The organism is Haliea sp. (genome assembly GCF_040222615.1).
Taxonomy (GTDB): Bacteria; Pseudomonadota; Gammaproteobacteria; order Pseudomonadales; family Halieaceae; genus Haliea.
In genome coordinates this window covers 1-55,326 of record NZ_JAVKCQ010000011.1, presented here as the reverse complement: position 1 = coordinate 55,326, position 55,326 = coordinate 1, and the positions used below count along the sequence as shown (strand labels likewise).

At 65.0% G+C, this 55,326-nt stretch carries 53 protein-coding genes; 23 read left to right on the top strand and 30 right to left on the bottom strand.

The features are described 5' to 3' along the window. Positions 1 to 487, bottom strand: a 487-nt coding sequence (locus tag RJQ10_RS00775) for a TIGR00153 family protein (RefSeq protein ID WP_350142628.1), incomplete at its 3' end; no start/stop codon positions are given. 142 nt (positions 488 to 629) lie between these two features. On the opposite strand from RJQ10_RS00775, the gene tfpB reads away from it, so the two are divergent. The 5 genes from tfpB to RJQ10_RS00750 are packed head-to-tail and all read left to right on the top strand — an operon-like array spanning position 630 to position 8,410. Beyond that, positions 630 to 2,408, top strand: coding sequence for a type IV pilus assembly ATPase TfpB (gene tfpB, locus RJQ10_RS00770; RefSeq protein ID WP_350142626.1), 1,779 nt, complete (start codon positions 630 to 632; stop codon positions 2,406 to 2,408). Between the two features lie 26 nt (positions 2,409 to 2,434). After that, the gene (glnE, locus tag RJQ10_RS00765; protein ID WP_350142624.1) at positions 2,435 to 5,329 is read left to right on the top strand and encodes a bifunctional [glutamate--ammonia ligase]-adenylyl-L-tyrosine phosphorylase/[glutamate--ammonia-ligase] adenylyltransferase; all 2,895 of its coding nucleotides are present in this window, start codon (positions 2,435 to 2,437) and stop codon (positions 5,327 to 5,329) included. Between the two features lie 2 nt (positions 5,330 to 5,331). Then, positions 5,332 to 6,270, top strand: a complete 939-nt coding sequence (locus tag RJQ10_RS00760) for a branched-chain amino acid transaminase (RefSeq protein WP_350142623.1) — start codon at positions 5,332 to 5,334, stop codon at positions 6,268 to 6,270. After that, positions 6,263 to 7,123, top strand: coding sequence for an alpha/beta hydrolase (locus tag RJQ10_RS00755; RefSeq protein WP_350142621.1), 861 nt, complete (start codon positions 6,263 to 6,265; stop codon positions 7,121 to 7,123). The genes RJQ10_RS00760 and RJQ10_RS00755 overlap by 8 nt, the downstream gene beginning before the upstream one ends. Positions 7,124 to 7,174: 51 nt before the next feature. Beyond that, positions 7,175 to 8,410, top strand: coding sequence for a hypothetical protein (locus RJQ10_RS00750; protein WP_350142619.1), 1,236 nt, complete (start codon positions 7,175 to 7,177; stop codon positions 8,408 to 8,410). 44 nt (positions 8,411 to 8,454) lie between these two features. On the opposite strand, the gene RJQ10_RS00745 is transcribed toward RJQ10_RS00750, so the two are convergent. Continuing rightward, on the bottom strand, positions 8,455 to 9,099 hold the full coding sequence (locus RJQ10_RS00745) for a midcut-by-XrtH protein (protein ID WP_350142617.1): 645 nt from the start codon (positions 9,097 to 9,099) through the stop codon (positions 8,455 to 8,457). Positions 9,100 to 9,298: 199 nt separating this feature from the next. Here RJQ10_RS00745 and rfbD point away from each other — a divergent pair, with 199 nt between their 5' ends. Then, positions 9,299 to 10,180, top strand: a complete 882-nt coding sequence (gene rfbD / locus RJQ10_RS00740; RefSeq protein ID WP_350142615.1) for a dTDP-4-dehydrorhamnose reductase — start codon at positions 9,299 to 9,301, stop codon at positions 10,178 to 10,180. After that, on the top strand, positions 10,173 to 11,240 hold the full coding sequence (rfbB, locus tag RJQ10_RS00735; RefSeq protein ID WP_350142613.1) for a dTDP-glucose 4,6-dehydratase: 1,068 nt from the start codon (positions 10,173 to 10,175) through the stop codon (positions 11,238 to 11,240). Before rfbD ends, rfbB begins: the two co-directional genes overlap by 8 nt. 18 nt (positions 11,241 to 11,258) lie before the next feature. Here the strand turns inward: rfbB and RJQ10_RS00730 are convergent, their stop codons facing one another. From RJQ10_RS00730 to rfbA, 3 genes are read right to left on the bottom strand one after another with little or no spacing between them, the layout of a single operon-like run. Further along, entirely contained in the window at positions 11,259 to 12,035 is a 777-nt protein-coding gene (locus RJQ10_RS00730; protein ID WP_350142611.1) for an SDR family NAD(P)-dependent oxidoreductase, read from the bottom strand. Between the two features lie 45 nt (positions 12,036 to 12,080). Next, a complete protein-coding gene (gene rfbC, locus RJQ10_RS00725; protein ID WP_350142609.1) occupies positions 12,081 to 12,629 on the bottom strand; it encodes a dTDP-4-dehydrorhamnose 3,5-epimerase in 549 nt (182 codons plus the stop codon). Then, the gene (gene rfbA / locus RJQ10_RS00720; protein ID WP_350142607.1) at positions 12,619 to 13,524 is read right to left on the bottom strand and encodes a glucose-1-phosphate thymidylyltransferase RfbA; all 906 of its coding nucleotides are present in this window, start codon (positions 13,522 to 13,524) and stop codon (positions 12,619 to 12,621) included. The genes rfbC and rfbA overlap by 11 nt, the downstream gene beginning before the upstream one ends. 231 nt (positions 13,525 to 13,755) lie before the next feature. Between rfbA and RJQ10_RS00715 the strand changes: the two genes are divergently transcribed. Genes RJQ10_RS00715 through RJQ10_RS00705 form a run of 3 tightly spaced genes read left to right on the top strand, consistent with a single transcriptional unit; the run spans position 13,756 to position 16,830 of the window. Beyond that, positions 13,756 to 15,051 (top strand): glycosyltransferase family 4 protein, encoded by a 1,296-nt coding sequence (locus tag RJQ10_RS00715; protein ID WP_350142605.1) that lies wholly within the window; start codon positions 13,756 to 13,758, stop codon positions 15,049 to 15,051. Beyond that, the gene (locus tag RJQ10_RS00710; protein ID WP_350142603.1) at positions 15,038 to 15,754 is read left to right on the top strand and encodes a class I SAM-dependent methyltransferase; all 717 of its coding nucleotides are present in this window, start codon (positions 15,038 to 15,040) and stop codon (positions 15,752 to 15,754) included. The genes RJQ10_RS00715 and RJQ10_RS00710 overlap by 14 nt, the downstream gene beginning before the upstream one ends. Beyond that, on the top strand, positions 15,751 to 16,830 hold the full coding sequence (locus tag RJQ10_RS00705) for a prenyltransferase/squalene oxidase repeat-containing protein (RefSeq protein ID WP_350142601.1): 1,080 nt from the start codon (positions 15,751 to 15,753) through the stop codon (positions 16,828 to 16,830). The genes RJQ10_RS00710 and RJQ10_RS00705 overlap by 4 nt, the downstream gene beginning before the upstream one ends. Before the next feature lie 6 nt (positions 16,831 to 16,836). On the opposite strand, the gene RJQ10_RS00700 is transcribed toward RJQ10_RS00705, so the two are convergent. Then, positions 16,837 to 17,454: a class I SAM-dependent methyltransferase gene (locus RJQ10_RS00700; protein ID WP_350142599.1), complete on the bottom strand. Its 618-nt coding sequence runs from the start codon at positions 17,452 to 17,454 to the stop codon at positions 16,837 to 16,839. 40 nt (positions 17,455 to 17,494) lie between these two features. Further along, entirely contained in the window at positions 17,495 to 18,916 is a 1,422-nt protein-coding gene (locus RJQ10_RS00695) for a TolC family outer membrane protein (RefSeq protein ID WP_350142597.1), read from the bottom strand. 205 nt (positions 18,917 to 19,121) lie between these two features. On the opposite strand from RJQ10_RS00695, the gene RJQ10_RS00690 reads away from it, so the two are divergent. The 5 genes from RJQ10_RS00690 (at position 19,122) to RJQ10_RS00670 (ending at position 23,652) form a co-directional block, all read left to right on the top strand. After that, the gene (locus RJQ10_RS00690) at positions 19,122 to 19,580 is read left to right on the top strand and encodes a DUF1249 domain-containing protein (RefSeq protein ID WP_350142595.1); all 459 of its coding nucleotides are present in this window, start codon (positions 19,122 to 19,124) and stop codon (positions 19,578 to 19,580) included. A gap of 11 nt (positions 19,581 to 19,591) precedes the next feature. Next, positions 19,592 to 20,437, top strand: coding sequence for a 3',5'-cyclic-AMP phosphodiesterase (cpdA, locus tag RJQ10_RS00685; protein WP_350142593.1), 846 nt, complete (start codon positions 19,592 to 19,594; stop codon positions 20,435 to 20,437). A gap of 90 nt (positions 20,438 to 20,527) precedes the next feature. Continuing rightward, positions 20,528 to 22,420: a DNA topoisomerase IV subunit B gene (gene parE / locus RJQ10_RS00680; protein WP_350142591.1), complete on the top strand. Its 1,893-nt coding sequence runs from the start codon at positions 20,528 to 20,530 to the stop codon at positions 22,418 to 22,420. A gap of 19 nt (positions 22,421 to 22,439) precedes the next feature. After that, positions 22,440 to 23,105 carry a hypothetical protein gene (locus RJQ10_RS00675; protein ID WP_350142589.1) on the top strand — a complete coding sequence of 222 codons (666 nt, stop codon included), beginning with the start codon at positions 22,440 to 22,442 and terminating at the stop codon, positions 23,103 to 23,105. 37 nt (positions 23,106 to 23,142) lie between these two features. Beyond that, positions 23,143 to 23,652 carry a P-loop NTPase family protein gene (locus RJQ10_RS00670; protein ID WP_350142587.1) on the top strand — a complete coding sequence of 170 codons (510 nt, stop codon included), beginning with the start codon at positions 23,143 to 23,145 and terminating at the stop codon, positions 23,650 to 23,652. A gap of 22 nt (positions 23,653 to 23,674) precedes the next feature. Here RJQ10_RS00670 and RJQ10_RS00665 read toward each other — a convergent pair whose 3' ends face one another. Beyond that, positions 23,675 to 24,430: an RES family NAD+ phosphorylase gene (locus RJQ10_RS00665; RefSeq protein ID WP_350142585.1), complete on the bottom strand. Its 756-nt coding sequence runs from the start codon at positions 24,428 to 24,430 to the stop codon at positions 23,675 to 23,677. Then, complete coding sequence (locus tag RJQ10_RS00660; RefSeq protein ID WP_350142583.1) at positions 24,427 to 24,798, bottom strand: antitoxin Xre-like helix-turn-helix domain-containing protein; 372 nt, start codon at positions 24,796 to 24,798, stop codon at positions 24,427 to 24,429. The genes RJQ10_RS00665 and RJQ10_RS00660 overlap by 4 nt, the downstream gene beginning before the upstream one ends. 221 nt (positions 24,799 to 25,019) lie before the next feature. On the opposite strand from RJQ10_RS00660, the gene gnd reads away from it, so the two are divergent. Together gnd and RJQ10_RS00650 are read left to right on the top strand one after the other, a co-directional pair. Next, positions 25,020 to 26,486: a decarboxylating NADP(+)-dependent phosphogluconate dehydrogenase gene (gene gnd / locus RJQ10_RS00655; protein WP_350142581.1), complete on the top strand. Its 1,467-nt coding sequence runs from the start codon at positions 25,020 to 25,022 to the stop codon at positions 26,484 to 26,486. Between the two features lie 74 nt (positions 26,487 to 26,560). Next, positions 26,561 to 27,157: a YceI family protein gene (locus RJQ10_RS00650; protein ID WP_350142579.1), complete on the top strand. Its 597-nt coding sequence runs from the start codon at positions 26,561 to 26,563 to the stop codon at positions 27,155 to 27,157. Positions 27,158 to 27,166: 9 nt separating this feature from the next. Here RJQ10_RS00650 and RJQ10_RS00645 read toward each other — a convergent pair whose 3' ends face one another. Genes RJQ10_RS00645 through RJQ10_RS00635 form a run of 3 tightly spaced genes read right to left on the bottom strand, consistent with a single transcriptional unit; the run spans position 27,167 to position 31,096 of the window. After that, entirely contained in the window at positions 27,167 to 29,398 is a 2,232-nt protein-coding gene (locus RJQ10_RS00645; RefSeq protein ID WP_350142577.1) for a tetratricopeptide repeat protein, read from the bottom strand. Between the two features lie 33 nt (positions 29,399 to 29,431). Then, positions 29,432 to 30,568, bottom strand: coding sequence for an MJ1255/VC2487 family glycosyltransferase (locus RJQ10_RS00640; protein ID WP_350142575.1), 1,137 nt, complete (start codon positions 30,566 to 30,568; stop codon positions 29,432 to 29,434). Continuing rightward, entirely contained in the window at positions 30,569 to 31,096 is a 528-nt protein-coding gene (locus RJQ10_RS00635; RefSeq protein ID WP_350142573.1) for a phosphatase PAP2 family protein, read from the bottom strand. A 175-nt stretch (positions 31,097 to 31,271) separates the two neighbouring features. Between RJQ10_RS00635 and RJQ10_RS00630 the strand changes: the two genes are divergently transcribed. Then, the gene (locus RJQ10_RS00630; protein WP_350142571.1) at positions 31,272 to 31,973 is read left to right on the top strand and encodes a glutamine amidotransferase-related protein; all 702 of its coding nucleotides are present in this window, start codon (positions 31,272 to 31,274) and stop codon (positions 31,971 to 31,973) included. A 20-nt stretch (positions 31,974 to 31,993) separates the two neighbouring features. Here RJQ10_RS00630 and RJQ10_RS00625 read toward each other — a convergent pair whose 3' ends face one another. Continuing rightward, a complete protein-coding gene (locus RJQ10_RS00625) occupies positions 31,994 to 32,434 on the bottom strand; it encodes a VOC family protein (protein WP_350142569.1) in 441 nt (146 codons plus the stop codon). Positions 32,435 to 32,532: 98 nt separating this feature from the next. Beyond that, the gene (locus RJQ10_RS00620) at positions 32,533 to 34,023 is read right to left on the bottom strand and encodes an FAD-dependent oxidoreductase (protein ID WP_350142567.1); all 1,491 of its coding nucleotides are present in this window, start codon (positions 34,021 to 34,023) and stop codon (positions 32,533 to 32,535) included. 234 nt (positions 34,024 to 34,257) lie between these two features. Between RJQ10_RS00620 and rdgC the strand changes: the two genes are divergently transcribed. From rdgC to selD, 3 genes are read left to right on the top strand one after another with little or no spacing between them, the layout of a single operon-like run. After that, complete coding sequence (rdgC, locus tag RJQ10_RS00615; RefSeq protein ID WP_350142565.1) at positions 34,258 to 35,163, top strand: recombination-associated protein RdgC; 906 nt, start codon at positions 34,258 to 34,260, stop codon at positions 35,161 to 35,163. Between the two features lie 12 nt (positions 35,164 to 35,175). Then, positions 35,176 to 36,279 carry a tRNA 2-selenouridine(34) synthase MnmH gene (gene mnmH / locus RJQ10_RS00610; protein WP_350142563.1) on the top strand — a complete coding sequence of 368 codons (1,104 nt, stop codon included), beginning with the start codon at positions 35,176 to 35,178 and terminating at the stop codon, positions 36,277 to 36,279. Continuing rightward, entirely contained in the window at positions 36,273 to 38,465 is a 2,193-nt protein-coding gene (gene selD, locus RJQ10_RS00605; protein ID WP_350142562.1) for a selenide, water dikinase SelD, read from the top strand. The genes mnmH and selD overlap by 7 nt, the downstream gene beginning before the upstream one ends. Here the strand turns inward: selD and RJQ10_RS00600 are convergent, their stop codons facing one another. The 8 genes from RJQ10_RS00600 to RJQ10_RS00565 form a co-directional block, all read right to left on the bottom strand. Next, a complete protein-coding gene (locus RJQ10_RS00600; RefSeq protein ID WP_350142561.1) occupies positions 38,466 to 40,175 on the bottom strand; it encodes a potassium channel family protein in 1,710 nt (569 codons plus the stop codon). 7 nt (positions 40,176 to 40,182) lie between these two features. Beyond that, positions 40,183 to 40,569: a DUF6394 family protein gene (locus RJQ10_RS00595; protein ID WP_350142560.1), complete on the bottom strand. Its 387-nt coding sequence runs from the start codon at positions 40,567 to 40,569 to the stop codon at positions 40,183 to 40,185. An 86-nt stretch (positions 40,570 to 40,655) separates the two neighbouring features. After that, positions 40,656 to 41,462, bottom strand: coding sequence for a LytR/AlgR family response regulator transcription factor (locus RJQ10_RS00590; protein WP_350142558.1), 807 nt, complete (start codon positions 41,460 to 41,462; stop codon positions 40,656 to 40,658). Beyond that, positions 41,459 to 42,547 carry a sensor histidine kinase gene (locus tag RJQ10_RS00585; protein WP_350142556.1) on the bottom strand — a complete coding sequence of 363 codons (1,089 nt, stop codon included), beginning with the start codon at positions 42,545 to 42,547 and terminating at the stop codon, positions 41,459 to 41,461. The genes RJQ10_RS00590 and RJQ10_RS00585 overlap by 4 nt, the downstream gene beginning before the upstream one ends. 84 nt (positions 42,548 to 42,631) lie before the next feature. Then, positions 42,632 to 43,120 carry a GNAT family N-acetyltransferase gene (locus tag RJQ10_RS00580; RefSeq protein ID WP_350142554.1) on the bottom strand — a complete coding sequence of 163 codons (489 nt, stop codon included), beginning with the start codon at positions 43,118 to 43,120 and terminating at the stop codon, positions 42,632 to 42,634. 6 nt (positions 43,121 to 43,126) lie between these two features. Then, on the bottom strand, positions 43,127 to 43,549 hold the full coding sequence (locus RJQ10_RS00575) for an ion channel (RefSeq protein ID WP_350142552.1): 423 nt from the start codon (positions 43,547 to 43,549) through the stop codon (positions 43,127 to 43,129). Positions 43,550 to 43,611: 62 nt separating this feature from the next. After that, positions 43,612 to 44,706, bottom strand: coding sequence for a 3-ketosteroid-9-alpha-monooxygenase, oxygenase component (locus RJQ10_RS00570; RefSeq protein WP_350142550.1), 1,095 nt, complete (start codon positions 44,704 to 44,706; stop codon positions 43,612 to 43,614). Between the two features lie 12 nt (positions 44,707 to 44,718). Continuing rightward, on the bottom strand, positions 44,719 to 45,906 hold the full coding sequence (locus tag RJQ10_RS00565) for an acyl-CoA dehydrogenase family protein (protein WP_350142548.1): 1,188 nt from the start codon (positions 45,904 to 45,906) through the stop codon (positions 44,719 to 44,721). Between the two features lie 321 nt (positions 45,907 to 46,227). Between RJQ10_RS00565 and RJQ10_RS00560 the strand changes: the two genes are divergently transcribed. Then, positions 46,228 to 46,611 (top strand): hypothetical protein, encoded by a 384-nt coding sequence (locus tag RJQ10_RS00560; RefSeq protein ID WP_350142546.1) that lies wholly within the window; start codon positions 46,228 to 46,230, stop codon positions 46,609 to 46,611. Between the two features lie 67 nt (positions 46,612 to 46,678). Next, entirely contained in the window at positions 46,679 to 47,197 is a 519-nt protein-coding gene (locus RJQ10_RS00555; RefSeq protein ID WP_350142544.1) for a DUF4124 domain-containing protein, read from the top strand. Between the two features lie 21 nt (positions 47,198 to 47,218). Here the strand turns inward: RJQ10_RS00555 and RJQ10_RS00550 are convergent, their stop codons facing one another. The 8 genes from RJQ10_RS00550 to RJQ10_RS00515 form a co-directional block, all read right to left on the bottom strand. Continuing rightward, entirely contained in the window at positions 47,219 to 47,977 is a 759-nt protein-coding gene (locus RJQ10_RS00550; protein ID WP_350142542.1) for a hypothetical protein, read from the bottom strand. A 13-nt stretch (positions 47,978 to 47,990) separates the two neighbouring features. Continuing rightward, positions 47,991 to 49,796, bottom strand: a complete 1,806-nt coding sequence (gene ftsH, locus RJQ10_RS00545) for an ATP-dependent zinc metalloprotease FtsH (protein WP_350142540.1) — start codon at positions 49,794 to 49,796, stop codon at positions 47,991 to 47,993. Continuing rightward, on the bottom strand, positions 49,793 to 51,262 hold the full coding sequence (locus tag RJQ10_RS00540; RefSeq protein WP_350142538.1) for an esterase/lipase family protein: 1,470 nt from the start codon (positions 51,260 to 51,262) through the stop codon (positions 49,793 to 49,795). The genes ftsH and RJQ10_RS00540 overlap by 4 nt, the downstream gene beginning before the upstream one ends. Then, a complete protein-coding gene (locus RJQ10_RS00535; protein ID WP_350142536.1) occupies positions 51,259 to 52,530 on the bottom strand; it encodes a DUF2254 domain-containing protein in 1,272 nt (423 codons plus the stop codon). Before RJQ10_RS00535 ends, RJQ10_RS00540 begins: the two co-directional genes overlap by 4 nt. A gap of 63 nt (positions 52,531 to 52,593) precedes the next feature. Next, positions 52,594 to 53,199 carry a DUF2238 domain-containing protein gene (locus RJQ10_RS00530; protein ID WP_350142534.1) on the bottom strand — a complete coding sequence of 202 codons (606 nt, stop codon included), beginning with the start codon at positions 53,197 to 53,199 and terminating at the stop codon, positions 52,594 to 52,596. Positions 53,200 to 53,261: 62 nt separating this feature from the next. Continuing rightward, a complete protein-coding gene (locus tag RJQ10_RS00525) occupies positions 53,262 to 53,951 on the bottom strand; it encodes an SOS response-associated peptidase (protein WP_350142532.1) in 690 nt (229 codons plus the stop codon). Positions 53,952 to 54,046: 95 nt separating this feature from the next. Continuing rightward, complete coding sequence (locus RJQ10_RS00520; protein ID WP_350142530.1) at positions 54,047 to 54,838, bottom strand: bestrophin-like domain; 792 nt, start codon at positions 54,836 to 54,838, stop codon at positions 54,047 to 54,049. 118 nt (positions 54,839 to 54,956) lie between these two features. Continuing rightward, on the bottom strand, positions 54,957 to 55,326 hold a 370-nt coding region (locus tag RJQ10_RS00515), incomplete at its 5' end, for an NAD(P)-dependent oxidoreductase (protein WP_350142528.1).

Here is a 55,326-nt window from a genome sequence, read left to right as displayed (position 1 = left end):
TCAGGCCCTCGACATGGACCACTTCGCGCCCACTGAATCCCACCTCCAGCAGCTCGTCCAGCTCGCGAATCGCTACCAGGGCCTGCTCACAGGTGGCGGTGCAGGCGCGGACGAACTCGAACAGGTGCTTTTCCAGCTTGCCGGGGAACTGCATCTCGCGCCCCAGCATCAGGCCGGCGACATCCTTGGCGGTATTGGCGACATGGTCCTGGATGGTGACCAGCTCGAGCAGGTCTGTGCGCGGGACGGGCAGGAACAGACTGTTGGGCAGGTGGCGGCGGACGGAGCGCTTGAGCTTGTCCGCTTCCTGCTCGGCGTCACTGATACGCTTGAAGATCTCCTTGGCCTGGTCCCAGTCTTCGCTCTGGCAGGCCTCGACAAAAGCCGGCAGCAGCTGCGCGGCGTCATTCGCGACCTGCATGTGTTCCTGGATGGGTCTGATCGGCGACCTGCCGAACAGGCTGCTTAGTGGATTCGAGCTGGGCATGGTGGCCTCCCCTGGATGCAGGCGCGAAGTATAGGGGAGGGGTGGGCGTCTGTCACACTGGGCCGGAGGCGCCCTCGCCCGGGCCCGCGGCTGTGATAGCATGGGCCAACAGCCGCAGATGGACCCCGCGAGGCCCCAATTCATGAACGCGAAATTCGGCCCGGAGTATGCCGAACGGCCCCTTGACCTGTATACCCTGGTAGTCGAGCTGCATGCGTCCGGTCATCTTGCCGAAGCTGATCGCGAGCGGCTGGCTGGAGTCAGTATTGGCAGCGTCCATCCGCTGGTGTTCCTGGCGGAACAGAAAATTCCCGATACCTCCCGCACCGGCAAGGTTCTGGACATGGATTTCCTGCTCCACTGGCTGGGGGAGCGCAGCGGCCAGGCAGTGCACGAAATCGATCCGCTGAAGATCAAGGTGGGTGCGATTGCCGAGGTCATGTCGCGCGCCTTTGCCCAGCGCCACCGCATTCTGGCGGTGGACGTCACCGAGGAAGAGGTGGTGATCGCCAGCGCGGAGCCCTGGATTCGCGGCTGGGAGCGCAATCTGGAGCACGTGCTGCGCAAGCGTATCCGGCGCGTGTTGGCCGACCCGCGGGACATTATTCGCCATACCGCTGAGTTTTACAGCATGGCGCGCTCGGTGCGCGGCGCTCGCAGTAGTAGCGCGGCGCCGGGAGCGGCACCCGGTGTCGCCAACCTGGAGCAGATGCTGGAACTGGGCTCGACGAAGGAGCCCGACGCCAATGACCAGCATATCGTCAATATTGTCGACTGGCTGCTGCAGTACGCCTTTGAGCAGCGCGCTTCGGACATTCACATCGAACCCCGGCGCGACCAGGGCCACGTGCGGTTTCGCATAGACGGTGTTCTGCACAGTGTCTATGAGTTGCCGCAGCAGGTCTGCGCTGCGGTCACCAGCCGGATCAAGATATTGGGGCGCATGGACGTGGCGGAAAAGCGCCGGCCCCAGGACGGGCGCCTGAAGACCCGCTCCCCCGCTGGCGGCGAAGTCGAGCTGCGCCTTTCCACCCTGCCGACCGCGTTCGGGGAAAAGCTGGTGATGCGGATCTTCGATCCGGATTTGCTGCAGAAGAGTTTTGCCGAGCTGGGGCTGGAGGATGAGGATTTGCGGCGCTGGCAGGCAATGACCGCCTCCGGCAACGGCATCGTGCTGGTCACTGGCCCCACGGGTTCCGGCAAGACCACCACCCTCTATTCCACTCTGCGTCGGTTGGCGACGCCGGAAGTCAATGTCTGCACCATTGAGGATCCGATTGAAATGGTGGAGGACAGCTTCAACCAGATGCAGGTCAATCACGGTATCAAGCTGGATTTCTCCTCCGGCGTGCGCGCCCTGATGCGGCAGGATCCCGACATCATCATGGTCGGCGAAATCCGCGATCTGGAGACCGCACACATGGCGGTACAGGCGGCCCTGACCGGTCACCTGGTACTGTCCACGCTGCACACCAATGACTCCCCGGGCTCGGTCGCCCGCCTGCTGGAGCTGGGCATGCCCGCCTACCTGATCAAGGCTACGCTGCGGGGGATCATGTCCCAGCGGCTGGTGCGCATTCTCTGCAGCGCCTGCAAGGTGTCCGCGCCCACGGATCTCGATGCCTGGGAGCAGCTGGTGCACCCGTTCAAGTTGCCGGCACCCGGGCAGACCGCTCGTCCGGTGGGATGCAAGGCCTGTCGGGAGACCGGTTACATGGGTCGCCAGGGTATCTATGAACTGCTGGTCAACAGCCCCGCCGTCGCGACCTGTATCACCCCGCAGATGGAGTCGCGCGAGGTCCGCAGTGTCGCCATGGACGAGGGTATGCGCACCCTGCGCCTGGCCGGCGCCGCCCGGGTTGCCGCAGGACAGACCACCATTGAAGAGGTCATGCGGGTGGCGCCCATGTTCGACGCCTGATGACCACAGCCGGGACAGCTGCCACCATGATTGACAGCGCTGGTTTGCCCGCCGAACTGGCCGCCGCCGCTGGCACCGCGTGGCAGCATATTCTCGACCACCAGGACGCGGCGGCCGTCTCAGGCCTGACGGCGGCCCTGGCCGCGCACCCGGAGATCGCGCCCGCGCTGGCCCGGGTGCTGGCCTGCAGCCCCTTCGCGGCGGGCCTGGTCCGGCGCCAGCCGCGGCTGCTGTCCGCCCTGCTGGAGGAGGGGCTGTTGCAACGCAGCCTGCATCCCGGTGAGTTGCAGGCAGAACTGGGACAGCGGCTGGCGGAGCCGGGGGCAGAGCTCAATCCGGTGCTGCGCCGTTTTCGGACGCGGCACATGCTGCGCATCGTCTGGCGCGATTTCTGTCGCGAGTCTGACACCCTGGAGACCGTGCGCGACACCTCGGCCCTGGCGGAGGCCTGCATCGTCCTGGCCCAGGCGCAACTGCAGCAGCAGCTACAGGCCCGCTTCGGTGTGCCCCGCGGCCGGCACAGCGGGGAAGCCCAGCAGCTGATTGTCATCGCCATGGGCAAGCTGGGGGCCGGGGAGCTGAATGTCTCCTCCGATATAGACCTCATTTTCGCCTATCCGGAGTCCGGAGAGACCGACGGCGAGCGCCGCAGCATCAGCAATTCGGAGTTTTTCACCAAGCTGGGACAGGGCCTGATCAGCGCCCTGGACCAGGTTACCGTGGACGGCTTTGTGTTCCGGGTCGATATGCGCCTGCGTCCCTACGGTGAGAGCGGTTCGCTGGCGCTCAATTTCGCCGCCCTGGAGGAGTACTACCAGGATCAGGGCCGGGACTGGGAGCGTTACGCCTTGATCAAGGCCAGGCCCGTGAGCGGGGACCCTGCCCGCGGCGCCGAGCTGACGGCCATGCTGCGCCCCTTCGTGTTCCGGCGCTATGTCGACTTCGGCGTCATCGAGAGCCTGCGCAGCATGAAGCAGATGATCAACAGCGAAGTGCGGCGCCGCGGCCTGCAGGAAGACGTCAAGCTGGGCCACGGCGGCATCCGCGAGGTGGAGTTCATTGCCCAGTGCTTCCAGCTGATCCGCGGCGGGCGCGATCTGGGCCTGCAGCAGCGCGAGTTGCTGCAGGTGCTCGAAGAGTGCGTTGCCCTCCGCTGCCTGCCGGCAGCCACAGTTGCCGAGTTGCGCGCTGCCTACCTGTTCCTGCGCGACAGCGAACACGGGATCCAGGGCTATCAGGACCAGCAGACCCAGGCATTGCCGGCGGATGCGCTGGCGCGGCTGGCGCTGGCGACGGTGATGGGGTTTGCGGACTGGGACGGTTATCTGGCGGCACTGGCCGGGCACCGCGAGCGGGTTGCGGCACATTTCCGCGACCTCATTGCGGCACCGGAGGACGAGCAGGAGGACGCTGCAGAGGAGCTGCCACCCTGGGGTGAGGATCTGGATGAGGATACTCTCGCGAGTCTCGGGTATCGCGAGGCCGCCTCCAGCCTGGAGCAGCTGCAGGCGCTGCAGCAGAGCACCCGGGTGAGCACCCTGCAGGCGGAGGGCCAGGATCGGCTGCAGCAGTTCATGCCGCGCCTGTTGCTGGCCTGCGCCGAAGCGGACAACCCGGACCGGGCCCTGTTGCGCACCCTGCCCTTTGTTACCGCGGTGCTGCGCCGCAGCGCCTATCTGGCGCTGTTACTGGAGAATCCGCCGGCGCTGGCGGAGCTGGTGCTGCTGTGCAACGCCAGCCCCTGGATCGCGGAGCAGCTGGAGCGCCATCCGGTGCTGCTGGACGAGCTGCTGGACCGCGGCAGCCTTTACAACGCGCCGGACAAGGCGCTGCTGGGTACCGGACTGCGTCAGCAGGTGGCCCGTCTGCAGCCCGGTGATCTGGAAGCGCAGATGGATGCCCTGCGTTATTTCAAGGCGTCCCATGTGCTGCGGGTCGCCGCCAGCGAGCTGGTCGGGCGCCTGCCGCTGATGCGGGTCAGCGACAACCTCACCTGGATAGCCGAGGTGATCCTGGAGCAGGTCCTGGCTGTGGCCTGGAGCGATCTCACCGCCCGCTTCGGCCAGCCGCAGCGCGATTCCGAGGGCTATGGCTTCGCCATATTCGGTTACGGCAAGCTGGGTGGGATAGAGCTCAGCTACAGCTCCGACCTGGACCTCGTATTCATCTACGACGCGGACGTGCAGGGCGTCACCGATGGCGAGCGCAGTATCGACAACGTCAAGTTCTATACCCGCCTGGGCCAGCGCATCATTCATATTCTGGAAACCCGCATGGCCATGGGCCAGCTGTACGAGGTCGATATGCGGCTGCGGCCCTCCGGCGCATCAGGCCTGCTGGCCAGCAGCCTGAAGGGTTTCCGCAGCTACCAGGAGGAAACCGCCTGGACCTGGGAGCACCAGGCCCTGGTGCGGGCGCGGCTGGTGGCCGGCGACCCGGCAGTCGGCGCCGGCTTCGATGCCGTGCGCCGGGATATTCTCGGCCGGACCCGGGACGAAGCCGCCCTGAGTGCGGAAGTGGTCGCCATGCGCGAGCGCATGCGCAAGGAACTGCTGCCAGCGCGGCCGCCCGAGGGCCATGATTTTGATCTCAAACAGAGCGCCGGTGGTATCGTTGATATTGAATTTATGGTGCAATATGCGGTTCTGGCGTGGTCTCATCGCGTGCCCGAGTTGGCGCGCTGGTCGGACAACATTCGCATTCTGGAAACCCTGTCCGGGTCTGGCCTGCTCACGCAGAGCGAGAGCAAGGCACTGATCGAGGCCTATCTGGCTTTCCGGTCGGTCGCTCATCAACTCGCGCTGCAGCAGCTCCCCGGCCGGGTCGCCGGGGATGACTATGGCGAACAGCGGGCCAGTGTGAAAACCGTGTGGCAGCGCCTCTTCGGGACACAGGACGAATCAACAGGACAGCGGGACTGAACATGAGTGCAACACCGAATTTTGCAGACCGGGACGGGGTTATCTGGCTGGACGGCGAGCTGGTGCCCTGGCGCGAAGCCAAGGTCCATGTCCTCACCCACACCCTGCACTACAGCATGGGCGTATTCGAGGGCGTACGGGCCTACCGGACTCCCGATCACGGCACCTGCGTGTTTCGGCTCAAGGAGCACACGGACCGGCTGTTCCGCTCGGCGCATATCCTGCGTATGGAAATGCCCTTCGACAAGGATACCCTGAACGAGGCCCAGCGGACTGTGGTGCGGGAGAACGGTCTCAGCGAGGCCTATCTGCGGCCCATGTGCTTTCTGGGTTCAGAGGGGATGGGCCTGCGCGCTGACGGCCTGAAGACCCACGTCATGGTAGCGGCCTGGGAATGGCCCTCCTACATGGACCCGGAAGCGCGCGACCGCGGTATCAAGGTGCGTACCTCGTCCTACACCCGCCACCACGTCAATATCACCATGTGCAAGGCCAAGGCCAACGGCAACTACATCAACTCCATGCTGGCCCTGCGCGAGGCGCTGGACAGCGGCGCGGAAGAAGCGCTGATGCTGGACAACGAGGGCTATGTGGCCGAGGGCAGCGGCGAGAACGTATTCGTGGTGCGCGACGGCCAGGTGTATACCCCGGACCTGACTTCCTGTCTGGACGGTATTACCCGCAACACGATCTTTGCCCTGGCGGCGGAGCTGGGTTACGAGATCCGCGAGAAGCGCATTACCCGCGACGAGGTGTACATCGCCGATGAAGCCTTCTTCACCGGTACCGCCGCCGAAGTGGTACCCATCCGGGAGCTGGACGGTCGCCGGATCGGCACTGGTTCCCGCGGCCCGCTGACGGAAAAGCTGCAGACCATGTACTTCGACTCGGTGCGCGGTAATCGGCCCCAGCACCCGGAGTGGTTGACTCCCGTTGCCTGAGTCCGGGGCCGCGGCCGGTGCCATGGGGGTAGCCGTGGCGCAGGAAGCACAGTTGCCGGGAGGCGTGTTTTATCGCCACTGGCCCCCTGCCGCGGAAGCTCGCGGGGTTATCCTGCTGGCCCACGGGCTCGGCGAGCACGGCGGGCGCTATCAGGCCTTTGCCAACGTCGTTTGCGCCCGGGGCTATGCGGTGGTGGCGCCCGATCACATCGGGCATGGCCAGTCCCCCGGGCACCGCGCGCACATTGGTACGTTCAGCGAGTATCTGGATCCCCTCCTGCAGCTGCGAGAGTTGATTGGGCAGTGGTACCCTTCGCTGCCCTGTTTTCTGGTGGGCCACAGTCTCGGTGGTTTGATCGCTGCACGCCTGTTGCTGGACGCCCAGGCCAGGTTCAGCGGGGCGGCCCTGTCTGGCCCCGCACTCGCGGTGGCAGAGCCGCCACCCGCCCCCTTGTTGTGGATCAATCGTATCCTCGCCCGCCTCTGGCCCACCCTCGGCATGCTCAAGCTGGACGCCAGCCAGGTCAGTCGGGATCCCCGGGTGGTTGCCGATTACGAGGCAGACCCACTGGTGCACCACGGCAAGGTCAGCGCGCGGCTGGTGGCGGAACTGTTTGCCACCATGCGCCAGGTCAACGCGCGCAGCGGGGAAATCATCCTGCCGCTGCTGGTCATGCACGGGGAGGCCGACGTGATGACCGCGCCGGCCGGTTCCGAAGCATTCTGCGCCGGCGTGGGGTCACAGGACGTGACCCTGCAGGTCTATCCCGGCCTCTACCATGAAATTTTCAACGAGCCCGAGCGCCTGCAGGTGCTGGAGCATCTGGCCGGGTGGTTGCAGGCGCGCAGTTGAGTCGCTGCCACCCGTTCGCATGGTCCCGGGCCGCTTGAGCGGGAGTCCGAAATGAATCGTCCTGTCGTTGCCCTTGCCGTTTTCGCCGCTTCGGCCGTTCTCCTGTGGTATGTGTTTCTGCAGCGACCGGCGACGCTCACCGCATCGCCGACTCCCGCTCCGGCCACAGTCCCCGATATCAGTCGCGATACCGACTGGTATCCACGGCGCGATTGGGCACAGGGCCAGCCAGGCACCATGAACCTTTCAGTGTTCGCCTACCGGGATCGCAACCGGGACGGGGTGCTTGACCCCGGTGATGCGCCGATGGCCGCCGTCGCCATCCTGGTCGAGCGGCCCGACGGCAGCCTGCGCATGCAGCGTACCAACATCAACGGCTATGCCAATTTTGGTGTCTCCGCGGACAACGCCGACGCTGACATTGGCGAACCCGACCGCGACTACCGCTTCGAACTGCAGCTGCCCCCGGGCTGGGAGGTCACCAGCGGCTCCAGCACTCACAGTGCCCGCTTCGAGCACCGCCCGGGTACGCCCGCGGGGATGGTGACCACGTCACCGCCCCCGGTAATCGGGCTGGCTCCGGTGCTCACGGTGTTCGGTAGCGAGGCCGCGGACGCTGGTGCGATGTTGGTTGTGGCACCTGATGGCAGCCGCAACGCCGTTCTGGTGGACGCGGCGGGCACGTTCAGCTTCCCGACCTGGCCCGGCGACTGGCGGCTGGTCTCGGCGGCGGGGCCGGCGGCCCCAGCGCTGCACCAGTTTGCGGTGCGGGATGCTCCGGTACAGTTGGGCGCGCTCAATCCGCAGCGTGTCGCGAGGCAAGCGCTGCCAACCCCCGTGATGCTGGATTTCGATGATCTTGAACGTTCGGTCATCGAGAAGCTCCCGGTGGGATATCGCGGTCTCGCGTTTGACTACCTGCTCGCCATCCACAATCAGCATTACCGGGGGCCGGGCTACGTTAATGTGCTCGCCAGCGGCGAGGGTGTGGCTTACAACAGTTCCGGGTATCCGGCCAGAGTGTCCAGCTTGCGTCCGGGGCAGCTGTTTGACTTCGTGGGAGCCTATTTCGGCGTGGCCTGGGAACGGGCGGAGGGCGAGACCCTGATGGTGGAAGGCTGGCGTGAGGGCGGGCAGGTGTACCGGGACGAGGTGACCCTGTCACATATGGGGCCGGTATGGTTGCAAGCGGACTACCGCGGTATTGATGAGCTGAGGTTAAGTACCCTGCATTACTGGCAGTTCACCACGGATGACATGCTGTTCCGCTTGCCGCAGGAGGAGTGATTGCGCTCCCGTTGGTGCTGCGGGAGCGCTCATTGGTCAGCCGATCAGGGAAGCAGTACGACGGAGTTGAAGACAGCGCAGGTACCGTCGGGCTGCAGGACCGTCGGGGGAGCATCGGAACACTCCGGCACCGGCATCGTGCCGGCGTTGTCAATCGAGCCATCGGGGCATTCATAGCTGGCGCCCCCGTTCTCCATGCCGCCATTGATCGGGCCGCCGCCGTTATTGGCGATCAGCCCCCCGAGCTGGATATCGAGGATTTGCTGGGCGATCCCGGTGCTGTTGGTGACGCAGTTCAAATCAGGGCCCAGAAGCCGGGTGCCGCCGGCGGGGTTGTCGAGGGAGACCGGATTGGGCAGCCGGTCTGCATAGGCCTCCGATACCAACCTGATGCCGCTGGCGCCGCTGGCAATGGCGCCGGTGACCAGCGCCGCGAGCATGAACTGGCTGCCGTTCAGTTGCCGGTCCCTGAGCAGTCTCGCGACCGCCAACAGCATCAGTACAGCCAGCAGGATCAGCGCAAAACCGCCCATGGTGGGAACAGCCGCTGCTGACAGCGGGCCATAGGTGATGCTGCCGCCGGACGGTGTTCCGGCCCAGGCGCCACTGCCTGTGACCAGGGCCGCCAGTCCAAGGATGTGCTCCCGACGCAGACTACGGCAGGAAAGTGCGTTGGCTAAAAGTGTCATGGGCGCCCCAGCTTGTTATCAACCGTTAGTTGGCAAGCTTAGTCTTGTCCCAGGTTAACTGCAAACAGACTTTTGCGGGCGGTGCCCCGGGGCAGCGCGACTGCGGCGCATCGGCTGACACTGGGAATCCCCCGGCCCAGCCTTTACCATAGGGCGCCCTTTTGCCGCGGCCCCCGGGCCGCCCCGTCGAGGAGATTGCGTGACCCCAACAGTCCTGATAACCGGAGCCGGTGGCCAGCTGGGCCGCGAGTTGCAACTGACGGCGCCGGCGGGCGTGGCGCTGGTCAGCCTGGATCGTGGCGCACTGGATATCACCCGGGCGGAAGAGGTGCGCCGCGTTTTCGGTGAACTGCGTCCGGACTGGGTCTTCAATGCGGCTGCCTACACCGCGGTGGACCGGGCCGAGGGGGAAGAGTCCCTGGCGCTGCAGATCAACGCCGAGGGCGCGGCAAACCTGGCCGCTGCCTGCGCCAGTACCGGTACCGGTCTGGTGCATGTTTCCACCGATTTTGTCTTCGATGGCGAATCCGGGCATCCCTACCGTCCCGACGCCACGCCACGACCGCTGGGTGCCTATGGGCGCAGCAAGCTGGAGGGTGAGCGCGCGGTACTGGCTGCCCACCCCCGGGCGCTGATCCTGCGCACCGGCTGGGTCTATTCCCGCTTTGGCGGCAATTTCGTCAAGACCATGCTGCGCCTGATGGTCGAGCGGGAAAGTCTGGCGGTGGTCTGCGACCAGGTCGGCACCCCCACCTGGGCCCGGGGTCTGGCGCGGGCACTGTGGGCGGCGGCGGAACGGCCCCTGCTGCAGGGCGTGTACCACTGGAGCGATGCCGGCGTCTGCAGCTGGTACGACTTCGCGGTGGCGATTGCCGAGGAGGGGTTGGCGGGGGGCCTGCTGTCCCGCAGCCCGGCGATACAGCCGATCCCCGCCAGCCAGTATCCTACGCCGGCCCGGCGGCCCGCCTGCAGTGTGCTGGACAAGCAACAGACCTGGGAGGATTTCGATATGGCGCCAGAGCACTGGCGGGTACAATTGCGCGCCATGCTGCAGGATCTCAAGGAACACGGCGATGGCTAGATCACTGCTGGTGACCGGCGCCGCCGGCTTTATCGGCGCCAATTTCGTCCGCTACTGGCGCCAGCGCTATCCGGCTGACCGCATCGTGGCGCTGGACGCCCTGACCTATGCCGGCAATCGCGCGAATCTCGCCGGACTGGAAGGTTCCCCCGGGTTCTGTTTCGCGCACACCAATATCTGTGACTATCCGCAGGTGCTCTCGCTGCTGCGGGAGCACGCCGTGGACACGCTGGTGCATTTTGCCGCGGAGAGCCATGTGGACCGTTCCATCTCCGGCCCCGATGCATTTATCGAAACCAATATAGTGGGAACCCACAGCCTGCTGAAGGCGGCACGGGAGTATTGGCTGGGCGGTGCGCAAGCGCTGCCCCACCGTTTTCATCATGTTTCCACCGACGAGGTCTACGGCTCCCTCGCGCCCGCGGATCCGGGTTTTCATGAGTCCCAGCAGTACCAGCCGAACTCGCCCTACTCCGCCAGCAAGGCGGCATCCGACCATCTGGTGCGCGCCTACCAGCACACCTATGGGCTGCAGGTGACCACCAGCAACTGCTCCAACAATTACGGCCCCTTTCACTTCCCCGAGAAGCTGATCCCCCTGTGCCTGACCAATATCCTGCGCGGACTGCCGCTACCGGTGTATGGCGATGGCAGCAACATCCGCGACTGGCTTTACGTGGAGGACCACTGTCGGGGCATTGATCTCGTGGTGCAGGATGGGGTCGTCGGCGAAAGCTACAATATCGGCGGCAACAACGAGTGGCGCAACCTGGCGATTGTCGAACTGCTGTGCGACGAACTGGATCAACGCTTCCGCGCTGAAGGAACCCTGGCTGATCGCTTTCCCCGGGCGCCCGCAGCCGGTGGTGGCAGCGCCCGCGACCTGATCCGTTTTGTCGAAGACCGGGCCGGCCATGACTGGCGCTACGCCATTGACGCCAGCAAGATCAGCCGGGAACTGGGTTACGCACCGGTTGAAACCTTCGAGACCGGTATTCGTCGCACTATCGACTGGTACCTGGACAATGAGGAGTGGTGGCGACCGCTGTTACCGGACTAGTCGCCAACGCGGGCTCGCTCAGACAGGTGATTCCAGCAGTCCGCCATCAACTGTGAGCACGCTACCGGTCATGTAGCCGCCGGCGGCGTTGCTCGCGAGCAGCAGCAGCGGCGCAGTCAGGTCTGTCATTGCCCCCATCCGCCGTGCCGGGATGGTCCGGATATAGCGCTCTCCCCTTTCCGACTCGAAGTACTCCCGGTTGATGTCGGTCAGGAACCAGCCCGGGCACAGGGCATTGACCCGGATCTGCTCGCGGCAGAGCTCTACAGCCATGGATTTGGTGAGCTGCACAACACCGGCCTTGGACACGTTGTAGGCCACCTTCATGGCGCCGGTGCGCAGGCCGTAGATGGAAGCGATATTGACGATGCTGCCCGCCGTCCCCGCCGCGGCCATGTGCCGGGCGCCGGCGCGCGCCACTCGCCAGGCGCCGTTGAGATTGGTCTCGACTATCCGTTGCCACTCTTCCTCACCGGTATCCAGGAAACGGGTCGGGTCGTCGGCCACTCCCGCATTGTTGACAAGTATGTCGATATTGCCGATATCGTCGGCAATCCGGGTGAAAGCGCCGTCCACGCTGCCGGGGTCGGTAACGTCCATGGACACCGCCGAGGCCACGCCGCCGCTGTCCGCTATCGTGGCAACCTGCTCCGCAAGTTTGTCGCTGCGCCGCGCCGCCAGCACCACTGTCGCCCCCGCTTCCGCCAGCACCCCGGCAAAGTGCGCGCCGAGTCCACTGGAAGCGCCAGTAATCAGAGCCGTCTTGCCCTGTAGCCGGAAGTAATCCCTGGTCATGGTATCTCCTCGTCGATTAAAGCCTGTCTGGTCGATGGCCGGGCGTCAGTCGAACAGGGGCAGGTCCGCCCAGGCCAGCCCGGCCGCGTCCTTGGCCGACAGCCGCGGCTGGTCACCCGCCGGCAGGGGCCAGGCAATCCCCACCGTCGGGTCGTCCCAGGCCAGGGATACTTCGCTGGCAGGGTGATAGTACTCGGTGCATTTATACTGGAAATCGGCGTGTCCGGTCAGGACGTAGAAGCCGTGGGCAAAGCCCGGTGGCACCCACAGCATGCGATGGTTCGCGGCGCTGAGTTCAGCCCCGTACCACTGCCCCAGGGTCGGCGAGGAGCGGCGCAGGTCCACCGCGACATCGAACACGGCGCCGGAGGTGACCCGCACCAGCTTGCCCTGGGGCTGTTCGGTCTGGAAGTGCAGGCCCCGCAGGATGCCGTGCGCTGAACGGCTGTGGTTGTCCTGAACGAACTCCAGGTCAAAGCCCGCCGCGCGAAACGTCTCCGCGTTCCAGCTCTCCAGGAAAAAGCCGCGTTCGTCGCCGAAAACCTTCGGCTGCAGCAGGTACACGCCCGCCAGGGGCGTGGGCTCAAAGATCATTGCTGAGCACCCCGTCCTGTTCCAGCAACTGCCGCAGGTAAAGGCCGTAGCCGCTTTTTTCCAGCGGCGCCGCCAGCGCCAGCAGTTGCCCGGCATCGATGTAGCCCATGCGAAAGGCGATCTCTTCCGGACAGGCGATCTTGAGCCCCTGCCGCTCTTCCACCACGCGGATGAAGTTGGCGGCATCCAGCAGAGAATTGTGGGTGCCGGTATCCAGCCAGGCGGTACCGCGGCTCATGACCTCCACCTGCAGATCGCCGCGAGCCAGGTAGGCATTGTTGACGTCGGTGATTTCCAGCTCTCCGCGGGAGGAGGGGCGGATGCTGCGGGCGATATCGATGACGTCGTTGTCATAGAAATACAGGCCGGTTACCGCGTAGTGGGATTTGGGCCGGGCGGGCTTCTCCTCGATATCGATCGCGGCCCCGGACGAATCGAAGCTGACAACCCCGTAGCGCTCCGGATCCTGTACATAGTAGGCGAACACGGAGGCGCCGCGGTCCCGCCCCGCGGCGTTGCGCAGGCTCTGGGTGAAGCCGCCACCGTAGAAAATGTTGTCGCCCAGTACCAGGGCCACTGGATCGCGGTCGATGAACTCCGCCCCCAGCAGGAACGCCTGGGCGAGACCATCCGGGCTGGGCTGCACGGTGTAACTGATGTTGATACCCCAGCGGTTGCCGTCGCCGAGGAGGTCGGCGAAAGCCGCCTGGTCGCGTGGTGTGGTGATCACCAGGACGTCGCGGATGCCCGCCAGCATCAGGGTTGCCAGTGGGTAGTAGATCATCGGCTTGTCGTACACCGGCATCAATTGCTTGCTGACTGTGCTGGTCAGCGGGTGCAGCCGGGTACCCGAACCGCCGGCGAGAATGATGCCCTTGTAATTGGTCGCGGCCATACCAGCTCCGGCTGGAAGAAAAGCGGCGATTATACGGGAAAAGGCAGTCAAATTACGATAAGCCGCGGGCATTGGCCTGTACTGACCGGTTGTGGGACTGGTGCAGCGGCGCACTTGGCTGGTAGAATTCGCGGCTGGGTATTGCGCATTTGTCTACCTTGCGAGGGTCTTGCCCGTTTCCCCACCGGTTAACGTTAAAGGGACGCCGTTATCAGGCATCTGGATACAGCAGTGAGCGATTTGGCTCCCGGCGTGGTGGCGGAAAGCTGCCCTGCCGCACCGGCCTCGGCCTGCCGCCCGCTGCGCATTGCCTTGCTGGGCTACCGCAGCAAGCCCCATGCCGGCGGGCAGGGCGTCTATATCAAGTACCTGAGCAGGGCGCTGGTGGACGCGGGGCACTCGGTGGACGTGATTTCCGGTCCTCCCTATCCCGAGGTCGATCCCCGGGTGAGGCTGATCAGGCTGCCGAGCCTGGACCTGTACGAAAACGGGCTGCATTCCTTGCGGCCGCATCACCTGGGATCCCTGAGCAATATCATCGAATGGACCAGCAAGCTGACCGGGGGCTTCGCCGAGCCCTATACCTTCGGCCGCCGGGCGGTGCGCTATCTGCGTCAACACCGCGGGGACTATGACCTGATTCACGACAACCAGAGCCTGAGCTACGGCATGGTGCAGTTGCAGGCCATGGGGCTGCCACTGGTCACCACGGTGCACCACCCGATTACCAGCGATCTGCGCATCGCCCTCAGCGCCGCGCCGCGCTGGTACCAGCGGCTCATGATTCGCCGCTGGCACTCATTCCTGGTCATGCAGAAAAAGGTCATCAAGCAGCTGCGCCATGTGGTTACGGTTTCGGACTACTCGCGGCAGGACATCGCCCGCGACTTCGGCCTGCAGCCAGCGGGTATTGCGCTGGTTCACAACGGGATCGACACCGGGGAATATCGCCCCCTGCCCGGGGTGGAGCGCAATCCCCTGCGAATCATGGCCACGGCGTCGGCGGATGCCCCGCTCAAGGGTCTGCGTTACCTGCTGCAGGCCTTCGCCCGCCTGTTGCCCCGGCACCCGCAGCTGGAGCTGCTGGTGGTCAGCAAGCTCCAGCCCGGTGGCCGTACCGAGCGCCTGATCAAACGCCTTGGGATCGAGGCGAATATTCGCTTTGTCAGCGGCATAGCCACGGCCGAGATGGTCCGCTACTACGCCGAGGCCAGTATCGCCGTGGTGCCCTCTATCTACGAGGGCTTCGGTCTGCCCGCTGGCGAGGCCATGGCCTGCGGGGTGCCGGTGATCTCCACGGACGGCGGTGCGTTGCCGGAAGTGGTGGGCGAGGCGGGTATCATCGTACCGGTTCGCGACGCCGACGCCCTGGAGCAGGCCATCGAAGCCCTGTTGCAGAATCCGCAGCAACGCGCCCAGCTGGGTCTTGCCGGCCGCCAGCGCATTCTGGAACGCTTCAGCTGGCAGGTGTGCGCCCGGGCGATGGCCGACTACTATCTCAAGGTTATTGCCGATGCAAACGGTTGATTTCCGCTACTTTCCCCTGCAGTCGGGAGAGCGGGTGCTGGACCTGGGCTGTGGCGAGGGCCGGCACGTGATCTCCGCCTATGTCCTGGGCGAAGTGCATGCGGTTGGCGTCGACCTGTCGCACAGGGATTTACGCACGGCGCAGGAGCGATTCGCCGGGTTCGAGGAGGCGGGCAATGAGCGCAAACAGCTGGATCTTGTCGAGGGTTCGGCGCTATCCCTGCCCTTTGCCGATGCCAGTTTTGACAAGGTGATCTGCTCCGAGGTGCTGGAGCACATTCCCGACTATCGCGCCGCGCTGGGGGAAATCCGCCGGGTACTCAAGCCCGCCGGCCTGCTCTGCGTCAGCGTGCCCAGGCGCTGGCCCGAGCGTCTGTGCTGGGCGCTCAGCAAGCGCTACCACCAGACCCCCGGGGGGCATCTGCGGATTTTTCGCGGCGGGCGCCTGTGGGCAGAGATCGAGCGGCGGGATTTCGTGGGTTTTCACCGCCACGGCGCGCACGCCCTGCACTGCCCCTACTGGTGGCTGCGCTGCCTGTTCTGGCGGGAAGGCGAGCAGCACTGGCTGGTGCGCCAGTATCACAAGTTGCTGGTCTGGGACCTGCTGCAGGCGCCGTGGTTCACCCGCACCCTGGAGCAGTGGCTGAACCCGATCATGGGCAAGAGCGTAGTATTTTATTTCCGCCTGGAGGGTAGCCAGTGAGTGGGCTCTATCTCAGCCGCGGCCTGTTCCCGCAGGAGTTCCTGCGCCCGACCGTGGATTTCCTGCTGGCAACCCAGAAGTCCAGCGGCGAGATACCCTGGTTCCCGGGTGGCTATACCGATCCCTGGGATCATGTCGAAGCGGCCATGGGCCTGTCCATCGGCGGCGAACATGCGGCAGCGGTGCGCGCCTACCGCTGGCTCGCCGGTCTGCAGCTGCCCGACGGCAGCTGGTGGGCGTCCTACCGGGGCGACATCGTCGACAACGATCACCGCCGGGAAAGCAACTTTGTCGCCTACATCGCCACCGGTGTCTGGCACCACTACCTGATAACCCACGATACCGGTTTCCTGCGTGAAATGTGGCCGGTGGTGGACGGCGCCATTGGTTTTGTCCTGCGCCTGCAGAGTGCTCACGGGGAGATAGACTGGGCGGTGGATACCGCAGGTGCGCCCTTGCGCGATGCACTGGTGACCGGCTGCAGCTCCATCTACAAGAGCCTGGAATGCGCCTGCAATATAGCGCTGACCCTGGGCGAGGAGCGGTCGCACTGGTACCTGGCCCGCACCAGTCTCGGCACCGCCCTGCGTTCTCGGCCCGAGCGTTTCGACCGCAGCTGGGAGAGCAAGGCGCGCTATTCCATGGACTGGTTCTACCCGGTGCTCAGCGGCGCCGTGCAGGGCGCCCCGGCCAGGGCCCGTCTCGCAGCGCGCTGGGACGAATTCGTGCACAGCGGTCTGGGCTGTCGCTGTGTCGCCGACGAGCCCTGGGTGACGGTGGCGGAATCCTGTGAACTGGTCATGGCGCTGTTGGCGGCGGGCGATCATGCGCGGGCGGTGGAGCTTTACAGCTGGCTCCACCAGTGGCGCACGGATGACGGCGCCTATTGGACCGGCTACCAGTTCGCGGAGGATCTGCTGTGGCCGGAGGAGCAGCCCACCTGGACAGCCGCAGCCATTCTGCTGGCCGCGGATGCCCTGACGGGTTACACCGCAGCGGCAGACCTGTTCACCCGGGTTGAGCTGCTGCAGTCGCCGCCGCTGGCAGCGGGCCAGCGCCTGCGCCGGGACCAGTAGCCGAGTTCAAAGCCTGCGCAGTATGGCCAGGCTATCGACCTGTTCACAGTGGGTAAACAAGCCCGATTGCAGCGCCAGGCGATGGATTGCCCTGGGGGCCTGCCCGCCGGCAGCGGGATCCGGGTAGACATCGTGAATGGCGAGAATCCCCTCGCGCTGCAGGTGTCCGGCCCAGCAGCGGTAATCTGTCAACGCTGCATCGAGGCTGTGCCCGCCGTCGATAAACAGCATCGCCAGTGGCGTCTGCCAGTGCCGTGCTGCAGCTGCGGAACCGGCGACGATGGGCACCACGACGTCGTCCAGGCCGGCGCGGCTGATGTTGCGGCGAAACTCGCGAAAGGTATCGACAAGCGCCAGATCGGCATCATACAGCGCCGGGTCGTGGAACATCTCCCCGCGCTGGTGCTCCTCCGAGCCGCGGTGGTGGTCCAGGGCGAATACGGTGCCGTGGTGCTGGCGGGCCGCCAGGCCAAGATAGATTGTCGACTTGCCGCAGTAGCTGCCAATTTCCAGCAACGGTCCACGTGCGCTGGCAGCCAGCGCCCGGCGATACAGCGTTTCCGCTTCCGCGGGCAGCAGGAATCCCTTGATGGTGTCGATGTCGGGGGGGAGCTGCGGGATCATGAGGCTGTGGGCGCCCGGCCGCAGCCGGGCGTGGGCCCGATCAGGGGGAGGTGCTCGCTGTGGGCGGCGGCGGTGGTGCCATCATGGCGTCCAGGCTGAAGATGTCCTCGGGGCTGAGCAGGCCGGCCTGTTCCTTCAGGCGCATGCTGTTGAGGATGTAGTCATAGCGGCTGTTGGCATAGTCGCGCTGGGCAGCGAACAAAGTGTTTTGCGCGTTGAGTACATCCACGACATTGCGGGTGCCGACTTCATAGCCGGCCTGGGTGGCATCCAGCGCACTTTGCGAGGAGACGATGGCCTGCGCGCGGGCAGCAACCCGTGACACGTCGCTGACCACGGTCATGTGCAGGGAGCGGGCATTGGTGACGGTATTGCGCGACAGGTTGATACGGTTTTCCCGCGCGGCGTTGAATTCCTGCGCTGCCTTGCGGCGGTTGGCGCTCACCGCACCCCCGCTGAAGAGAGGCACATCCAGGCGGATCTGCCAGGTGTTGTTGTCCTCGTCGCTGTTGGGTGACGTGTCAAAACCGGTCGACGGGTTCCGCCGCAGGGTGCCATCAGTGTCGTAGTCCGAGTAGGTATAGCTGCCGCTGAGTGTCGGCGTATGCTCCATCTGGTTGGCCTTGGCCAGTTGGCGTGCCGCCTCTTCGGCGTAGCGCGCAGCCTGCAGGCTGAAGTTGTTCTCCAGGGCGAAGTCCACCCAGGCGGTGCGATCGGCGGGTTCGGGCGGTGTGGCGCTGAAACCTTCGTCGAGCACATTCAGGTTGCTGTGCTCCCGGCCGGTCAGCACCGACAGCCGCTCCAGGGCCACTGCCACATTGTTTTCGTCGACTATGCGGTTGACCTCGGCCAGGTCGCGCGCAGCCTGGGCTTCGTAGACATCGGTGATGGCGATCAGGCCGACCTCGAAACGTTGCTGGGTCTGCTCCAGTTGCCGCTCGAAAGCGCGTTCCTGTGCCCGCGACGCCTCGAGGTTGTCCTGGGCCCGCAACACCAGCAGGTAGGCCTCGGCCACCCGCACGATCAGGTTCTGCTGGTTGGCGGCAAAGGTAGCCTCCGCCTGCCGGCTGAATTCCTTGCCGTACTGGAAGGTAAACCAGGCAGGCAGGTCAAACAGGGCCTGGCTCAGGCTCACCTGATAGCCCTTGCTGGTGGTATCGATGTCGGTGATGGTCTGCACCGCGGTGACTCCGCCCCCCAGGCCCCCATCCAGAGAGAAACTTTCCCCGGTGCTGCTCTGGTCGAAATCGGTGTAGTCGTAGTTTGCGTTCACCTGCGGCAGCAAGCCCGCCAGCCCGAGTTTTTCGGTCTCGAGGCTGGCCCGGTACTGTGCCTCTTCGGCCTTCAACTGGGCATCATTGGCCAGGGCAAGCTCGTAAATATCACGCAGTGACTCTGCGCCCGCAGGTGCCATACCGAAGGAGAGTGCCAGCACCAGCAGTGCGGCTCCTGTCTTGTTCATCCTGAATCCTCAACCATGCTGGAGCGTTAACGGGAGCGAGTGTAGCAGTCTGCGTCCCGCTGCGCATGCGTTAACCACGTCGCAAAATGGGTAATATACTCAGAGATTCTGTTATTACCAATGCTACACTCTGGCTTCCCAGCGGGTCGGGCGCTGCAGCCAGCGTTTGTCACGTAGCAATAGTTTTCTCCAGCCGGGGTAGGAAATGACCTTACAACGGGCCAGAAAACGGCCTTTCAAGATGGATCTGGCGCGCCTGCATGCCTTGTGCGAGGCCAACTATGCCCGTCTGTTGCGCCTGTTCCCCGACTACGAACAGGTCAATTCCCGCGAGTTCGCCGTCGCCGAGGCCCGCGTCCGTCTGGAGATTCTCGAGCGCAGCCGCTACACCACTTTTTTCCGCCTGCACCAGAGTCACGGCGAGGCGCGCTGGCTGCGGCGCCTCAATATTGACGTCCGTGCCTATCACGATGCCGGCATGCTGGAGGTGGGCGCTTTCCAGGCGCAGAGCCAGATCCAGCCACGTTACACCTACCCCAACCCCCACATGTTCCAGCAGGACGAAAAGTTGCAGCAAAACCGGTTCCTGGGTGACTGGTTGGAACACTGCCTTGCCAACGGGCGCAGCCAGCAGCCGGTCATGCCCCGGCACGCCGGGCGCTGACGGCAGATGGCATGACCGTTTCTACCCCGGCTCGCCGGTGCCACCGGGTCGCAGTCAGCACTGACACGGTACGGGTGCTGCAGCTCACGGATACCCATCTGTGCCGCGAATCCGGCGGCAGCCTGCTGGGTATGGACACCGACCACTCCCTGCAGGCGGTGATTCGCCAGGCCCGAGCCGAACAGCCGCGAATCGATGCCCTGCTGGGCACCGGCGATATGTCCGACCACGGTTACCTTGAGGCCTACCAGCGCCTCCGCCACTATTTCGCCCAGCTATCTCCGGCCCAGTTCTGGTTGCCGGGGAACCACGATGACCGCGACAAGATGGCGCAGGTCGATACGGACGGTACCCTGCTCAGCAACGATATTCGCCTTGGCCGCTGGCAGCTGGTGCTGCTGGATTCCCAGGTTCCGGGCCAGGTAGGTGGTCGGCTGGGCACAGGCCAGCTGGGGCTGCTGCGCGAGGCGCTCGACGAAGCCGCCCGCGAACAGCTGTTCAGCCTGGTCTGTCTGCATCACCAGCCGGTCGCCATTGGCTGTCGCTGGCTGGATGAACAGATGGTCGCAGATGCCGGGGACCTGTTTGCGGTACTCGCGGACTATCCCGGGGTGCGGGGTGTAATCTGGGGCCATATCCACCAGCAGGTCGACCGCGAGTGGGAGGGGCGCAAGCTGATGGCCTCGCCGTCCACCTGCGTCCAGTTCGCCCCCGGCAGCGATGTTTTCAAGGCCGATGCCGCGGCGCCCGGGTACCGCTGGCTGGAGCTGCATGCGGATGGCCGGATCGAAACCGGCGTCTCCCGGGTGGAGGGCGTCACTTTCCACGTGGACCTGGATTCCCGGGGCTATTTGTAGCCGTTCCTGCGCAAGAGTCTGCAAGCTGCCGGCGCTGGGGTACAATGCACCCGCCCCGACTAACGCAGATTCAGGAAACCACAGGCAGGAATGAGCAATTACACCGCGGAAGATATCGAAGTCCTGACCGGACTGGAGCCGGTGCGCAAGCGCCCCGGCATGTACACCGACACCACCCGTCCCAACCACCTGGCACAGGAAGTTATCGACAACAGCGTCGACGAGGCGCTCGCCGGACATGCCACGCGTATCGACGTCATCCTGCATCGCGATGGTGGCATCAGCGTCAGCGACGATGGCCGAGGCATGCCGGTGGATATCCACCCCGGCCAGGGCAAGCCGGGAGTGGAGGTCATTCTCTGCACCCTGCATGCGGGCGGCAAGTTTTCCAACAAGAACTACCAGTTCTCCGGCGGCCTGCACGGCGTGGGCGTCTCCGTGGTCAACGCCCTGTCGCAGGCGCTGGAAATCACCATCCGCCGCGATGGCAGTGTGTACCGCATGGATTTTGCCGGCGGTGAAAAATCCAGCGAACTGGCGGTCATCGACAGCTGCGGCAAACGCAACACCGGCACCTCCATCCGTTTCATGCCCGACGCGCAATATTTTGATTCGGTGAATTTCTCCGTGCCCCGGCTGCAGCATGTGCTGCGGGCCAAGGCGGTGCTGTGTCCCGGCCTGCGGGTGACCTTTCTCGACGAGAAAAAGGGTGAGACCGAGGAGTGGTATTACGAGGACGGGCTCACCGACTACCTCTGCGACGCCACCATCGACTATCCCTGCCTGCCCGAGCAGCCCTTTGTCGGCAGCTTCAGCGGCAGCAGCGCGGCGGCGGACTGGGCGGTGCAGTGGCTGCCCGAGGGCGGGGAAGTTATCGCCGAATCCTACGTCAACCTGATCCCCACCGCGCAGGGCGGCACCCACGTCAACGGCCTGCGTACCGGATTGCTGGACGCGGTGCGGGAATTCTGTGAACTGCGCAACCTGCTGCCGCGCGGTGTGCGGCTGGCGCCGGACGATATCTGGGACCGCTGCTGCTACATCCTCTCGGTCAAGCTGGAAGACCCGCAGTTCTCCGGCCAGACCAAGGAGCGGCTGTCCTCCCGCGAGGCGGCGGCCTTTGTCTCCGGCGTGGCCAAGGACGCTTTCAGCCTGTGGCTGAACCAGCACACCGGGGAAGCCGAGCGCATTGCCGAGCTGTGCATCAACAGCGCCCAGAACCGACTGCGCACCGCGCGCAAGGTGACCCGCAAGAAAGTCACCTCCGGTCCCGCCCTGCCGGGCAAGCTGGCGGACTGCTCCGGTGAGGACCCGACCCGGGGAGAACTGTTCCTGGTCGAGGGGGATTCCGCCGGCGGCTCCGCCAAGCAGGCCCGCAACCGCGAATTCCAGGCCATCCTGCCCCTGCGCGGCAAGATCCTGAACACCTGGGAGGTGGACTCCCAGGAGATCCTCGCCTCCCAGGAGGTGCACAACATTTCGATCGCCATCGGCATGGACCCGGCCAGTGACGACCTCTCCGGCCTGCGCTACCACAAGGTCTGCATCCTGGCGGATGCCGATTCCGATGGCCTGCACATCGCCACCCTGATCTGCGCCCTGTTCGTGCGCCACTTCCGGCCGCTGGTGGCCGCGGGCCATGTCTATGTGGCCATGCCGCCCCTGTACCGGATCGACGTCGGCAAGGAGGTCTACTACGCTCTCGATGAGAGTGAAAAACAGGGCGTACTGGATCGTATCGAAGCGGAAAAGAAGAAAGGCAAGATCAACGTCCAGCGCTTCAAGGGGCTGGGGGAGATGAACCCGCTGCAGTTGCGCGAGACCACCATGGACCCGGACACCCGGCGCCTGGTGCGGCTGGTACTGGATGCGGGCGATGGCACCAATAGCATGCTGGACATGCTGCTGGCCAAGAAGCGCGCCGGCGATCGCAAGGCCTGGCTGGAAAGCAAGGGCGATCTGGCGGACATTGCAGTTATCTGAACCGGGGGAGAGCGCCGATATGAAGCATCGCCATGGCTTGGGTTGGGTTGCCGGCAGTCTGGCATTGGTCGTTGCGCTGCTGTCCCCGCCGGGACGAGCAGGGGACCCGGCGCCGGCCGCGGCCTTCGCGCAGCTGGAAGCGCGCTTGCTGGCGGCGGAATCTGTTAGCCTCGACTTTCACATCACTGCCGAGGGCGCCCTGGCGGCAGACCTGCGGGGCAAGCTGTGGAGTGTCGGCAATCACACCCTGCATCTGTTCGCCCAGGGCGAATTCGGCGGCGAGCCAGTGACCATCGGTCTGTTCGCGGAGGACGGCAATATGGCCCTCGGCGGCGCTGATGAACTCACTGCCACGGCACGGCCCAGACACCTGGCAGAAGCGGTGCTGGTTGGGCTTACCCGCATGGGGCTCCTGCACAACCTGGCGCGCCTTACCGCGGACGCAGCTCCCGATCACGCCAACGGTGGCGTTCGCGAATGGGTCACCGTCGGCGATTTTGCCGGTGGGCAGGAGGTGCCCGCGGCGCTTTCCTTCGCGATCACCGTTGCCGGCAGCCCGGCGGCTACCGCGCGGCTGGAACTGGACGACGCGGGCCTGCCCAGCCTGCGCCAGCAGACAGTTCAGTTTCCGGGGGGAGAGATGCAAGTGACCGAGCGCTACTCCGGCCTGGTGATCGAGCCCTAGCAATTGCCGCGTCCAGATTCTGGCGCAGGGTGGAACAATGCAGCGAATTCTCGTTTTTGGCAACTCCGGCTCTGGCAAGTCCACCCTTGCGGCGCGCCTGCGTGACGAGCAGGGCCTGGCCCACCTGGATCTGGATGTGTTGGCCTGGTTGCCGACCACACCGCCCGAGCGCCGGCCCCTGGCCGAGTCAGGGCGGGCAATCGACGAATTTGTCGGCGGGCACGATGCCTGGGTGATCGAGGGTTGCTACGCCGATTTGCTGGAACTGGCGGCGCCACTGGCCACCGAGGCGATCTTCCTCAACCTGTCCGTGGCGCAGTGCCAGGCCAATGCCCGAGCGCGGCCCTGGGAGCCGCATAAATACCCTTCGCGAGCGGCTCAGGACGCGAACCTGCCGATGCTTCTGGACTGGATTGCGCAATACCCGGAGCGCGATGATGTCCTGTCCCTGGCCGCGCACCGCCAGTTCTTCGAGGCGTTTCCGCGGCGCAAACAGGAGCTGACTGACAACGCGGAGCGCCTTGCCAGCCAGGGGCGTCCAGGCTGATTCAGGATTCAGGATTCAGGATTCAGGAAGCGGGCCGCGGCAGCTGCCCGTCGACCAGGAACAACTCCAGGGGAAACCGCAGCACTTCGGCGCCGGCCTGGGGTTTGAAGGCGACCTCTTCGGCGCCGAGTTCACAGAACCAGGCTTGCAGGGTCGTCGGAGCCCGCCGGGTGAAGGGCGCCGGGGTGAACAGCCCCACGCAGCTGCCGCCCTCAGGGTCCCGCGCCGAGGCGTATTCGAACGCTTCCACGCCCGCGTCCCGCATGGCGCGACCCAGCGCCTGGGTGGGCGCGTATTCGGCGGGGTTTCGCAGTACCTGCCGGTGGGCATCGAAGGGCGACTGCTGCAGCCGGACCCCGCGCTCGGTGCGATAGGGCACGGTAAACAGGGTGTGCTCCGAGTGCAATATCGCTGCCGGCGGGTCTGCCTGAATGGAGTGCCAGAACACGAAGCGGTAGAAAGCCGCCTCCGCCAGGGTCGTCCGCTGGGAGCAACCGCCGTAGAAAATGCCGGGCTGGTGCCGGCCGCCGAAGCGGGAACCCCAGGGCAGGGGTGGGTAACGGAACGGCGTGGCGAGCAGGTAATGGAGGTCAGCCCTGCAGTATTCAGGGTAGTCGGGCTTGCTGTGCTCCAACAATTCCTCGAGCAGGGCCTGCTCTTCCAGGCTGTCCACATAGCCCAGCGTCGCCACACGCTCCTGACTTTCCACCAGGCGAAACAGGCGCCCCTGCACCAGGCCTGTTCGGGCCTCGCCGCCGCAACTCTCCCAGAGTGTCATAGCTTGCCGCGAATGCCGTCGACAAAGCGCAACACATCGATCAGGCCCTGAATACTCTGAACCTGTGCCGCGGGGACTCCACCGGTGATCCGGTTGCGGCTGCGCATGAAGTGACGGATCCACAGATCATCACCGCCGGCCAGGGCAAACAGGGCTCGCGCCAGGCGTATCAGCAACAGGGCCAGTTCGCCCTGCTTGCTTTCCGGAGCCAGGCTGCCACTGTGCTTGAGGCGGCTGATTCCGGTGCGGTGCAGGCCCAGCACCGCGCCCAACTCGGCTTGGCTCAGGCCCAGCTGCCGTGCGGCCCGCAGGACGGCTTTGGCCAGGACCTGGTCGGCTTGCGGCGCGGGTCGGGTTGCGGTGCTCATCGAGGCCTCTGCTGTGATGTCATATTTGAACAATATAGCCAAAAAATATCATTTATGCACATCGAGCGAAGGGCCGGCCGAAACCCTGTGAGTGGCCGCAGCCTGTGCCGGGTTGCAGGCAGCTTGTTCGATCCGATGCGATCTGCCATGTTATCTTCGCAGCTTGCGTGCCCGTTCCCGCGGTAACGCCACAGCATCACCGCAGACTCAGGAGCCAGCACATGCACAACGATATCGGCCTCATCGGTCTGGCGGTCATGGGCCAGAACCTGGTCCTGAACATGGCCAACCACGGCTTTTCGGTGGCGGTCTTCAACCGCACGGCCGCGACCACGCAAGGCTTCATCGATGGCCTGCATGGCGAGGCGGAGGACAAGGTCTGGTCGGGCAGTGCGGGCCGGATCCACGGTTACCTTTCACTGCAGGAGTTCGTCGCCTCGCTGCAGCGTCCGCGGCGGGTGATGGTGATGGTGAAGGCCGGAGCGGCAGTGGACGCGGTGATTGCGGACCTGCAGGCCCTGCTCGAGCCCGGCGACATCATCATCGATGGCGGCAACAGCGACTATCGGGACAGCAACCGGCGCGCCGCTGCCCTGCGCCGGGCGGGGCTGGGCTTTATCGGCGCCGGGGTTTCCGGCGGTGAAGAGGGCGCGCTCAAGGGGCCCTCGATCATGCCTGGGGGCCACGCGGACGCCTGGCCGGCAGTGCGCGATATCTTCCAGGCCATCGCCGCCAGGGTTGGACCCGAGGCGGATATTCCCTGCTGTGAGTGGGTCGGTGAAGACGGCGCCGGGCACTACGTGAAAATGGTCCATAACGGCATTGAATACGGCGACATGCAGCTGATTTGCGAGGCCTATTTCCTGCTGCGCGAGGGCGCCGGGCTCGACAATGAGGAACTTTACCGCGTGTTCCGGGATTGGAACGAGGGCGAACTGTCCAGCTACCTGGTCGAGATCACCCGGGATATCTTCACCGTCAGGGACCCGGAAACCGGCGCCTACCTGCTGGACCGGGTCCTCGACACCGCCGCCCAGAAAGGTACCGGCAAGTTGATGAGCCAGCACGCCCTGGACCTGGGGGTGCCAACGACCCTGATCACCGAGGCGGTGTTCGCCCGCTGCCTGTCGGCGCAGAAGGATGCGCGGCTGCGCGCCAGCGCGCTCTTGTCCGGCCCCGGCACCGCGTTCGAAGGCGATCGCGAGCAGTTCATCGACGATGTGCGCCGGGCCTTGTATGCATCCAAACTGGTCAGCTATGCCCAGGGCTTTGCGCAACTGGACGCGGCCGCCGCGGAGTTTGGCTGGCAACTGGATAACGCCGGCATTGCCATGCTGTGGCGGGGCGGCTGCATCATTCGCTCGGTGTTTCTGGAGGATATCGCGGACGCCTTCAGGCGCGCAGCGGGGCTGGAAAACCTGCTGCTGGACGACTTCTTTCGCAGCGCCATTCTGGCGGCGCAGCCAGCCTGGCGCCGCGCGGTGGTGAGTGCGGTGCAGCTGGGACTGCCGGCACCGGCCTTCGCCGCGGCACTGGCCTGGTACGATGGCTACCGCAGCGCGCGCCTGCCCGCTAACCTGCTGCAGGCGCAGCGGGATTATTTCGGTGCCCATACCTACGAGCGCAGCGACAGGCCCCGCGGCGAGATGTTCCACACCGACTGGATCGCCGCCCGTAAACTGTCCTGAACCATTTCCAGCTTTTGCACACAAACCCCTTATAGTGCTGTGCAACTGTTTACTTTGCCGATGGAGAAATTGCGATGATGTTGAATCTGACCAGACTGATGGGCGTGTGTGCCCTGCTCGCGGGCGCGGCCATGGCCCAGGCCCAGCAGTGGGAGCTGGACAACAGCCGGTCCAGCCTGGATTTCCTGTCGATCAAGAACGATGCGGTGGCGGAGAGTCATCACTTCACCGAGATGGTCGGTTTTATCGGCAGCGAAGGTAAAGTGCAGATCGGCATAGACCTCGACAGCGTCGAGACCCTGATCCCGGTTCGCAACGAGCGCATGCGCGAACTGCTGTTCCGGACCGTGGATTTCCCCGCCGCCAACGTCCACAGCCAGGTGGACCCGGCTATCCTGGCGGTGGTCGCGGACGGCGGTGTGGTGACCACGGATATTGAAGTCGTGTTGTCCCTGCACGGCCAGCAGGCCACGCTGTCGGTGCCGGTACTGGTCAGCGGCGGCGAGGGCAGCCTGCTGCGGGTGATCAGCGCCCGGCCGGTGGTAGTCAATGCCGGTACTTTCGGTCTCGGGTCGGGTGTTGAAGCCCTGCGGGAAGTGGCCGGTCTCAACGCCATCAGTACCGCGGTACCTGTCACCTTCCACCTGGTGTTCGTGCCCGCGGAATCCTGATTCCGCCCCTCAGGGGCGGGCGCCCCCCGCCAGCCGCCGATAGAGTGCCTGGTAGGCGCGGTTGTCCGGAGCGACCTCCAGCAGCTGGCGGGCCCAGTCCAGGGCCTGCTCCCGCTCCCCCAGTTCCTCGCTATAGTTCACCAGCGCCACCAGCACCCCTTCATCACCGGGCACTGCGCGCTGGATGGCCTGCAGCTGGCTGAGCGCGGCCCGCGGGTCGCCGCTGTCGTGCAGGGCGATGGCATGGACATAGCGGTGGCGCACCCCCGCTTGCTCCAGGGCGGCGGCCTGTTGCAGATAACCGAGGCCCTGCTCGCGATTGCCGGCCCGGGTTTCCAGCAGCCCCATGGCGTGCAGGGCCGCGCCGCTGTCCGGCGCCACGGCCAGTGCCGCCTGCAGCTCCTCCCTGGCTTCATCTTCCCGCTGCAGACTGCGCAACAGGTCGGCCAGGTTCAGCCGCGCCGGCAGCAGCTGCGGGTTCAGGTGGAGCGCCTCCCGATAGGCGCGCTCCGCCGCGGGCAGATCGCCCCGATTCAGCAGAAACAGGCCCAGTTGCAGCTGTACGCCGGGCATGTCCGCATGTTGGCGCTGGATCGCAACGTACTCCGCAAACAGTTCGCGCAGGGGCTCGGCCGCCGCGTCGAGCTGATCCAGCGGTACTGCGGCCAGAGCTTCTGCAACGGCCATGCGCACACTGGTAACGTCGTCGGTGATGAGTGGTTGCAGGGCCTGGTAGCGGCGCGCCAGCGGCACCCCTGCGAGGTTCTGTACCGCAGCCATGCGCAGCAGTGGATCGGGCCCGTGCAGCACGGTGCCGATATCGGCGGGTTCACCCGCTCGTCCCAGCGCCGCCAGAGCCGTGGCCCGCAGCACCGGCGCGGCCCCGGTGTCCCGGGCCAGGTCCTGCAGGCGCGGCACGGAGGCCCGGTTGCCCGCCGCCAGTTGCTGCAGGGCACGGGCGGGGTGGTCAGCGGTGGAGCTGGAGCGTACGCCCCAGGCGCGGGTGGCGGCCAGCGCCCACTCCGCGTCCCGGTCCTGGTGGCACTGGTTACAGGCATTGGGTACGTCCATGACCACGCTGAGATCGGGGCGCGGAATACGCATGCTGTGGTCCCGGCGCGGATCGACCACCATGTAGGTGGTCGCCGGCATGTGGCAGTTGGCACAATCGGCACCGGCAGAGTCCGGCGCGTGGTGATGATGCCCGGGCTGGTCGTAGACCTCCGCCTTGTGGCACTGGGCACAGACCGCGTTGGCCGCTGCCCGCAGCTGCAGGCTGTGGGGTTCATGGCAGTTGCTGCATACAACGCCCGCCTGGTGCATCCGGCTCTGGATGAATGAGCCGTAGACAAAGACCTCGTCGCGGATCTGTCCGTCGTGGTAGTACAGCGGCTCCTCGGGCAGCGCCAGGCGGTGGGTGTCCAGCAGGGGTTTGCCGTAGTGGTAGGCGCCCAGATTGCCGCGCCGGGAGTGGCAGCGGCCGCAGCCATCGATCTGGGCATTGGACGCCAGCGGCTCGGCGCGTCGGGCGATGGCCGTCTGTTCGTCGAAGGCCCAGTCGCCGCGCTGGGCCAGGGCGGTCGGGAAGCCGCTGTTGGGCACGGTGCCGGCACGGTTTTCCTGCGCCAGTTGCAGGTGCTGCCCGGCCGGGCCGTGGCAGGCTTCGCAGCCGACGTCGACCTCGCTGAAGCGGGTGTCGAAACTGCGGCTGTGGCTATCGTAGCGCTTCTCCACCGCCGTGCTGTGGCACTCGGCACAGCGGGTATTCCAGTTCATGTAGGGGCCGGTCCAGTGCAGGGGATCAGTATGGTCGGTGACCTCGTCCGGGTTGAGATGGAACCAGCGCTGCCCCCCCGCCTCAGCGGGTCGCGTATCCCAGGCGATCTCGAAAGCCTGCAGGCGACCGCGCGATAGCGGCAGCAGGTACTGTTGCAGGGGTTCGACGCCGAAAACATAGCGCACCGGAAAGTCCTGCAGACTGCCGTCTTCCCCCCCGGTGCGAACAATGAACTGGTCGCCGTTCCTGGAGAACGTTGTGGTTATCCCGCGGTGGGTAAAGGTGGCGCCGTCGAAGTTGCCGAGTACCGTGCGGTCGGTGGGTTCCTGCATTGCCAGATCGTGGTGGGAGCCCTGCCACCGGCTGTGTTCGGCCTGGTGGCAGTCGATGCACCGCTCACTGCCGACAAACTGGTCGGCATGTGCACTGGCGGCAAACAGCAATAACAGGACAAGGCGCAACAAGCGAGTGGTACCTCCGGGGTTGGAGGCGACAGGCTAACCCATGCTGGCCAGATTCCCCAACTCCTGCCCCGACCGTTGCTGGTCCCTGAAGGGGGCTGCTGGCACACGGAGCGGCAGGGCCCAGGGGCAGGGCGTCGCCGGAGAGCCGCGGACGGTGTCCCGCCACAGCGATTGCTGCAGCGACCCAAGCTCCGGTCGGGCTCCCGCGGCCAGCCAGCTCGCCAGCGCTCCGGCTACGTCCGGATACCTCAGCGCGGGAGGTGCCGGTCTCTGCCGCAGCCAGGGCTCGACCGAATCACGGTCCAGGCGCTGCATGACTGTCGCGTGGCCCAGCTCGCGCAGGGCGAGGGCATTGGAAAGCTGCTCCATCTGCCCCGCCAGGGGCCGGGTGAGCACCGGCTTGCGCCACTGCAGGCATTCGCTGATCAGCTCGAAGCCGCTGTTGCAGATCACGCCCGAGCAGCTGGCAAGATCGCGCTTGAAGTCTTCGACGCTGGTGGGACGCAGGCTGACATTGCCGCGCTCGGCTGCGGTCAGCCCCGGGCCGTAGAGCCGGAACGGAATAGCGGGAAACTGCTGCAGCAGGGCGCTGACGGCTGCCGGGTCCTCGAACGGCAGGTACACCAGAACGAGGTCATCGGCATCAACTTCGCGTTCCGGGAGGTCGAGAATCGGCGGCAGGACGTTGCTGTCATAGGGGTGCCAGTGCAGTCCCACCGGCCGCTCCACCGGCGCGAACCGGCGCATGATCTGGCGCGCCAGCCAGTGCCCACCGGCAACCGGGGTGTCGGGGCCGAACGCATACTGGTGGCCGATGCCGATGACCTGCAACCCGGCCCGGCGCCCGGCCCAGGCGGTGACCGGTTCGAAGTCGGTGACGACAAGGTCGAAATCCGCTACCGGGAGGGTTCTGACATCGCGCAGGAACTGCGTCAGCCTGTTCTGCAGCAGTGTCTGCCAGTAGCGGACTGAGCCGGCCCTGGTAGCGAAAGTCAGCCCCCGGCGGTGGAGGAAGTCGCCAAAGGGCGCCATGTCGAACAACTGGCTTCGCTCGCGCCCGGAAAACAGCCAGGTGACTTCGACAGAGTGCTCGCGGAAGGCCTCAGCCATGGCCCGGGCGCGGCTGATATGGCCATTGCCTGTAGCCTGGACGCCATAGAGAATCCTCATCTAGAGGCCCAGCAGGCTGGCGCAGAACAGGGCCGTACTGCTGCCCATGAGGGCGCCGGCGACCGTATCCCCGGGAAAGTGCACCCCCAGCAACACCCGTGACAGGGCGACCGCGCTGGCCCAGAGGAACATGGCCACGACGGGGCCGCCGTAGACCACGACCAGGGCCGTTGCCAGCAGGAAAGCCGCGGAGCTGTGGCCGGAAGGAAAGCTGAACTGGTCAGCCGCGGTAACCAGGCCGCGGAAACCCGGCACGGCCTCCTGTGGCCGGCGTCGTTTCAGGCTGTTCTTCAGGCTCCAGTACAGCCCGCGCTCAATCACCAGGGCCAGCGCTAGCAGGCCGGCAAAGCGGTCGGCGTCCGCGACTGCCAGCAGCAACAGCAGCAGCGGCACCAGCAGGTGCAGGTAGCCGTCACCAGAGCGGGAGAGGGCTCGCGCCAGGGGGCGCACCATCCGCCGCTCGCCCTGGGAGAATATGCGGGCGAGCAGCTGAAGGTCGAGCCTGTGAATGGCGTGGAGCATCTTCATGCCGACTATTCTGGCAAGCCAAAATGGCAGCAACGTGACAGTGAGGTGTCAGTTCCATGACATCGGTTGCCGGCGGGTTCTGCTCGGTTTGACTCTCCCCAAGGTGGTATGGACAGCCCCGGGTAGCTTACCTACCATGCATGCTCTCAAGCTGGTGGGAAACCGGGGGCGATTGGTGAAACTGGGCATTCTGAAGACTGACGCGGTGCGGCCGGAGTGGGTACCGGATTTCGGCGAGTATCCGGACATGTTTGTCGCCCTGTTGGGACGGCTCGATCCCGAACTGGAGTTTGCGGTCTACGACGTAGAACAGGGCGAGTACCCGCAGGACATTGACGAAGTCGACGCTTATCTGATTACCGGCAGCAAGAGCAGTGTCTACGACGACAAGCCCTGGATCGCGACCCTGATGCAGTTTGTGCGGGAACTGGACCGGCGCCGGAAGAAGCTGGTCGGGATCTGCTTCGGCCACCAGCTGGTGGCCCACGCCCTGGGTGGCGAGACGGCGAAGTCGCCGAAGGGCTGGGGGGTGGGGCTGCACCGGCACCGCTTCTCGCGCCAGCCGGCCTGGCACGACCAGGGCGAGGCCGAGTTCGCGATCCTTGTCAGCCACCAGGACCAGGTGGTCAGGAATGCCCCGGGTGCGGAGGTGCTGGCAAGCAGCGAATTCTGCGAAAACGCGGTTTGCCAGATTGGTGAGCACATACTCACCTTCCAGGGGCACCCGGAATTCGTGCCCGGGTACTCCCGTGAAATCATGGAATTTCGCCGCCAGGTCATAGGCGAGCCCGCCTATGGCGCCGGTGTGGCGTCCCTGCGGGAGGCGCCCGAGAGCGAGCGCATCGGGCGCTGGATACTGGCGTTCCTCAAGTCCTGAGGCTCGCCATCAGCGGCGGCTTACCAGCTGCCGGTATTGGCCATTGACGCCCAGGGCTCCTGCGGCGGCAGTGAGCCGCCCGCCTGCAGCAGTTCGATGGAAATGCCGTCCGGTGAGCGGATGAAGGCCATGTGCCCGTCCCGCGGGGGGCGGTTGATGGTGACGCCCGCGTCCAGCAGGCGCTGGCAGGTGGCGTAGATGTCCTCGACCCGGTAGGCCAGATGGCCGAAATTGCGGCCACCGCTGTACTGTTCAGGATCCCAGTTCCAGGTGATCTCCAGCAGCGGGCTGCTCTCCGCCCCGGCGCGCTCCACATCCCCGGGCGCCGCCAGGTAGACCAGGGTAAAGCGGCCGCCCTCGCTCTCGTAGCGGTTCACTTCCACCAGGCCCAGTTTGTCGCAGTAGAATCCCAGGGAAGCGTCGAGGTCGCTGGCGCGCACCATCGTGTGCAGGTATTTCATCGCAGGCTTGTCCGTGTCAGCAGGTGTAGGAGGCGCAGCGGGCGGGAGATGCTCCGGCAGGGCGCCGTGAATTCCCGATTGTAACCGGACAGGGGCTGCTAACGCACGCGAGCTGCTGCCTGCCGCCCCGCCATGCGGCCGGAGAAGGTGGCATCGCCCACCGACATGCCGCTGCTGTAGCCCTCCGCCCGGCGCACGATGCCACAGGCGGTGCGGCCTGCGGCGTACAGCCCGGGAATGGTCTCGCGCTGCTCGTTGACCACTTCCCCGGTGGGCAGGGTGTCCAGGCCGCCGAGGGTGAAGTAGGGCACGAAAACGCCGCGGCCCGGGGTGAGGTCCAGGGCCACCAGCGGCGGCTGCAGGGGCTTCAGCCATTCCGCGGCCTTGTGGAACAGGGTGTCCTCCCCCGCCGCGCAGTCTTCATTGTAGAGAGCGATGGTGTGGGCCAGGGAGTCCTTGCGCAGGCCCAGCTCAGCCTCCAGCTCCGCCACGGACTCCCCGGTCGCGGCCACTGGTGCGCCGAGATAGCTGGCGGTCTCGTAGTCCGCGTAGTCCTCCACATTCAACACCATGTACAGGCGCTCGGAGGGCTGCTGCAGGGCAAAAGCGCCGAGCCGGCCGTGGTAGGAGTCCTCGTTGATAAAACGCTGGCCCTTGTCGGTGATGGCGATGCCGTGGGTCATGCTGGCGGGCGGGTAGAACGGCAGGCTGACAAAGCCCTCGTGCATGTTGACGGCGGCGCCCCCCACCGCGGTGCCCATGAGGATGCCGCTGCCCGTGTCGCCGGGGTTGCCTATGGGTTGGGTACCCCGGGTCAGCATCGGCGCGTGCTTGCGCACCATGTCCTCGTTCATGCAGAAGCCGCCGGCACAGAGAATGACCCCGCGCCGCGCCCTCACGTTCAGTTCGCGCTGGTTTTCCCGCACCACCAGGCCCACCACCGCACCGTCTTCGTCAATGATCAGGGTCAGGGCGCGGCTCTCGTAGTGCACGCTGATGCGCTCACGGCGATTGACGTTGTCGGTGACAATCCGCATGAACAGCGGGCCGCCGTTGTCCCCTTCCACGTAGAGGTTGTGACCGCGGGGGCAGGGTTTGGCAAGCTGCCTGAAGGGCCAGGCCTTCTCGCTGCCGGTGTAGAGCAGGCAGTCGTCGGTGAGCGCCATGATGGCCCGTTCGGCGTGGAAGCTGTCCTTGAACGGCACCCCCAGGTCCACCAGCCACTGGAAGTGCGCGGTGCTTTGTTCACAGTAGTTGCGGATCTTGGCCGCATCGGCCTGGGGCCCTGCACTGGCCATCATGTACTGGAACATGTCCTCGGTGCTGTCCTCGAAACCGCAGGCCTGCTGCACCCGGGTACCGCCGCTGCCACCCATGTAGATCTCGGCGCTGGAGAGCGCAGTGGAGCCGCCGCTGGCGCTGGCCAACTCAAAGATAATGACCTCTGCTCCGGCATCGGCTGCCTCTATGGCTGCGCAACCACCGGCGCCGCCGAAACCGACCACCGCGATATCCGTCTCAAGATCCCAGCCACTGACGGTCGCCGCTTTGCGCGGATGGCTGGGACTGGTCCTGGCGTTGCTGGTCATTGCGGTCACCCTGATTGAGATTTCCCGGCGATTAAACCGGCTTGCTCCCGATCGCTCAACGCGGTCAGCGCAATATGTTGTACACGCGCGCGATTTTCTTGCACCACCATGGCGCCCCGGAAGCGCCGCCGACCATGCCCGCCAAGCCGGCATGGGGTACAATCCCTGTCTTTTTGGTCGGGCCGCGCAGGCCGGGTCGCGCAGGTCGGGCCGCGGTCGCTAATGGAGTCTTCTATGTGGTTCAGGAATGTGCGGGCTTATCGCCTCACCACCCCTTTCGATGTAACAGCGGAACAGATGGAGCAGCAGCTGGCACAGCGCGAATTCCAGCATTGCAGCGCTACCCAGCCGGTATCCCTGGGCTGGGTACCCGCGCTCGGCGGCAGCACCAGCGCGCTGGTGCACCCGGTCAACGGTCGCTTCCTGCTGCGGATGCGTCGCGAAGAGCGGTTGCTGCCCTCCACGGTGGTGCGCGAACAGCTCGCGGAAAAGGTTGCGGAGATAGAGGAAGCCCAGGGCCGCAAGGTCTACCGCAAGGAGCGGCTTACCCTGCAGGACGAGATTGTGCTGGATTTCCTGCCCCGGGCCTTTACCCGCTCGGCCTACCTCTACGCTTATATCGACACCCGTGCCAACTGGGTGTTTGTCGAGGCCACCAGCGCCGCTCGTGCCGAGGAGATGTTGAACGTGCTGCGCGAGTGTATCGGCAGTTTTCCGGTGGTGCTGCCCCAGGTCAACAATGCGCCCACGGCTACCATGACCGCCTGGCTGGCACACCAGTCCCTGCCCAATGACTTTGCTTTGGGTGACGAGTGCGAGCTGCGAGAGCCGGGAGAAGAGGGCGGTGTGGTGCGCTGCCGCGGTGTCGATTTACTGGGCGAGGAGCTGGAAACACATCTCAATGCCGGCAAGCAGGTCGCCCGTCTTTCCCTGAGCTGGGAGGAGCGGGTGTCCCTGGTGCTGGCGGAAGATCTCTGCCTCCGGCGGCTGAAATTCTCCGACGAGCTGCTGAAGGAGAACGAGGACCTGCCGGAGGCGGACCAGGCGGCGCGCCTGGACGCCGACTTCGCACTCATGTCCGACGTCGTCACCCGCCTGCAGGAGCGGGTGATGGACCTGTTCGGCGGCGAAGCGGAGTAGCCGCCCCCGGTTATGGCCGTTCTGCCGGAAACCTCCGACTACCGCCAGCTGTTCCTGGCCGACACGCCGTTCCTGGATCTGCGCTCGCCGGGGGAGTTTGCCCATGGCAGCTTCCCCACGTCGACCAGCTTGCCGCTGATGAGCAACGAGGAGCGTGCCCGGGTTGGCACCTGCTACAAGCAGCGGGGGCAGGCTGCGGCGATTGCGCTGGGCCATGAGTTGGTGTCCGGTGCAGAACGGGAGCGGCGCCTCGCGGCCTGGAGCGAGTTTGCCCGCAACCATCCCGGCGGTTGCCTTTACTGCTGGCGCGGCGGCCTGCGTTCGCAGACCGTGCAGCAGTGGTTGGCCGAGGTCGGGGTCGTCTATCCCCGGGTCGTCGGCGGCTACAAGGCCATGCGCCGGTTCCTGCTGGAGGAGCTGGAACGGTCCCTGGAGAGCGCCCAGCTGGTGCTCATCAGCGGCCGCACCGGTACCGGCAAGACCCGGGTAGTCGCGGCCCTGGATCGCGCTCTGGACCTGGAGGGGCTGGCCCGGCATCGCGGCTCCAGTTTCGGTCACCTGCCGGAGGCCCAGCCCAGCCAGACCGACTTCGAGAATGCCCTCAGTATTGGCTTCCTGCAGTTGCTGCAGCGCGGCGAGGGCCCGGTTTTGCTGGAGGACGAGGGTCGCCTGATCGGCCGTCTGGCGCTGCCGGAAAACCTGCGCCAGCGCATGCAGGGCGCGCCCATGCTGGTGGTGGAGGAGAGTCTGGCAGAGCGGGTGGAGGTGATCCTCGCAGACTATATTGTCGATCTCGGCCAGCGCTACATGGCCAGCGAGGGCGTTGTGGAAGGCCCCGCCCTGCACCGCACCCGGTTGCTGGAAGGTCTGGACCGCATCCGCAGGCGCCTCGGCGGCGAGCGCCACAAGGCTATCCGTACCCTGATGGAGAAGGCCTTCGCCCAGCAGCGGGCCACGGGTGATATTGACGAGCACCGGGCCTGGATCGGCGCCCTGCTGGAAACCTACTACGACCCCATGTACAGCTACCAGTTGTCCCAGCGCGCGGGCAAGGTTCTGTTCCAGGGGCGGCGCGACGAGGTGATCCGCTTCGCCCGGGCCGGAGTTTCGTGCTGAAACAGGCGCAGCTTGCCCGGGACCTGGTGCTGGTCGGGGGCGGTCATGCCCACGCCCTGGCCCTGCGGATGATGGCCATGCGGCCGGTCGCCGGCGTACAGGTCACCCTGGTCTCCCCCGCCAGTCACACGCCCTATTCCGGCATGCTCCCGGGCCTGATCGCGGGCCACTATCGATTTGATGAAACCCATATTGACCTGTCCCGGCTGTGCCAGTGGGCGGGTGCGCGCTTTGTTACCGCCGAAGTCACCGGCCTGGACCCGCGGGGCCGTACCCTCACCCTGCCCGGGCGGCCGGCCCTGGCCTACGATGTGCTGAGCCTGGACATCGGTTCCAGCCCGGAGCTGGACAGCGTGCCCGGGGCTCGCGAGCACGCGGTTCCGGTCAAGCCGGTGGCGGATCTCTGGCAGCGATGGCAGGCCCTGGAGGCTGGTCTGGAGGAACGGTCCGGCCCCTGGCCAATGCGCCTGGCCCTGGTGGGCGGGGGTGCCGGCAGTGTCGAGCTGGCTCTGGCCATGGCCCACCGGCTGCGGGGCAAGCCCCTGCAGCTGACGCTGTTTTGCGGCGCTGCGAATATCCTCCAGGGCTACCATGGACTGGCGCGGGCGGCGGCGCAGCGGGCGCTGGCGAGCGCTGGTGTTGCCCTGCACTGCGGCAACCGTGTCGCCAGTGTCACGGACGGCAGCCTGGAACTGGACGACGGTCGCACCGCGCCGTTCGACGCTCTGTTCTGGTGTACCGGTGCGACTGCCGCCCCCTGGTTGGCTGCCAGCGGCCTCGATGTCGTGGAGGGCGGCTTTCTGGCGGTGCGCGACACCCTGCAAACAGTCGCGGACGACGCGATATTCGCCGCCGGCGATATCGCCACCCAGCTGGCCCATCCCCGGCCCAAAGCCGGGGTGTACGCGGTGCGACAGGCGCCGGTGCTGGCGGACAACCTGCGTCACTACCTGCTGGGCAGGCCGCTGCGCGAGCATCGGCCCCAGCGCCGCTTCCTCTCCCTGTTGTCGCTGGGCGAGCGCCGGGCCACGGCTGACCGGGGTCCCTTCGTCGCCACCGGCGCCTGGGTCTGGCGCTGGAAAGACCGTATCGACCGCGGTTTCATGGCCCGGTTCGAAGAACTGCCAGAGTCCATGCCTGTCGCGGCGGACAGCCTGCCCGAAACCCTGGCAGCGCAGGCCCAGGCGCCCTGCGGTGGCTGCGGCGCCAAGGTCGGCGGCGACAGCCTGGCCGCGGCGCTTGCCGAGCTGCGGCTGCGATACCCCACCCTGTGTCCCGAACCCGCCAGTGCCGATGACGCGGCGTTACTGCCGGTGCCCGCGGGCGGCGTTCAGTTGCAGAGCCTTGATATCCTCCGCGGCCTGGTGTCCGATCCCTGGCTGATGGGGCGCATCGCCGCCAACCATGCCCTGTCGGACCTCTATGCCTGCGGTGCCCGGCCCCTGTCCGCACTGGCGGCGGTCACCCTGCCCTTTAGTAACCCGGCCCTGCAGCAGCGTGAGCTGCTGCAGCTGCTGGCGGGGGCGCTGGCGGAATTCGAGCGCGTGGGCTGTCGCCTGGCGGGTGGACACAGTTTACAGGGGCCAGAGCTGGCGCTGGGGTTTGCCGTGACCGGTGAGCCAATGGCCGCGGGCAGGCTGTTGCCCAAACGGGGTTTGCGAGTCGGCGACCAGCTGCTGCTGACCAAGGCATTGGGAACCGGCACCCTGTTCGCAGCGCAGATGCAGTTAAAGGCCGATGGCCGGGATATCAGCGCGGCGACGCGGATGATGTTGCAGAGCAACCACGCCGCGGCCCTGCTGGCCCTGGCACACGACGCCTCCGCTGCCACTGACGTCACCGGCTTCGGGCTCTGGGGTCACCTGCTGGAAATGCTCGGCTCGGACCAGTCTGCGCAACTGTGGCTCGATGCGGTGCCGGCGCTGCCCGGGGCTCTGGCCAGCCTGGCGGCTGGCCTGCACAGCAGCATGCATCCGGCCAATGCCCTGCTGGCGGGCTGTGCTCTGGCGCCGGAGCCGCGGCGGGACCTGCTGTTTGATCCCCAGACCAGCGGCGGCCTGTTGCTGGGGGTTGCCCCCGAGCAGGCCGCGGCCCTGCAGCAGGCCCTGCGCGGAGCTGGCTATGCCGAGGCGGGGTTTATCGGTGAGGTGGTGGCTGCAGCCGACGAGCGCATACGCTGCCTTTGATCAGCCGCTGCGGCGCTCCAGCCACTGCCAGACCAGCCCCTGCTGCCGGTCCCGGCCGGTCAGCACATATTCCAGGCGCTCGTCGTTCTCCAGCACTGCTCGCAGGCGGTCGGCTTCGCCGTCGCGCCCCGCCAGCAGCAGTCGGTCTCCCAGGGCCAGCGGAAAGTCATCCGCGGGAAATAAAATATCCTGCTGTTGCCGGCGGATAAACAGGACTTCCAGGTGGAGGCGCTGCTGCCAGTCCCGGGGATCGGCCAGAAGCTTGCCCACGGTGACCTGGCGGCCGGCGGCGAGCACGCGGGCCAGGGCCGGTGTGCGCCGGGGGCTGATTCTGCCGGAGGAAAACTGCGGCGGATGATCGCTCTGGTGGCGCAGGAATCCGGCCAGTGCCTGGCGCGCGATATCGTTGTCCTGCTGTAACAGTTGCTGGGTAAAGGGTTCCACCAGGCTGGAGCTGATACGGCTGAGAATAGTACCGGCGACCACGCTGCTGGGCTGCCCCAGAAAGTCGGGCTCGGCGGCGCGGAACAGGGCATGGCTGGAGAGCCCGTTTTCCAGCACCACCTGAAACAGCCCCGGGTTGAGGGCTCGCGCGGTAATAAGGATCGACAGGTTGTCGGCATCGTCGTCGGTAACCGCGACAATACCCACCGCCCCCTCAACGCCCGCCGCGCTCAGCTCCTCGGCCTGGGTGCCGCGGCCGGGCACGGTGCCCGCGGGGCAGCCGGACTGTTCCGGGTCCGGGTGAATCACCACCACTTCCATCTGTCGCTCCTGCAGCAGTTTCCACACGGCGCGCCCGACCCGGCCGAAACCGCAGACAATCCACTTGCCCCGGGGGATGGATACCGGTTTCGCCAGGCGTGCATTGGGACCGGAGTTGAGCCAGTGGTAGAGCCTGAACAGATCGGGCTTGTCGATGGCTAGCTGCAGGCGCCGCTCGTATTCCTCGACGGGGTTGACCACGTAGTCGGTGTCGAAGGAGCGCATATTGTCCGCTTCGCTGCGGGTGTGGGTGCTGGCGTAGACGGCGACTTTATGATTCAACAGCGTGGCGCTGATGGCGATCTTGAGATTGACGTGGCCCTCGCCGGTGACCGCGATCACCCCGCTGCACCAGCGGCTGCGCAGCCCCGCCTCCACCAGGTTGTCGGGCAGGTTTGCGTTCATGCAGAAGGCGGTCACCGGCGCCTCGAATTCCTCGACTTCCAGCAACTCGATCTTGTCCTGGTTGTGCTCCACAACCACCACCTGGTGGCCGCGATCCGTCAGTGCGCGGGTCAGCATGCGCCCGGTGTCGCCGTAGCCGCAAACCAGGTAGAACGGCTCATCCAGATCGCGCACCAGCCGGGCCAGCCGCGTCCGCCGCAGGGCACGACGGTAGGCGGGGTCCTGCAGCAGGGAGATGATGGAACCGATGGAAAACAGCCAGGCAATCACGGTCAGATAGATGCTGACCATGGTCCACAGACGCTGGCCCGGGGAGAAGTCGTAGGGTACCTCGCCAAAGCCGATGGTGCTGCCGGTATAGCTGACAACGTAAAAGGCTTCAAAGAAGTTCATGGTCCACGGATTGCCCTGGTCATCGACGCCGGGGATCAGGGTGAAGCCTACGGTGGCGACGCTGTAGGCGAGGATCAGCACCGTCAGCGGCAGGCGCATGCGCCGCAGGAACAGGAATACCAGCGAGCTGTTGGCGGGGTTGCTCATGGCCCGGTTAGCGCCGGCTGAGACCCGCGGTATCCAGGGTCAGGAGCACCAGGGACACCAGGTTGGCCAGCAGCGCACCGCCGGACAGCGAAACAATAGACGCCATCACCCTCGGGGTCAGGCCAACTTCGGTAACGTGGACCGCAATGGTCCACACGATCACCGCTGCGATCAGGTGCAGGTTCACCACCAGGCTGGAGGCGAGCAGGATGGCGCCCATCTGCGAGCGTTCACCGAATTTGAGCACCGTGGCGATAAGGCCCACGACCAAAGCTGCGAACAGTTCATAGACATCGTGGTGTTGCGGGTTGTCGATATCGCCAATAAAAAAACCGAAGTTCAGCGTGACTGCCAACAGCACGAAAAAGCCGAACATCACCTTGCTCATGTTCATGAACACCACTCCCCAGACAAGACCTGCCGCCATTATGCGCCACTGGCGCCCGGTTGCCAGCCCCGCAGTGACTTCAGGTTCTGTCCTCAGGCTTCCAGCAGAGTCCGCACTCGCTCGCGGCAGCCCCGGCTCACCTTGACCTGGGTGCCGCTCTCGAGTTGCAGCAGGTATTCGCCGCTGTCCAGGCTGCGGGCGCCGGTGATGCCGGTGGCGTTGACGATGGTGCTGCGATGCACCCGGAGAAAGCGCGCGGGGTCCAGCATTGCCTCCAGCTCTTTCATGGTGATACGCATGATATGGGTCTTGCCCCGGGCGTGGATGCACATATAGTCACCGGCCGCGTCTATCCACTCGATATCCGCGACCCGGATGAAACTGATGGCGCCGCCGTCCCGGATGGTCAGCCGCTCCGGCCAGGACAGGCGCCCCTGGCCCGAAGCCATCGCCTCCACCGAGTGGGCGCTGGCGCCGGTCATGCCCATCACCAGCTCCATCAACCTGGCTTTGCTGAGGGCCGATTGCTGCTGTTCCCGCTGCTCCAGGGCTCGCTCCACCGCTTCCTGCAGACGCTGCTCGTCGACCGGCTTGAGGATGTAGTCCACCGCATGCACCTTGAACGCATCCACCGCGTACTCATCGTAGGCGGTGACGAAGACAATCATCGGCAGGGTGTCGGCCTGCAGCCGTGCCAGCACTTCGAAGCCGTCCATGCCGGGCATCTGGATATCGAGGAACACCAGCTCCGGTTCATGTTCGGCGATAGCGGCGAGGGCTTCCTGGCCGTTGCTGCATTCCGCCAGTATCTGCACCTGCGGGATTTGCTGCAGGCGCAGGGCGAGGCCGCGGCGCGCCAGACTCTCGTCATCGACAATGATCGCAGTCAGGCTAGTCATGGCTGCTTTTCCTCTGTCTCCAGTGGCAGCCTGATGGTGGTGGTCAGGCCGTGGGGTTCGGTGGTACCGAGGCGGACGGATTGCCGTTCCCCGTACAGTTCGCGCAGACGGTCGCGGATATTGTTGAGCCCGACCCCGCCGCCCTTGGGGCTGCGGCCAACGCGCATGTCCAGTCCTGGACCGTCATCGGCCACGACCAGCACCAGTTCACTTCCCTCCACCGTGGCGCTGACGCCGATGCTGCCGCCGTTAATCGCCGTCGCAATCGCGTACTTGATGGAGTTTTCCACCAGTGGCTGCAGCAGCAGGGAGGGCATCAGCGCTTCGCGCGCCTCCGGCGCGAGATTGAAATGCAGCTGCAACCGGTCACCGAAGCGCACCTTCTCGATATCCAGGTACAGGCGCAGCGCCTCGAATTCCTCGGCAGTAGTCACCTTTTCCATGGGATCGTTTTCCAGGGAATAGCGCAGAAAGCGGCTCAGGCGGCCGACCATGGTATTGGCGAGCTGCGTCTCCTGCTCAAGTATCAAGGTGGAAATCGCGTTCAGCGTATTGAACAGAAAATGGGGGTTCAACTGGTAGCGCAGCATTTTCAGCTGGGCCTGCTGGGCCATCGACATGGCCTTGAGCAGCCGCTCCTTGTCTTCCTGAACCAGCAGGTAGTACTTGATCCCGAAATACAGCACGCTCCACACCAGCATTACCCAGAATGCCGATACGGTGCCGGAAAAGTAGTTGTACCAGGCCTCCTCTACCTTGCCCAGGGGCTCTGCGGGAAACATCTGTCGAAACAGGGTGGCGCGCAGCCCCATCCAGACCAGCGCCGCGAGGTAGGAGCCTGCGAGCACGGCGAACGCGCGGCGCGGTATCGGCTGGTTCCAGGTAAGCCGGTACAGCCGGCGCAGCAGCAGGGTGAGGCCAATGCCGATCAGGCTCACCAGGGGCAGGTAGAACTCGTACCCAGCCGGTGGTTTGCTCCACACCGTGTTGCCGAGGTAATAGGACACCGCCCAGCCGCTCCAGCCAGCGGACTGGAGCGCCCAGAAGAGGATTTTCTTGTCCTGCAGAAGCTCCGAGGTGCGCATGACAACAGTATACGCCCTCGGCAGGCCGCTTCACCCCCGGCTTGTCGCACGCGGGGTGCACTTCATCGCGCAGCCTGCGGGCACTCAGTCGCTGGCGCGTGCGAACGCGTGCAGCGCTTTACCGGCAAGCCGGTAGCCTGTCCACTCACTCTGGGGCCGCGCGCCGAAGGATTCGTAGAAACGGATCGCGGGCTCGTTCCAGTCCAGCACATTCCACTCGAAGCGGCCGCAGCCCTCGGCGACCGCCTGCCTTGCCAGATACTGCAGCAGCGCCTTGCCGGCGCCCTTGCCGCGCTGCGCAGGGTCCACGTAGAGGTCCTCCAGGTACAACCCCAGCCGCCCCAGCCAGGACGAGAAGTTGTAGAAATACAGGGCGAACCCGGCTGTTTCGCCGCCCACCTCGCAGATCAGTCCGAATACCCGGGGGTGTTCCGCGAACAGCAGCTGGTGCAGGCTGGCTTCGGTGGCTTCGACCTCGTCCAGCGCTCGCTCGTAGAGGGCGAGGTCGCGGACGAAGCGGAGAATCAGGGCGCAGTCTGCAGGACGGGCCTTGCGAATGGTGATTTCGGACATGGCGGTTTAGCTTTGACTCCAGTTGCGTTGCATCTCGTAGAACAGGACGGTGGGGGCCCTGGTGATCAGTACCAGCCCGGTACGCGACTCGATTCCCACCAGGTAGCGAATTTCACCCTGCGGGAAAATGTCCCCGAAGCCCAGGGTTGAAAACACGGTAAAGGAAAAGTAGACGCAGTCCAGCAGGGTGCCGTCGAAGGTGCCGCCCAGCGATCCCCAGCCGAGTCGCATGGTCAGCAGGTAGTAGGCGATGGCAAATATCCACACCTCCACGGCATGTGCCACCAGCGCGCCGAGCACGCCGAGAACGATTCGCGCGCGGTGCACCACCGGGATCCGGGGCAGGGTGCGGGTCAGCCAGTGCAGCGCTTCGTAGTGTATGACCACCGCGAAAGCAACGATGAACCCGTTGACGAGAAAAACCATCATGGCGCGTGGTGTCCGTGGACGGAGACCCCATGGTAGCCGGAACCGCGCGCCACGGCACCCCTTCAGTGCTGGTCCCCGGCCGCCAGCACCTCCGCCACCGACGGACCCTCAACCGTGACGTGTTCTCGCGCCTTGACCTGGTCTGGGCGGATATCGGCCACATTGGTCATGAACTGGCTGTACCACTTGCGCACCAGGTGGATGGGGCCGTCGCCGTCGCACATCAGCGGGTTGTCGATGATGCACTTGTTGTTCCAGATTGCCACGTCCTGGTGAAAGGACTCGATGTTGAGCGCGGTGTATTCATCCAGCATGGCCTGGTTCTGGGCCGCGCTCAGCGCCGGATCCTTGCGGATCATGACCCCGAAATTGATGATGAAGTTGTGCATGTCCACGGGGATGTGGCTCACCAGCAGATGCACCTGCATCGGGTGGCCATCCATGCTGCCGCTCATGGTGGTGGTCATGTAGGCGGGGCCCTCGTAAGTGGCCACACTGGTGAGCAGCCCGCCCTCACTCTCCGTGAGTATCTGGTGGCCGCCGACCATGTACTGCACGAACTTGTGCCCCGCCATGGTGTTGCTGAACGACTTCACCGTGGAGTAGTGGATGGGCCCGAAGTGGGCCATGTCCGCCATGTTGTCCACCAGCTCCCGGCCCTGGGAGGCAATCGGGATGGCGCGCATTTCCCAGTCGGTCCAGTTGCCCGAATACCAGTCCGCCATTGCTTCCGGTTCCTGTTCGGGAATCGGCGGGTTGTTTTCCGGGTCCTGCCAGATAAATACCAGGCCGTTCTTTTCCAGGGTTGGCCAGGATTTGATCACCGCCTTGTCCGGTATCTTCTTCGCGTAGGGGATATCGTCGCAGACCCCGTCGGCGCCCCAGCTCCAGAGGTGGAACGGGCACACCACCGAGTTGCCGCAGACTTTGCCCTTGCTGAGGTCGCCGCCCATGTGCGGGCAGTAGCCGTCGAGGATATGCACCTCGCCGTCCCGCTCGCCGCGATAGGCCACCAGTTTGGTGCCAAATACTTCCAGCATGCGCGGCGTGGCGCTGACGCTGGCGGTATCGCCGATGACATACCAGCCCCGGGCGTAGCGCTCCGGGCGGGGCTCGGCCTTGATGATATAGGGATCGATCTTCTGTTGTACTGTCATGGTGTTCTCCTGTTACAGGAAAAAATCGGCGTTGGGCTGGCCCATCAGGGTGCCGCCCAGGTTGCGACCGAACTTGAAGGGGTTGTTGGCGACATGGGTGCGGCCGGCATTGATATCCAGCCACGCCCGGTTCAGGGGGTGGCCGCGATGGATGCCCTGGGCGCCGCAGGCGATGAACATGGCATTGATCGCCTCGGCGCATTTTGCGGCCACCCGGGAGGCGTCGAAACGCATCCTGATGCGGTCTTCCATGGGCAGGGTGCGGTCTTCCTTCGCCGCCGCCACCATCTGGTCGAAATTGCGGAACATGATGGTCTCGCACTCGTCGACCGTGGCAATGGCATTCGCCAGCGCCATCTGGGCGTCGGGGTCACTGGCGATCTTGTTGCCGTCGTTGAGGCCCACCCGGTCCCGGTTCACTTTCACATAGCTGTCGGTCACCCCGCGCAGGGCGCCGATGGCGGAGCTGCAGACCGCGCGGACGAAGATCTGGCCGAAAGGCAGGCGGAAGATATAGTGGCTGTTGACCGCGTTGCCGGGGCTGTTGCACTCGAAACCGTCCAGGGAGCGATGCGTGCGGTACTCCGGCACATAGGCGTCCTTCACCAGGATATCGTGGCTGCCAGTCCCTTCCAGGCCGCTGACATCCCAGTTGTCGACAATCTGGTAGTCGCTGCGCGGCACCAGGAAGGTGCGGTAGTCGGGTGCCTCGCCTTCCTTTTCCGGGGGTATCATCGCTCCGAGGAAGGCCCACTGGCAGTGTTTGGAACCGGAGGAAAAGCCCCAGTGGCCGCTCAGGCGGTAGCCACCGTCCACCCGGGTGACCTTGCCCACCGGCATATAGGAGGAAGAGATCAGCACGCTGCTGTCCTCGCCCCAGACATCCTGCTGGGCGCGGTCATCGAAGAGCGCCAGCTGCCAGTTGTGGATAGCCACCACGCCCAGGACCCAGGCCGTGGACATGCAGCCTTCGGCGAGGGTCATCTGGACCCGGAAAAACACCTCCGGGTCCATTTCGTAACCGCCGTAGCGGGCCGGTTGCATGATGCGGAAGTAGCCCGCCTCCTGCATCTCGCGAACGGTCGCCTCTGGCAGTTGGCCCAGGCTGGCGGCCTCCTGTTGCCGTTCCTTGAGCGCCGGGATCATTTTCCTGGCGCTGCTGTAAATGCGTTCGATGTCGGTCTGTTGTTGTGCGGTCATGGTCGTTCTCCCCTGGACGGTATCCGATAACTGCGACTATGCGGGGCCGCAGACGGGCAGCTCATACCTCATCTGCGTTATATGCGAGGCAAAGCGGAGCGTGATTGATCCAGATCAAGCCCTGTAGATGAGCCGGCCCCGGAGGCACAGGAAAATACAGGCAGTTCAGTTTCCTGTGCCTCGCGCGCTGGATTGGCGAATGGCGTTTGCGGGCCTGGACGGACTGGAGCGATACGGATGAGCGACTATACTGGTAAACATGCTTGGCTCCCGGTTCTGCCTGGGGAGCCGTTTAATTTCCTTGCCTGGAGAACTGCGGTCATGAGCAGCATCTGGCGAACCCTGAAATCCGCCCTGGGCCAGGACGCCGCCCCTGTGCGTTCGAAACACCGTCGCGCGAGTGCTTCCCGCAAGCCATCGGCGCCTCGTCCGCCGTTCCGCGCCTGCACCATTGAGCCGGGGCCGGATGCCTGCGCGGCGGTGACAGTGCTGCAGAAGCAGCGCTTCCTGCAGATGGAGGCGCCGCTACTGCCCCTGCCCGAGTGCGGTCGCATCCAGTGCAAGTGCCGGTACCGCTGGCATGACGACAGGCGGAGCCCACGCGATGACCGGCGCACCATGAGCGGGGTGCTGTCCCGGATCTATTCGCGAACGACAGAGGAACGGCGACATGCCGATGGCCGTCGGGCCAACGACAGTTACTGACCAGTCGGTGGCGCCCGCTGTTGGCAGCAGTGCGGAACCTTGGGGAAAGCAAAGGTTCAGAGCCGGTATGCTGCTGCGGTTGTTGTTCAGTGGTGTTCTCGCGTTTGCCTGTGCTGCGGCGGCAGCCCCCACCACGGTCTACCGGACCGTGGATGAGCAGGGGGTAGTGAGCTTTTCCGACCAGCCGCCGGCGGACCCGGCGGCGGCGGAGGTCATTGCTGTCAACCCACCGCAGGCAGCACCAGCGGCGGAATCCCTGCAGCAGCTGGAGGCCATGCGGGAGACCACCGAGCGCATGGCGGCGGACCGGCGTGAGCGGGAAGCGCAGCGCGCGGCGGCGCGAGAGAGGCAGTCCGACAGCACAGCTGCAGCGGAGCAGCACCGGGCGTCGCCCGAGGTGCGTTACGAGTACCTCTACCTGCCGTCGCGGGTCCCCTTCAGGCCATGGCGAGCCGGCCCGTATCCACCACACCGGCCGTACCCGGTACCCCAGAGGCCCGCACCCGAGGGCGCCGGTATCAAGGCCCGGGGGCCCCCGGCCAATTCACAGCTGATGCGGCCGATCCTGCCGCGTGACCGGGACTGACGGGCCCGCTGCGGCGGGAGTTTAGCGTGGCGGGTCCGCGGCAGGCTGGCAACGTGGCCAGTCCCCGGGCAGTGGCCCGCGGTGCCGCAGCGGGCTGGCGAGCCCGCGAATGTTATGGTTGAGGATCTGCGGCATGCCCTCGCCGCCGCTGAACGCCAGCTGGAAGAACAGCTCACCCTGCTCGAAAGTGAACACTTGCTTACCCTCGGAACCCAGTTGCCACGCGGCGACATCCGCCCACATGGGGCCGGCGACAAGAAAGCCATCGCAGGTCCGGGTCACGAACAGTTGTCGGTCCGGCTGCTCGTCACTGGCGTAGATACCGGCGAAGCGCTCAAGATCCGCGCGCGCGGGACCGCGGTCTGTGGCCTCTGCTTGCTGGCCTGCGCTGCCGTCTTGCGCGCTGGCCGGGGCTCCGGTTGTGGCGGCAATCTCCGCCGCAGCCGCTTCCATCTCCGCCACCAGGGCCGCCTGTGACTGCAGGGCGGCGTCGAGTTCCGCGAGGCTGATGATGGATACCATTTCCATCACCGCCATACCGGCTTCGATATTGCCCTCCTGGAGATAGCGCGAGCCCAAATCGGCGAGGGCGTCCAGGTCCGGTTCATAGTCATCGGCAGCGCTGGCCCACAGCTCGGCAAAACGCTCCCGGGCGGCATCGACACCCTGGCTGTCGATCCATCGCGCCACCTCGGCGGACAGGGGCGGTCCGGCGACAGCGAGACCGGAAAACAGCAGCAGGCCCGCCAGCGCGAGGCCCGGGATACGCGAGGTGTTCATATAATCCCTTCGGTCATTGTTTGGCCGGCGCCAGGGCCGGAAAGTCTTCCGGTGTCAGCGTCTCCTTGTCCAGGAGCAGCTGCGCGCCCTCGTCCAGCAGCGGCCGGCGCTCGACCAGGATCTCCCCGGCTCGCCGGTAGGCGGTATCGATCAGTTCGCGAATCGCCAGGTCCACTTCGCGGGCGGTTGCCTCGGAGTAGTCTTTCTCGCGTATTCCGACCTGCTGGTCGCCGAGATAGCTCGTGGTCTGGCGTTCCAGTACTGCCTGGCCCAGTGCCTCGGTCATGCCGAAGCGGGTGACAATCTGGCGGGCGATATCGGTGACCTTGGCCAGGTCGTCGGCGGCGCCCGTGGAGATTTCGCCGAACACGGTGAGCTCCGCGGCACGCCCCGCCAGCAGCACGGTCATGCGGTCCTGGAGTTCCCGGGTGGTCAAGAGGAAGCGATCATCCGTGGGTCGCTGCATGGTGTAGCCCAGGGCCCCGATCGAACGGGGAATGATCGACACCTTGTGCACCGGGTCGCTGCCGGGAATGCTCGCCGCCACCAGGGCGTGGCCCATCTCATGGTAGGCAACCACCTCCCGCTCGTGGGGCTGCAGCAGTCGGCCCCTGCGCTCGGCGCCGGCGACCACGCGCTCGACCGCCGCGGTGAAATCCGCCGTACCCACTTGCTGCCCGCTGCGGCGGGTGGCGACTATGGCCGCCTCGTTGACCAGGTTGGCGAGGTCGGCGCCGGTGAAACCGGGGGTAATACCGGCGATCTGCTCCAGGTCCACCTCCGCGGCGAGCTGGATACGCTGGGCATGGACCTTGAGGATCGCGTGCCGGCCCTTGCGATCGGGCCGGTCGAGTACCACCTGGCGGTCGAAGCGACCGGCGCGCAGCAGCGCGGGGTCGAGGATTTCCGGGCGGTTGGTCGCGGCCAGCAGCACGATACCTTCCCGCGGATCAAAGCCGTCGAGCTCCGCCAGCAGCTGATTCAGTGTCTGTTCCTTCTCGTCCTGCCCGCCGAAGCCGCCCAGTCCGCGACTGCGCCCCAGGGCGTCGACTTCATCGATAAAGATGATGCAGGGCGCTGCCTTGCGCGCCTGTTCAAACAGGTCGCGCACGCGGGCGGCACCGACGCCGACGAACATCTCGACGAACTCGGAGCCGGAAATGGAAAAAAACGGCACGCCGGCCTGTCCGGCCACTGCCTTGGCGATCAGCGTCTTGCCGGTGCCGGGGGGGCCGACCAGCAGGATACCCTTGGGAATCCGCGCCCCCAGGCGTCCGTAGCGCTCCTTGTCCTTGAGGAAGGAGACGATCTCCTGCAACTCCATCTTCGCCTCATCGACCCCGGCCACATCATCGAAGGTCACCCCGGTGTCGCGTTCCACCAGCACCCGCGCCTTTGACTTGCCGACATTTACCATGCCGCCGAAACCCTGTTTCTCCGCGAAGCGGCGAAAGACAAACATCCAGATGGCCAGGAACACCAGCAGCGGCAGCAGCCAGGACACCAGGTTGGAGAGGAAGGTGTTCTGCACCGTGCCGGTAAAGATTGCACCGGAGTCCTTGATCTGTTCGGCCAGCGCCGGCTCCACCCGGTTGGTGACAAAGTACTGCTTGCCGTCGATCGCATCCTTGAAGCGGCCGCTGATCCGCTCCTGCTCCACCGTGAGCTCGACGATGCGACCGTCACCGAGCATGTTGAGGAACTCGCTGTAGGGGATAACCTCCACGTTGCGGGTGGTGGCCCACCAGTTCTGGAACAGCATGATCAGGAGTACGGCAACGAAAAGATACCAGGAGTTCCACTGGTGCTGCTTGTTCATGACTGCGCTTCCCCGCTCTCGTCGCGGACTCTCAACACCAGTGCACCGGATTGCAGATGGCGGGATTTCAGTTCGAAGCGGATATCGTCACTGCGCGGATGCCGCGTGCCGGCGCCGGGGAGATCGCTGTCCAGCGCGGTCCAGCTGGCGCGGACCAGGCGGCCCTCGCCGCCGTCAGTATCCCGGATACCCACAGTCAGCGTATCCTGGAACAGGTGCTCTCCGCGGTAGTGCCGGTCCTTGAGCACCCGGCGTTCTCGCACATAGTGCGGCAACAGGCGCAAGCGGATCTGGAAGTGGGAATAGCGCTCGCGGCTGCTCGGCCGGCGGGAGCGGGCGAGATAGGTCCGGAACAGGGTTTCGTGGCCCTGCTCCAGGTCCCGTGCGCCCACTGTCAGAGCCGAACCGTGTTCCTCGCGCTGGTCAGTCATCACCACTTCTTCACCCCGGATCAGTACCGTGGCCTCCACCAGCAGGAAGCGCAGGTCCTCGTCCCGACGCAACCCATCCTCCAGGCGCAGGCCCTCAAGATCGATTTTCACACTGGTATCGCCGAACAGGAAGCGCTGCAGGTTCTGGTAGCCCTCCTCGGAATTGACGATTCCCATGGGTCCGCTGTGGCTGCGGTAGACGAAGGCGCGGCTGCTGCCGTGCACATAGGCGTGGTCCATCTGCACCAGGCCGTCGCTGCCGGGCCCCACTGCCAGGCGGGCCAGGTTGTAGTCGCTGTGATTGGTACCGATCAGCGAAAACACCCGCTCCACCGGGAAGTGGTTGCCGATCTCGTGCAGGCGTCGCTCGTCCCAGTCCCGCGGAAAGCCGAGGTACTGGCGCATGCGCACCGGGCCGAACGTGTCGGAATCATTGAGACCCAGTAGATCGCGCACATTGGTCAGGAAGCCCAGGCCCCGGCGGAAGTGGATTCCGCGATGCGGACTGGCGTAGGTGAACAGCCGCGCCACACGCTTTGGCGCGTTTTTCTTCAGCACCCGCTGGATCAGCGAGCGGCAGACCAGCCCGCCCATGGAGTGGGCGACCAGGTGCACCTGCCGGGCCCCGGTCTCCCTGAGAACAAAATCCAGTAGCAAACCCAGGTTCTTGCCCAGGGTCTCGATATCGTCCCGCTTGCCGTCGCCGACCCGTTCCGAGCTGCGGTCGTAGTAGCGGTAAACCCAGAGCGAGCGGGGTGGAAAACCCTGCTCCCGGTAGCGCTCATCCTCACCATTGAGCAGTCGGACCGCACCGTCGTCGTCGACGCGGGCAAAGATATCGGCGTAGCCGTGATCCTTCATCAGTCGGACCAGCGGGCTCTCGAAGATAAAGAAATCGGGATCGCCGTCCGGCCCGGTCCGCACCTGGGTACTGCCCTGGTTGAAGCCGTAATAGGGCAGGTTCACCGTGGCCTCCACGGCCCCTTCGCTACCGGCATAACCGCGTACGTAGATGATTGGCAGGTATCCGCTCATGTGTGCTCCCTGTCAGTCGCGCCGCGAACGGTCGCCAGGTCTTCCGGAAGTTCCAGCGCAATTGCACAACGCTCCAGCGCCAATCGCTGATGATAGTTGGCTGCGTCGCGCATTTCTTCGTCGCCGAGCGAGGCCAGAGTGGCCAGCGCTTTCTGCAGCCGAACTGCAACCTCCACTTGACCCGCTCCGTCCCGGGCAAGCGTGGTAAAGGCGTCATCGAACATATCCCGGATCGAGATCCTCGGCACCTCCACCCGATCGTAGCGCAGTTGACCCCCATCCTGGGCCGCCGTCGATTCGGACCACATTAGAAACAGCCGCACCAGCCGTCCGACCACATCAATCGCAGTGCCGGGATCGTTGACCGCGGGCGACAACGCCTTTCCGGCGATCTCCGAAAGTACAACCAGACCGAACCTTGGGTCGTCATCAAATCGCCGCTCGGTGTCGATGCCGAACGCTGCAATGATGCCCTTGTCGTCAGGCACGGGAGGGTCAACACGAGAACCAGTGATAAAAGCCAATGGCCGGTCTGGCGTGGCCAAGGTGCCCGGCAAGGCCGCCACGACTACTCGTGTCCCGGCCTTCTCCGCCCAGGCCTGGAGCGCGGCGATGTCGACGTGTTGCACGTAACCGACCCTGGTCGCGAACACTGCTTGTCCGGCGGGGAGAGGTCGCGCCAAACATGCCTCGAGGGTTGGTGCATCCCGCCGCCGTCGCAGCGCTTCACGCGTTGCCCTTTCCACCTTGTCGAGCGTCGACCCCATCCGCCCGAGCCGGGCGATGCCATCAACCCAGCGGACAAAGGTGAAAATGACAATGCTGAATACTAGCGCAGCGATAACGAAAAGAATGAAAAGGCCCCCTGCCTGGTAATAGCCGTTCTCAACCACTGTGAGAGCGACGATGGAAAAAATGAATGCACCGACAAAAGCTGAAAGGGCGTTCTGCGAGGCATCGTCTGCAATGAGCAGGGTGAATGCCCGCGGCGTTGCAGTGCTGCTTGCAGCCGCGTACGCTGAAACCATCGAACCGACCGAGAACGTGGCAATGACCAGCATGCTGGAGGCCATGACGGACAGCAGCTTGACAACCGAGCCCTCTGTAACCTCTGGCACCAATTGCCCCAGTCGGGCGTCATCAAAAAGCTTTGCGACGAAAACCATGCCAATCGACAGCAGGCAAACCATTAACGGCTTCACCCACAGTCGCTCGCGGAGCTGGTTGACCAGAAACCTGGCGCGATCGGTCGAAATCATGGCATTCATGTCAATTTCCCTGAGCCTGGTTCAGCGGTCAGTGTCTTCCGTGCGGTGAAGGTGACAACGCAATCATGGTGTCAGTTTCGCCAGTTGCCGGTCGTGCAGGAAAGACAGGGTGAGCAACGCGCCGCAACTGCCGAGCAGGGCCAGGGCCATATCCGATTGCGTGTCCCACTCGTAGCCCTGGGTGCCCAGAAATGCCTCGGCCCCGATGCCCGCGGCAATGGCCACCCACCACTCTATGAGTTCGTAAAAAGCGCTGAAGGCCAGGCAGACGGAGATCACAAACAGGACCAGCCACTTCGACCCATTGACGACTTCTTTCCTGATGAGAATCTCCCTGGCCAGGATCGCCGGGACAAAACCCTGGAAGAAGTGCCCAACCTTGTCGTAATTGTTTCTCTCGCTGCCGAACAAACCGTCGAACAGCGGAACCTCCGCATAGGTGTAATGGCCCCCGACCATCAGGACCACGCAGTGCAGCAGCACCAGCCCATAGAGCATCGGCGTCAGGGGGAACGACCGGCGGGTCGCCGCCAGCAGTGCCGCTCCAATGATCGCGGGGGCAACCTCAAGCAGCCAGGTGAATTGATCCTTCGGGTTGATACCCGACCAGACCAGGACAAGCGCAAAAATTGCTATCCACAGATACTTGATGGCCCGCCACTCCTGCATTCTTGTTCCTGACTGGAGTCTAGCGCGATTAGGGCTCCTTATGTACTGCGCGGGGTACGCCCTTACGCCTTCGGCCCGGCCACCGGGCCTCGCAGTTTCACCGGCGGGCCGGTTGGCTCGAAGAGGGCGGGGTCTTTCCGCGTGGAGTTGCCGACCGCGCGGTTGACCGGATAGAGCTCAAGGTCGAATTTCAGGGCGGGGGCCAGCATCCTGTCGTCGACGGCTATGGCCTGCTCGTTGTCCAGCCAGCGCAGGCACTCCTCGCGGGTCAGCAGCACAGGCATCCGCTTGTGCCACGGGCGGAAAGCTTCGGCCGCCTCCGTTGTCACCAGGGTACAGGACAGCAATGGCGGGTTCGCACCTTCCCAGACATCCCACAGCGCCGCCACCGCGATGCACTGTTCCCGGTTGGTGATTACCCAGGGCTGCTTCTGCCCGTCCTCCATGCGCCACTCAATGAAGTTGGACATTGGCACAACGCCGCGCTGGTGCCGGAACGGGCCGCGGAAGGCGGGGCTTTTGGTCAGCGTTTCGGCGCGGGCGTTGAACATGCTGTATTTGCTGCTCACCTCCTTTGCCCAGGAAGGCACCAGCCACCACCTGGCCATGTCGCCCTGTCCCGGGCGCAGCAGCAGGATGTCCTCGGTGGGTGCGATATTGAAGCGCGGCTCGGGCAGCGGGGAGTCAATGCCCAGGTAATTCATCAGGTCCTGGAGCCCGGGCAGGTTGGTGATGTTGAAGCGGCCACACATGGGAGTGGGATGGCCCGACTACGGCCTGTGCCCCGGGGCGGGAAGGTTCAGATTTCCCCAATGGCAGACTTGCCGCCCCGGTATTCGGTGGTGATTCATCTCCGGGCCTCGTCTAGCAGTTCAACAAGCGCACTCTGGTTTACCTGTATCAGGCCGCGTTTGGGTCGATCAAGATCAATGATGATGAAAACTATCAATGTGATCAGCGTAGACACCAGCACGATCGGCACGAATATGCGTTGACCGCTCAGCCCGGCCGAGTAACCCATGATTCCGCCCGATGAGATAAAAACGATAAACAGCAATATCAGCACAACTTCCGGCACCTGCATTTGCAGCAGCGCATTTCTCTTCCCCTGGCTATCGATGACCTCATTCAGGGAATTGACGAATGCTCCCAACGTTACCGGGCGCGGGTCAACCTCTGTTGCGGCGATGGCCAGTGCCCACAGTCGGCTCTGCAGATCGCCAATCCGGTCATTGTAGGCAGCGCGCTCCTCGACCCTGGTAAGGTCCAGCTGGCCTATCTCCACCCGTAGACCGATATACTCCTGAAACAGGGTGCCGGCCTGCTCCCTGAATTCCTCCGGCAGCAATTGCACGCGGAGTACGGCGGTGCCGATGGCATTGGCTTCATCTATCAGTGCCATGCTGCGGTTGTCAAAGCGTTGCATGGACATGCTGAAGGTAAATCCGAGCAACAGGGCCAGCAAACCCAGTATGCTCGCCTGAATGGAGCCGGTCAGTGACTTGGCTTCGCTGTCAGTGTGGGCCTGGACAAAACGCCCTATCCTGAACCCGACCTCATTGAGCACAATGATCGCAATGAAAAGTATGACGACGATGGCTACACTGCCGTGCCCATAGAGTAGCTCCTGTTGATTCATGCAGATTCCTTGTCGAGTAAGATGCAGGGGTTCAGCGGTCTGGCAAAGATGAAAGGGCAATTGCCGAAGCAAGCCTGCCGTGGTCGATAGTCGAGTATAGCCCTGGCGTGGGTGTTGGTTACAGCCTGTTGCCCTTCAATGCAGAGGGCGATTGGCACCCGACGATCGCGGGTGCCTCCCGGATGAGACTGTCATCCTGCAGCGCCCTGACCATGAACAGGGCAAAATCAATACGGCGGGTGAGATTACTCTCCAGCATCGGGTCGCCCACGTGCCTGCTCCATACGGGCAGACCCTGGGTTTCGCCCTCCTCGAGGTCACTGCCTCGAACCACCGTCCACCTGGTTTCGCTCTCGAACACCCGCCGGCAGGCTTCTACCTGATCGTCCAGCTCGACCAGCCGCAACCACCTCGCCAGACTGCCGAAGATTTTTACCATGGCCAGCAATTGCCATGAGTACACATCCTTGCCGTCCCGGCTGATGTGC

What these genes read in the sequence shown, in the direction of transcription:
- tfpB (WP_350142626.1), top strand. Translation starts at nt 630, where the DNA reads ATGAACGCGAAATTCGGCCCGGAGTATGCCGAACGGCCCCTTGACCTG.
- glnE (WP_350142624.1), top strand. Translation starts at nt 2,435, where the DNA reads ATGATTGACAGCGCTGGTTTGCCCGCCGAACTGGCCGCCGCCGCTGGC.
- RJQ10_RS00760 (WP_350142623.1), top strand. Translation starts at nt 5,332, where the DNA reads ATGAGTGCAACACCGAATTTTGCAGACCGGGACGGGGTTATCTGGCTG.
- RJQ10_RS00750 (WP_350142619.1), top strand. Translation starts at nt 7,175, where the DNA reads ATGAATCGTCCTGTCGTTGCCCTTGCCGTTTTCGCCGCTTCGGCCGTT.
- RJQ10_RS00745 (WP_350142617.1), bottom strand. Translation starts at nt 9,099, where the DNA reads ATGACACTTTTAGCCAACGCACTTTCCTGCCGTAGTCTGCGTCGGGAG.
- rfbB (WP_350142613.1), top strand. Translation starts at nt 10,173, where the DNA reads ATGGCTAGATCACTGCTGGTGACCGGCGCCGCCGGCTTTATCGGCGCC.
- RJQ10_RS00730 (WP_350142611.1), bottom strand. Translation starts at nt 12,035, where the DNA reads ATGACCAGGGATTACTTCCGGCTACAGGGCAAGACGGCTCTGATTACT.
- rfbC (WP_350142609.1), bottom strand. Translation starts at nt 12,629, where the DNA reads ATGATCTTTGAGCCCACGCCCCTGGCGGGCGTGTACCTGCTGCAGCCG.
- rfbA (WP_350142607.1), bottom strand. Translation starts at nt 13,524, where the DNA reads ATGGCCGCGACCAATTACAAGGGCATCATTCTCGCCGGCGGTTCGGGT.
- RJQ10_RS00710 (WP_350142603.1), top strand. Translation starts at nt 15,038, where the DNA reads ATGCAAACGGTTGATTTCCGCTACTTTCCCCTGCAGTCGGGAGAGCGG.
- RJQ10_RS00700 (WP_350142599.1), bottom strand. Translation starts at nt 17,454, where the DNA reads ATGATCCCGCAGCTCCCCCCCGACATCGACACCATCAAGGGATTCCTG.
- RJQ10_RS00695 (WP_350142597.1), bottom strand. Translation starts at nt 18,916, where the DNA reads ATGAACAAGACAGGAGCCGCACTGCTGGTGCTGGCACTCTCCTTCGGT.
- RJQ10_RS00690 (WP_350142595.1), top strand. Translation starts at nt 19,122, where the DNA reads ATGACCTTACAACGGGCCAGAAAACGGCCTTTCAAGATGGATCTGGCG.
- cpdA (WP_350142593.1), top strand. Translation starts at nt 19,592, where the DNA reads ATGACCGTTTCTACCCCGGCTCGCCGGTGCCACCGGGTCGCAGTCAGC.
- parE (WP_350142591.1), top strand. Translation starts at nt 20,528, where the DNA reads ATGAGCAATTACACCGCGGAAGATATCGAAGTCCTGACCGGACTGGAG.
- RJQ10_RS00675 (WP_350142589.1), top strand. Translation starts at nt 22,440, where the DNA reads ATGAAGCATCGCCATGGCTTGGGTTGGGTTGCCGGCAGTCTGGCATTG.
- RJQ10_RS00670 (WP_350142587.1), top strand. Translation starts at nt 23,143, where the DNA reads ATGCAGCGAATTCTCGTTTTTGGCAACTCCGGCTCTGGCAAGTCCACC.
- RJQ10_RS00665 (WP_350142585.1), bottom strand. Translation starts at nt 24,430, where the DNA reads ATGACACTCTGGGAGAGTTGCGGCGGCGAGGCCCGAACAGGCCTGGTG.
- RJQ10_RS00660 (WP_350142583.1), bottom strand. Translation starts at nt 24,798, where the DNA reads ATGAGCACCGCAACCCGACCCGCGCCGCAAGCCGACCAGGTCCTGGCC.
- gnd (WP_350142581.1), top strand. Translation starts at nt 25,020, where the DNA reads ATGCACAACGATATCGGCCTCATCGGTCTGGCGGTCATGGGCCAGAAC.
- RJQ10_RS00650 (WP_350142579.1), top strand. Translation starts at nt 26,561, where the DNA reads ATGATGTTGAATCTGACCAGACTGATGGGCGTGTGTGCCCTGCTCGCG.
- RJQ10_RS00640 (WP_350142575.1), bottom strand. Translation starts at nt 30,568, where the DNA reads ATGAGGATTCTCTATGGCGTCCAGGCTACAGGCAATGGCCATATCAGC.
- RJQ10_RS00635 (WP_350142573.1), bottom strand. Translation starts at nt 31,096, where the DNA reads ATGAAGATGCTCCACGCCATTCACAGGCTCGACCTTCAGCTGCTCGCC.
- RJQ10_RS00625 (WP_350142569.1), bottom strand. Translation starts at nt 32,434, where the DNA reads ATGAAATACCTGCACACGATGGTGCGCGCCAGCGACCTCGACGCTTCC.
- RJQ10_RS00620 (WP_350142567.1), bottom strand. Translation starts at nt 34,023, where the DNA reads ATGACCAGCAACGCCAGGACCAGTCCCAGCCATCCGCGCAAAGCGGCG.
- rdgC (WP_350142565.1), top strand. Translation starts at nt 34,258, where the DNA reads ATGTGGTTCAGGAATGTGCGGGCTTATCGCCTCACCACCCCTTTCGAT.
- mnmH (WP_350142563.1), top strand. Translation starts at nt 35,176, where the DNA reads ATGGCCGTTCTGCCGGAAACCTCCGACTACCGCCAGCTGTTCCTGGCC.
- RJQ10_RS00600 (WP_350142561.1), bottom strand. Translation starts at nt 40,175, where the DNA reads ATGAGCAACCCCGCCAACAGCTCGCTGGTATTCCTGTTCCTGCGGCGC.
- RJQ10_RS00595 (WP_350142560.1), bottom strand. Translation starts at nt 40,569, where the DNA reads ATGAACATGAGCAAGGTGATGTTCGGCTTTTTCGTGCTGTTGGCAGTC.
- RJQ10_RS00590 (WP_350142558.1), bottom strand. Translation starts at nt 41,462, where the DNA reads ATGACTAGCCTGACTGCGATCATTGTCGATGACGAGAGTCTGGCGCGC.
- RJQ10_RS00585 (WP_350142556.1), bottom strand. Translation starts at nt 42,547, where the DNA reads ATGCGCACCTCGGAGCTTCTGCAGGACAAGAAAATCCTCTTCTGGGCG.
- RJQ10_RS00580 (WP_350142554.1), bottom strand. Translation starts at nt 43,120, where the DNA reads ATGTCCGAAATCACCATTCGCAAGGCCCGTCCTGCAGACTGCGCCCTG.
- RJQ10_RS00575 (WP_350142552.1), bottom strand. Translation starts at nt 43,549, where the DNA reads ATGATGGTTTTTCTCGTCAACGGGTTCATCGTTGCTTTCGCGGTGGTC.
- RJQ10_RS00570 (WP_350142550.1), bottom strand. Translation starts at nt 44,706, where the DNA reads ATGACAGTACAACAGAAGATCGATCCCTATATCATCAAGGCCGAGCCC.
- RJQ10_RS00565 (WP_350142548.1), bottom strand. Translation starts at nt 45,906, where the DNA reads ATGACCGCACAACAACAGACCGACATCGAACGCATTTACAGCAGCGCC.
- RJQ10_RS00560 (WP_350142546.1), top strand. Translation starts at nt 46,228, where the DNA reads ATGAGCAGCATCTGGCGAACCCTGAAATCCGCCCTGGGCCAGGACGCC.
- RJQ10_RS00555 (WP_350142544.1), top strand. Translation starts at nt 46,679, where the DNA reads ATGCTGCTGCGGTTGTTGTTCAGTGGTGTTCTCGCGTTTGCCTGTGCT.
- RJQ10_RS00550 (WP_350142542.1), bottom strand. Translation starts at nt 47,977, where the DNA reads ATGAACACCTCGCGTATCCCGGGCCTCGCGCTGGCGGGCCTGCTGCTG.
- ftsH (WP_350142540.1), bottom strand. Translation starts at nt 49,796, where the DNA reads ATGAACAAGCAGCACCAGTGGAACTCCTGGTATCTTTTCGTTGCCGTA.
- RJQ10_RS00540 (WP_350142538.1), bottom strand. Translation starts at nt 51,262, where the DNA reads ATGAGCGGATACCTGCCAATCATCTACGTACGCGGTTATGCCGGTAGC.
- RJQ10_RS00535 (WP_350142536.1), bottom strand. Translation starts at nt 52,530, where the DNA reads ATGAATGCCATGATTTCGACCGATCGCGCCAGGTTTCTGGTCAACCAG.
- RJQ10_RS00530 (WP_350142534.1), bottom strand. Translation starts at nt 53,199, where the DNA reads ATGCAGGAGTGGCGGGCCATCAAGTATCTGTGGATAGCAATTTTTGCG.
- RJQ10_RS00525 (WP_350142532.1), bottom strand. Translation starts at nt 53,951, where the DNA reads ATGTGTGGCCGCTTCAACATCACCAACCTGCCCGGGCTCCAGGACCTG.
- RJQ10_RS00520 (WP_350142530.1), bottom strand. Translation starts at nt 54,838, where the DNA reads ATGAATCAACAGGAGCTACTCTATGGGCACGGCAGTGTAGCCATCGTC.